A 56,761-nucleotide genomic window follows, 5' to 3' on the forward strand; every position below is an offset into this window, starting at 1 on the left:
TCGCTTGGGTCTGGCTCGCTGAAGCACGTATCCTCGCTACTAGGCTGGCCGCGTAGATCATTTCAAATACACCCTCTGAAGCTCGCCGCTCAGGCGCGCAGCAGCTGCGTCGCCGCGTGGATGAGCAGCCCCACGAGCCCGCCCACCAGCGTGCCGTTGACGCGGATGAACTGCAGGTCGCGCCCGATGTTGCGCTCGAGCTCGGCCGTCATCTCCTCGGTGTTCCACTGCGCCACGCGCTCCACGATGTAGCGCCGGATGTCCTCGCGGTAGCGCTCGATCGCGAGCGGCGCCGCGGCCTCGATCTGCTCGTTGATCCAGCGCCGGATCGCCTCGTCGCCCTGCAATCGCTGGCCGAGCGCGGCCGCCATCGTGGCGATGCGCCGGCGGATCGTCGAATCGCCGCGGCCGAGGTCCTCGTGCAGCCAGGCCAGCAGTTCGCCCCACAGCCCGTGCAGGTAGTCGCCCAGCGCCGGATGCGCGATCAGCTCGGCGCGGATGCGCTCGCCGCGCGCATGGAACTCGGGGTCGTGCTGCAGCCGCACGATGAAGTCGTCGACGAAATGGTCGAAGCGCCGCCGCATCGGATGCGCGGGCTCGGCCGCGAGCTCGGCGATGGTGTGGGCCACGGCCGCCACGATCTTGCGCGTGGCCAGGCGCGCCGCCACCTGGTCGAGGCCCACGAAGCGCAGCGTCTTGATCTCGCGCGCGATCGCCTCCGTGATGTGCGCCTGCACCTCCTCGCCGTCGAGCACGCCCGCGATCTGCTCGAGCACCCCGTCGAGCAGCGCCTGGTGGCGCCCGCCCGCGGTCAGCGCGCCCAGCGTCTGGCCCATGAGCTGCGACAGGTCGATCTTCTCGAGCCCGGCCGCGGCGGCCTTGCCGATGAAGTCGCGCACGCGCGCGTCGTCGAAGGCCGAGAGCCCGTAGCGCGTGGCCGCCACGCCCCATTCGCCGAGCCGCTCGCCGCTGGCCGGCCGCGCGAGCCATTCGGCCATGCGGCCGGCCGGATCGAACTCGCGCAGCTTCGCGAGCACCTGCGCGGTGCTCAGGAAGTTGTTGCAGATGAAGCCCGCGAGCTTGGCGCCGATGCGGTCCTTGTTGCTCGGGATGATCGCGGTGTGCGGGATCGGCAGCCCCAGCGGATGGCGGAACAGCGCCACCACCGCGAACCAGTCGGCGATGGCACCGACCATCGCGGCCTCGGCGAAGGCCGCGAGGTAGCCGAACACCGGGTGCCGGTCGTGCAGCACCGTGGCGACCGCATAGAGCGCCGCGGCGGCGCACAACAGGCCCAGCGCCACGCGCTTCATGCGCCGCAGCGCGTCGTCGCCCTCGGCGGCCGGGGTCGTCAACGCAGCCTGTTCAGCCGATGGCCGGCGAGGACGCCAGGCGGTGCATGAACAGCTCGCAGCGCGCGAGCTGGTCGAGGCTCACGTACTCGTCGGGCTGGTGCGCCTGCTCGATGCTGCCGGGGCCGCACACCACGGTGGGGATGCCGGCGTTCTTGAACAGGCCCGCCTCGGTGCCGAAGGCCACCAGCGTGGTGCGCTCCTCGCCCGCCAGGCGCTGCGCGAGCTTGGTGATGGCGTCGTTGGCGCTGCCGAGGAAGCTCGGGATCTCGCAGATGGTGTCGAAGCTGAAGCCGGCGTCGGGCGCGACCTTCTTCATCGCCGGCTCGAGCGAGCCCGCATAGGCCAGCACCTCCTGCTGCATGCGTTTCGCGTCGGCCGTCGGCAGGTCGCGGAACTCGTAGCGGAACTCGGCGTCGCGCGGCACCACGTTGTCGGCGATGCCGCCGTGGAACTGGCCCACGCTGGCGGTGCTGAAGGGAACGTCGAAGCCCTCGTAGCGCGGCTCGTCGCGCTCGAAGCCCTCGGCCATGTCGCGCACCTTGCCGATCACGCGCGCGGCCATCTCGATGGCGTTGACCGACTTCGGCGTGAGCGAGGAGTGCGCCTCCTTGCCGCGCACGCAGCACTTGTAGCGGTACACGCCCTTGTGGGCGATGGCCGGCACCATGCTCGTGGGTTCGCCCACGATGCAGGCCAGCGGCTTGATGCCCGCGTCGCGCATGTCGGCGATCAGCTCCTTCACGCCGAAGCAGCCGATCTCCTCCTCGTAGCTGAACGCGAAGTGCACCGCGAAGGGGGCCTCGCTCTCGAGGAAGCGGTGCGCATTGGCCAGCGCCACCGCGATGAAGCTCTTCATGTCGGCCGAGCCGCGGCCGTACAGGCGCCCGTCGCGCACCGTGGCCGAGAGCGGGTCGACGCTCCAGTCCTGGCCGTCCCAGGGCACCGTGTCGGTGTGGCCCGAGACGATCACGCCGGCCGGCTTGCCTTCGCCCAGCGTGGCGAACAGGTTGGCCTTGGTGCGTTCGGCGTTGTAGGTGATGCGGCTCTTCACGCCGAGGGCGGCGAGATGGGCCTGCGCGAAGTCGATCAGCTGGAGGTTGCTGTTGGCGCTGATGGTGTTCATGCGCACCAGGGCCTGGGCCAGCGCGAGGCTTTGGGGGGAAAGCGTGTGGGACATGCAACACATTCTCCCGGAACTCGGCGCGGCGCGTGCACGGCGGTCGAGGTCGTCACACGAAGCGGATACCCTGCGCCTTCCTTTTGGACGGAGAAACAGGATCATGCGCACTGTTCGGATCGTTTTCCATGCCACGGCCCTCGCCACCGCCACCCTGGTCCTCGCGGCCTGCGGCACCACCGGTTCCGGCGGTCCGGGCAAGCTGCTCACGCTCGACGGCAAGCCGCCGCTGGTCATCGCGCACCGCGGCGCCTCGGGCTACCTGCCCGAGCAGACGCTCGAGGCCTATGCGCGCGCCATCGAACTGGGCGCCGACGTGATCGAGATGGACCTGGTGTCGACCAAGGACGGCGTGCTGATCGCGCGCCACGATCCCAACCTCGCGATCAGCACCGACGTGGCGAAGCACCCGCGCTTCGCCGCGCGCAAGAAGACCATCAAGGTCGACGGCGAGACCCAGACCGGCTGGTTCAGCAACGACTTCACGCTGGCCGAGATCAAGACCCTGGGCGGCATCTCGACCGACGCCGAGCGGCCGCAGGAGTTCAACGGCAAGTTCAAGGTCGTGACCTTCCAGGAGATCATCGATTTCGCGAAGGCCAAGTCGAAGGAGACCGGCCGCACCATCGCGATCTATCCCGAGACCAAGAACCCGACCTACTTCCGCGACCTCGGGATGCCGATGGAGGACAAGGTCATCGCCGCGATCAACGCGGCCGGCTGGAACAGCAAGACCGCGCCGATCTACGTGCAGTCCTTCGAGCCCGGCAGCCTCAAGTACATGAAGAGCAAGGGCCTGAACACGAAGATCATCCAGCTGATCGACGGCGACGGCATCGACCTCAAGACCGGCGCGATGACCTATGCCGTGCCGGTGGACCGCCCCTACGAATGGACCAAGGCCGGCGACAAGCGCAACTTCGACGTCATGGTCACGCCCGCGGGCCTGGCCGAGATCAAGACCTATGCCGACGGCATCGGGCCGTGGAAGCGCTACATCGTGAGCATCAAGGGCACCATCGGCCCCGACGGCAAGCCGGTCGACGTCAACAAGGACGGCAAGGTCAACGATGCCGACGCCACCTCGATGGCGCCGACCACGCTGATCGTCGACGCCCACAAGGCCGGCCTGTTCGTGCACCCCTTCACCTTCCGCGACGAGTCGCGCCGCCTCGCATCCGACTACGACAAGGACGGCAGGAACGAGTACCGCCTCTACTACCAGCTCGGCGTGGACGGCGTGTTCACCGACTTCACCGACACCGCGCTGGCCGCGCGCGCCGAGTACCTGAAGAGCATCGGCCGCTGAGGTCGCTCAGAAGGCGGTCGGATGGCCGCCGCTGTCGGTCTCCGACACCTTGAGGCGCGCCAGTTCGTCGCGCAGCCAGCCGCCCGCCTGGCCCAGCGGGCGCGCCTTGTTCCACAGCAGGTCGACGCCCAGCAGCCAGTCGGTGTGCGGGTAGGCCTCGAGCTGCAACTCGACCAGCTCGCCCGCGGCCAGTTCGCGCCGCACAAGCAGGCGCGGCAGCGTGGCCCAGCCCAGGCCCGCGTGCGTCATCTCGAGCAGCGCGAGGTAGCTCTCGGCGCGCCAGCAGCGCGTGGCGTCGAGGTACTCGGTGGTGGGCAGCCGCTCGCTGTGCGCGCTGAAGGCGAGCCGGCGGTGCCGGTGCAGCTCGCCGAAGCTCACCGTGGGCAGGGCCGCGAGCGGATGCGTGCGCGCCGCGACGTGCGCCATCACCAGCTTGCCCATCTGCACGAACGCCAGCTCGCGCGCATAGCCGGGCTGCGCGAAGCCGATGCCCAGCTGCGCCTCGCCCTGGCGCACCAGCACGCTGACGTCGCCGTGCAGCGGATGCCGCACCTCGAGGTCGACATGCGGGAAGCGCTCGGCGAAGGCCGAGAACACCGGCATCAGCACGTTGTAGGGAATCTCGATCGCCAGCGTGAGGCTGGCCTCGACCGCGTCGGCGAGGCTTTGGGCATGGCCCTCGAGCGCGCGGCAGCGGTCGAGCACGCCATGAGCCTCGCGCAGCAGGCGGCGGCCGGCCTCGGTCAGCGCGGGAATCTTGGTCGCGCGGTCGAACAGCGCCACGCCGAGGTCGACCTCGAGGTTGCCGATGGCCGCGCTCACGGTCGACTGGGTCTTGCCGAGCTGGCGTGCCGCCGCCGAAAAGGAGCCGGCGCGCGCCACGGCGGCCAAGGTCTCGAGCTGGTCCAGCGAATAGCGCACGGTCCGTCTTCCATCGAAAAAAACGATCGATATTAACTTTGACCCATGACGGAGGAAATCGATCATCCGGTCGCGACCCGACCCACAACACCAACGCGGAGACTTTCGATGACCCTTTCTTCCGGCGTCCACCCCGTGGACGAAGTGCTGCCCGCGCAGCAGATGGCCAGCTACGGCCTGCAGCACGTGCTGGTGCTCTACGCGGGCGCGGTGGCGGTGCCGCTGATCCTGGGCGGTGCGCTCGGCCTCACGCCCGCGCAGGTCGTGACCCTGATCAACGCCAACCTGCTGACCTCGGGCATCGCCACCCTGATCCAGACCCTGGGCTGCTGGAGGTTCGGCGCGCGGCTGCCGCTGGTGCAGGCCTGCTCGTTCATCGCGCTGGCGCCGATGATCATGATCGGCAAGGAATACGGGCTGCCGCACGTGTTCGGCGCCGTCATCGCGGGCGGCGCGATCACGGTGCTGCTGGCACCGGCCATCAGCCGGCTGCTGCGTTTCTTTCCGCCGGTGGTGATCGGCAGCCTGATCACCGTGATCGGCATCTCGCTGATGCCGGCCGCCGCGATCTGGCTCGGCGGCGGCAACCCCGACGCGCCGGACTTCGGCAGCGCGCCGAACCTGCTGCTGGGCCTCGCGACCGTCGCCATCACGCTGGGCATCTATGCGCGCTTCGGCGGCTTCGTCGGCAACCTCGCGGTGCTGCTCGGGCTGGTGGCGGGCACGGCGATTGCTGCGGTTTTCGGGCTCACCGATTTCGCGCAGGTGGGCCACGCGGCATGGTTCGAATTCAGCGCGCCCTTCGCCTTCGGCCTGCCCGCGTTCGGGCCGGCACCGATCCTGATCATGACGCTCGCGATGATGGTCATCATGGCCGAGACCACCGGCAACTGCCTGGCCATCGGCCAGATCGTCGGCCGCCCCGCGACGCCGGCCACGCTCGGCAACGCCTTCCGCGCCGACGGGCTGTCGACCATGATCGGCGGCGTCTTCAACAGCTTTCCGTACAACGCCTTCACGCAGAACACCGGGCTGATCGCGCTGTCGGGCATCAAGAGCCGCTACGTGGTGGCCTCGGCCGGCGCGATCATGGTGCTGATGGGCCTGTTTCCCAAGCTCGGTGCCCTGATCGCCTCGGTGCCGCGGCCGGTGCTCGGCGGCTGCGCGATCGTGATGTTCGGCATGACCACGGTGGCGGGCATCCAGGAACTCTCGCGCGTGCGCTTCGAGGGCACGCGCAACGCGATCGTGGTGGCGGTGTCGGTCAGCGTGGGCGTGCTGCCGATGTCGTTCCCGGCGCTGTTCGCGCAGGCCGCCGGGCCGCTCAAGCTGGTGCTCGAGAGCGGCATCTTCCTGGCCGCGATCACGGCGGTGCTGCTGAACCTGCTGCTCAACCGCGGTGCCGCCGAGCAGGAAGCGCCGGCGGCCGCGACGCACTGATCCCGGACCTTCACAATGAATTCGACCCACATGAACACAGCTCCCTCCCTGTCCCCACGCGACCTCGAACTGCTGCGCATGACGATCGCGCTGTCCGAGGAATCGAAGGCCCGCGGTCGTCATCCCTTCGCCGCGCTGGTGGCGAACGAGCATGGCGAAGTCGTCGTCGCGGCCGGCAACAACTCGATGCCGCCCGAGGGCGATCCCACGCAGCATGCCGAGCTGGTCGCGGCCGCGCAGGCGGCGCGGCTGCTCGCGCCCGAAGCGCTCGCGCGCTGCACGCTCTACACCAGCGCCGAGCCCTGCTGCATGTGCGCCGGCGCGATCTACTGGACCAACATCGGCCGCGTGGTCTATGCGCTGTCGGAGCACGCACTGCTCGGCCTCACGGGCGACCATCCGGAAAACCCGACCTTTTCGCTGCCCTGCCGCGAAGTCTTCGTGCGCGGCCAGCGGCAGGTGGAGGTCGTCGGACCGGTGCTCGAGGACGAGGCGGCCGCGCCGCACCGCGGCTTCTGGACCCACACCCCATGAAGCCCTTGGGTCGGGTGTTTTCCGGTGTGCTCGGAAATGCCCTAGGGCCTGTTAACACCATGCAAGGGGTCGCGAAGCTCGCCAGAGCCCGCCCATCAAGGCGCGCGACGACGCGTGTGCGTCCGCACACGCTAGGAGCGCAACGCCGAGGGGCGGGCTCTGGCGAGCTTCCCTTCGGGTTGCCCCGCAAAGGGGTCGTCTGCAGCGTTGCCCGCGCTTGCAAGGCGCGAGCCTTGCTGCGCGCGGGCGCCTTGCATCCAACCCCTTTGCGGGGCAACGCGACCCCTTGCATGGTGTTAACAGGCCCTAGTGGATAGACTGGCGTTTTGAGAGCAAGCCATGAAACTCATCGATTCGCTCGTCACGCAGGCGGCCGGCATCGCCGCCGTCCGACGTGACCTCCACGCCCACCCCGAACTCTGCTTCGAAGAAGTCCGCACCGCCGACGTGGTCGCGGGCAAGCTCACCGAATGGGGCATCCCGATCCACCGCGGCCTCGGCACGACCGGCGTGGTGGGCATCGTCAAGAACGGCACCAGCAACCGCGCGGTCGGCCTGCGTGCCGACATGGATGCGCTGCCGGTCACCGAGCTCAACACCTTCGCGCATGCGAGCAAGCACCACGGCAAGATGCACGCCTGCGGCCACGACGGCCACACGGCGATGCTGCTTGCCGCGGCGCAGCATCTGGCGAAGCACCGCAACTTCGACGGCACCGTCTACCTGATCTTCCAGCCGGCCGAGGAGGGCGGCGGCGGCGCGCGCGAGATGATCAAGGAGGGGCTGTTCGAGCAGTTCCCGATGGACGCGGTGTTCGGCATGCACAACTGGCCCGGCATGAAGGCCGGCCAGTTCGCGGTGAGCCCGGGCCCGGTGATGGCCTCGGGCAACAAGTTCTACGTCAACGTGGTGGGCAAGGGCGGCCATGCGGCGCTGCCGCAGACCGGCATCGACCCGGTGCCGATCGCCTGCGAGATCGTGCAGGCCTTCCAGACCATCCTCACGCGCAAGATGAAGCCGACCGACTCGGCCGTGATCTCGGTCACCACCATCCATGCCGGCGAAACCAACAACGTGATCCCCGACAACTGCGAGCTGTCGGGCACGGTGCGCACCTTCTCGCTCGAGGTGCTCGACATGATCGAGGCGCGCATGAAGCAGATCTGCGACCACATCTGCGCGGCGCACGACGCCACCTGCGAGTTCCGCTTCGAGCGCTACTACCCGCCCACCATCAACACCGAGGCCGAGGCCGACTTCGCGCGCCGCGTGATGGGCGGCATCGTCGGCCCCGAGAACGTGCTCAAGCAGGAAGCCGCCATGACCTCGGAAGACTTCGCCTTCATGCTGCAGGCCAAACCCGGCGCCTATGCCTTCATCGGCAACGGCGACGGCGCGCACCGCGACGTGCACCACGGCGAGGGCCCGTGCACGCTGCACAACGCCAGCTACGACTTCAACGACGACCTGATCCCGCTGGGCGCCACCTGCTGGGTGCAGATCGCCGAGCAGTACCTCGCCACCGGCGCCGCTCGGAAATGATCGGCATCGGCGAGGCTTTCGCGCCGCGCTATGCGCAGGCGCGCCAGAAATTCCTGCAGGCCTGCCTGAGCGTGGGCCTGACCGTGGAACCCCACCTGCTGCCGATGCGCGGGCGCGACGGCGAGGAACTCTCGTGCGACGTGGCCTTCGACGGCGCGCCCGACGCCGACCGGCTGCTGATCCTCAGCAGCGGCTGCCACGGCGTGGAAGGCCACTGCGGCAGCGGCGTGCAGGTGTTCGCGCTGCACGACGCCGAGTGGCGCGAGAAGGCGCGCTCGGCCGGCGTGGCGGTGCTCTACGTGCATGCGCTCAATCCGCACGGCTTCTCGTTCGGCCGCCGCGTGACGCAGGAGAACGTCGACCTGAACCGCAACTTCGTCGACTTCACGCAGCCGCTGCCGGTCAATGCCGCCTATGCCGAGCTGCATGCGCTGCTCGTGCCCGACACCTGGCCGCCCACGGCCGAGAACCAGGCCGCGGTCCATGCCTGGATCGAGAAGAACGGCATCGGCGCCTACCAGACCGCGGTGAGCGGCGGCCAGTACCAGTTCGAGGACGGCCTGTTCTTCGGCGGCAAGGCGCCGACCTGGAGCCATCGGATGATCCGCGCCGTGCTGCGCCGCCACACGCGGCGCACGCGCCGGCTGGCCTGGATCGACCTGCACACCGGCCTGGGCCCGAACGGCATCGGCGAGCGCATCTTCGCCTGCCGCGACGACAAGACCGCCTACGAGCGCGCCAACGCCTGGTGGGGCAACGGTGCCGGCCAGGCCGACGCGGCGCCGGTCACCTCGATCTACGACGGCTCCTCGACCTCGGCGCTGCTGCGCGGCCTGATGTGGGATGCCGTCTACGACGAATGCCCGCAGGCCGAGTACACGGGCATTGCGATGGAGTACGGCACCGTGCCGGTGCTCGACGTGCTGACCGCGCTGCGCGGCGACCACTGGCTGCATCGCCATCCCGAGGCACCGGCCGACCTGTCGGATGCGATCCGCCGGCGCACGCTCGAGGCCTTCTACACCGACACCGATGCCTGGCGCGGCCAGATCGTGAGCCAGGCGCGGCAGGCCATGTTCCAGGCCGCCGACGGGCTCAGCGGGCGCTGAGCCGCTCGAACCGGGCGGGACCGCCTCAGGTCCGCACCTTGCCGTCGCCCGTGAGCATCGAGAGCTCGACGAACTTCGAGCCCACGTGGTTCTTCGCCGAGAACGAGACCTCGAAGCCGCCGAGCTGCAGCCGGTCGATGCTCTCGAGGCCGGTGATCAGCCCCTCGCGCGACAGCTTGCCGGGCGCCTTGCGCAGGCCCTCGACCAGCACCTTGGCCGCGAGATAGCCCTCGAGGCTCGAGAAATTGGCGCTGGCGCCGTTGCCGGCCTTGCGCACCGCCTCGGTGAACTCGCGCGCGATCGCGTTGGCCTGGCTGTAGGGCGAGGGCACGACCTGGGTCACGAGCACGCCCGCGGCCTCCTTGCCGAGCTCGTCCGACAGCGCCTGGGTGCCGACGAACGAGAGGTTGAAGAAGGTGCCGCCGAAGCCGGCCTTGCGCGCCTCGCGGATGAAGGCCGCGCAGGCCTTGTAGGCGCCGACCTGGACCACCGCGTCGGGCCGCGCCGCCAGCAGCGTCTTCACGGCCGGCGCCACCTCGGCCGAGTTGCGCTCCACCGTGGCCTGCGCGATCGGCTTGAGCTGCTGCTCGGCCAGCGCCAGCGTCACGCCGTCGAGGCCGGCCTTGCCGTAGGCGTCGTTCTGGTGGAACACCGCGATCTTCTTGAGGCCCAGGTGGGTGAGCTGCCTGACCATCAGCGCGGTCTCGTCGTTGTACGAGGCGCGCAGGTGGAACACGTTCTTGTGGAAGGGCTCGCGCAGCGCCATCGCGCCGGTGAAGGGCGCCACGAACGGCACCTTGTCCTTCACCGCCAGCGGCAGCGCCGCCAGGCTGGTGGGCGTGCCGATGTAGCCGAACAGCGCGAACACGTCCTCGTCGATCAGCTTCTGCGTGTTGGCGGCGCAGCGATCGGGCTCGTAGCCGTCGTCGAGCGTCTTGATCTGCACCGCGCGGCGGCCGGACTGGGCGTTGTAGGCGTCCAGGAACACCTTGGCGCCCTGGTGGAACTGGATGCCCAGCTGCGCCGCCGGACCGGTGAACGGCGCCGACTGGCCGAGCACGATCGGGCCGTCGCCCTGGGCCCGGGCGACGGCGGCGAAACCGCCGAGCGCGGCGGCACCGGCCGCCATCGAGAAATGCCTGCGATTCATCATTGCGAAAACCCCCTCCTGCCATACGTCATGCGCCGAACCCGCCGCATGCCCTGAAAACGCCAAAAACTTTAGACTCGCCCGATGGCCCACGCCTCGAACGACACCCCCCACGACTCCTCGCCTGCCGCTGCCGCCACGGTGCTCGGCGCCTGCCCCCACGACTGCCCGGACACCTGCGCGCTCGTCACCACCGTCAAGGACGGGGTGGCGGTCAAGCTGCAGGGAAATCCGGCCCATTCGCACACGGGCGGCGTGCTGTGCACCAAGGTGTCCCGCTACATCGAACGCAACGACCATGCCGAACGGCTGGTCCAGCCGCTCAAGCGCGTCGGCCCCAAGGGCAGCGGCCGCTTCGAGCCGGTGAGCTGGGAGGCCGCGCTCGACGGCATCGCCGCGCATCTTCGGTCATTGCGCGCCGATCCCGAGGCCATTCTCCCCTACAGCTATGCGGGAACCATGGGCCTGGTGCAGGGCGAATCGATGGACCGGCGCTTCTTCCACAAGCTCGGCGCCAGCCTGCTCGACCGCACCATCTGCTCGATGGCCGGCGGCGAGGCCATGGTCCACACGCTGGGCGGCAAGGTCGGCATGCGCATCGAGTTCTTCGCCGAGGCGAAGCTGATCCTGATCTGGGGCAGCAACTCGATCGCGAGCAACCTGCACTTCTGGCGCCATGCCCAGGCGGCCCGGCGCGCCGGCGCGCGGCTGGTGTGCATCGACCCGCGCCGCACCGAGACCGCCGACAAGTGCGACGAGCACATCGCGCTGCTGCCGGGCACCGATGCCGCGCTGGCATTGGCGCTGATGCACGAGCTGATCGTGCACGACTGGCTCGATCACGACTACATCGCGAACCACACGCTGGGCTGGGAGCAGCTGCGCGAACGCGCGCTGCAATGGCCGCCCGCGCGCGCGGCACGCGTGTGCGGCGTGCCCGAGGAACAGATCGTGGCGCTGGCCCGGGCCTATGGCACCACGAAGCCGGCCGCGATCCGCCTGAACTACGGCATGCAGCGCGTGCGCGGCGGCGGCAACGCGGCGCGCGCGGTCGCCTGCCTGCCGGCGCTGGTGGGCGCCTGGCGCGACCGCGCGGGCGGGCTGCTGCTGAGCAGCTCGGGCCATTACCCGGTCGACCGCGCCGCGCTGCAGCGGCCCGACCTGCTGGCCGGCCGCCGGCCGCGCACCATCAACATGAGCACCATCGGCGACGCGCTGCTCGACACCGCGAAGCCAGTCCAGGCGATCGTGGTCTACAACAGCAACCCGGTGGCGGTGGCGCCCGAATCGGCCAAGGTGGCGGCGGGCTTCGCGCGCGAGGACCTGTTCACCGTGGTGCTCGAGCAGTTCCGCACCGACACCGCCGACTACGCCGACTACCTGCTGCCGGCCACCACGCAGCTCGAGCACTGGGACATCCACTGCAGCTATGGCCACACCGACGTGCTGCTGAACCGCCCGGCCGTGGCGCCGCGCGGCGAAGCGCGCAGCAATGCCTGGGTGTTCCGCGAGCTGGCGCGCCGGATGGGCTTCGACGAGCCCTGCTTCGCCGAGAGCGACGAGTCGCTGTGCCGCACCGCCTTCGCCGAGGGGAGCATCGACTTCGCGCAGCTGCTGGCGCAGGGCTTCACCAGCGTGAAGCTGGCCGAGGCGCCGTTCGCCGAGGGCCGCTTCCCCACGCCCTCGGGCCGCTGCGAGTTCTACAGCGCGCGCCTGGCGGCCATGGGCATGGACGGCCTGCCCGACCACGTGCCCAACTGGGAGCCGGCGGGCAGTTCCACCGAATTCCCGCTCGCGATGATCTCGCCGCCGGCGCGCAACTTCCTCAACTCCACCTTCGTCAACGTGACCAGCCTGCGCGCGATCGAGGTCGAGCCGCTGCTCGAGATCCACGCCGACGACGCCGCCGTGCGCGGCATCGAGGACGGCGCGCTGGTGCGCGTGTTCAACGGCCGCGGCGAGCACCGCTGCCGCGCCGAGGTCTCGCGCCGCGCGCGCCCTGGCGTGGTCAACGGCATGGGCATCTGGTGGCGCAAGCTCGGCATGGACGGCACCAACGTCAACCAGCTCACGAGCCAGCGCCTGACCGACATCGGCCGCGGCCCGACCTTCTACGACTGCCTGGTCGAGGTCGAGCGCGTGGCCGGCGCGCAGGCGGCGACGGCGTGAAGGCCGCTTCCGTCGCGGTGCTGGCCGGCGCGCTGCTGCTCGGCGGCTGCGCCGACCTGCGCTACTACTGGCAGTCGGCCAGCGGCCACATCGGCATCATGCGCGCCGCCAAGCCGGTGCCCGACTGGCTGGCCGATCCCGCGGTGCCCGCGGCGCTCAAGGCCAAGCTCGAGCTCACGCAGCGCATCCGCCGCTTCGCGAGCGACGAGCTGGGCCTGCCCGACAACCCCAGCTACACCGCCTACGCCGACCTGCACCGCGCCGCCGCGGTGTGGAACGTGGTGGCCGCGCCGCCGTATTCGCTCACGCTCAAGAGCTGGTGCTTCCCCGTGGCGGGCTGCGTGGGCTACCGCGGCTACTACAGCGAGGAGGCGGCCAAGGCCGAGGCCGAGGCGCAGCAGCGGCAGGACCTCGAGGTCTCGGTCTACCCGGTGCCCGCCTACTCCACGCTGGGCTGGATGAACTGGGCCGGCGGCGATCCGCTGCTGTCGACCTTCATCGGCTACCCCGAGGGCGAGCTCGCGCGGCTGGTGTTCCACGAGCTCGCGCACCAGGTGCTCTACGTGGCGGGCGACACGGTGTTCAACGAGTCCTATGCGACGGCGGTCGAGCGCATCGGCGGCGCGCTGTGGCTGCAGCGCGAGGCCGGCGAGCCGGCGCGCCGCGAGTACGCGCAGTTCGATGCCCAGCGCCAGCAGTTCCGCGCGCTCGCGCTCGACACCCGGCGCGCGCTCACGCGCGTCTACGAATCGCCCGAGGCCAAGGCCCAGGACTGGAAGGCCGTGGCCGCGATGAAGCAGGCCGCGATGGACGACTTCCGCGCCCGCTACGCGGCGCTGCGCGAGGGCTGGGCCGGCCCGCGCCAGCATGCCTACGATGGCTGGGTGGCGCGCGCCAACAACGCGGCCTTCGGCGCGCAGGGCGCCTACGACGACCTGGTGCCGAGTTTCGAGGCGCTGTTCGAACGCGAGGGCAGGAGCTGGCCGCGCTTTTACACTGAGGTCCGCCGCATCGGCCGGTTGCCGACCATGGAGGAGCGCCGCCAGGCGCTCGCCACGGCCAGCGGCATCCTGCAGACGCGGCGCGGCCGCGGCCACGACAACAACGGAGAACACGACGGTGCCTGACATCCATATCGAACGCCAACACACCCTGGGCATCGCCCGCGCACGCCAGGTGGCACGCAAGTGGGTGCGGCAGGCCGAGCAGGAGTTCGGGCTCGATTGCGTCTACACCGAGGGCGAGGAGCGCGACGTGGCGACCTTCACGCGCGCCGGCATCGACGGCACGGTCGAGGTGACGGCCCAGACGCTCACCTTCGATGCGACGCTGGGCTTCCTCTTCAGCAGCTTCAGCGAAATGATCGAGCAGAAGATCAGCCGCAACCTCGATGCGCTGCTGGGGCCGGCCGAGGGCGGCAACCGCTTCGCCTGAAGCGCCGCCGTTTCAGGCGATGGTGTAGCCGCCGTCCACGGGCAGTGATGCGCCGCTGATCATCGACGCGCCCTCGCTCAGCAGGAAGAGGATCGGCGCGACCACTTCCTCCACGCGCGCGAAGCGCCCGAGCGGAATGCCCGCGATGGTGGCCGCGCTCTTGGCCGGATCGGCCCAGGCCTGCGCGGCCATGGGCGTGAGCGTGACGGTGGGATTGACGCTGTTGACGCGGATGCCGTGCGGCCCGAGTTCGAGGCACAGCGAGCGCGTGATCGCATCGAGCGCGGCCTTCGAGGCGCAGTAGCAGAGGTGCGCATCGAGCGCGACCAGCGCGGCCTGGCTCGAGACATTGACGATGCTGCCGCGCACGCCGGCCGCGGCCATTGCCTTGCCGCAGCGCGCGGCGACCAGCGCGGCGGCACGCGCATTGACGGCCATGACGGCATCGAAGCTCCGGGCCTGCAGCTCGAGCGCCGGTTCGAGCAGCGCGATGCCGGCGCAGTTCACCACGAGGTCGAAGGCGGGGAGTTCGGCGAATGCCTGGTCGAGGGCTTGGGGGTCGGCCACGTCGAGCACTCGCGGTGTGCAGCCTGTCTGCGCTGCCAGTTCGTGAAGTGCTTCGGGGTTGCGGCCCACTGCCGTCACGGCGGCACCCGAGCGCGCGAGCTGCGTGGCCACGGCGTGGCCGATGCCGCTGCTGGCGCCGGTGACCAGGGCTTTGCGGTTGCTGAAATCGAAGGTGAGGGTCATGTCGGGTGGCTCTTGTTCGGGGGGCGTGCACAGGACAGCGGGTACTTCCCTCCGCGAATGTCCCCCGGCCTTCGGCCTCCTCCTTGATTTCGCTGCGGGAAGCACCCGCTGCCCTGTGCACGGGAGGCGTCGTCGTGGTGCAGCCGGTGCTGTCGTCGTGCGTTCATTGAAGCCGGTGCATCGCATCGCGCAATGCGGGGTAGAGGGACTTGTAGATCTCGAAGCGCTCGCGGTAGACGGCCTGCGCCTGGGGCTCGGGCCTTGCGCGTTCCACCAGCGTGACCCAGCCTCGCTCGGCCGTCGCCGCATCGACCAGCCCCGCGCCCAGCGCCGCGAGCATCGCCGCGCCGAGGGCAGCTTCGACCTCTTCCTCGATGGTGAACACGGGGTAGCCCGTGATGTCGGCCACGATCTGCATCCAGAGGTCGGAGTGGGCCGCGCCGCCGACCACGATCAGGCGCGGGTCCAGCGGCTGGCCGCTTTGGCGCCCGGCCTCGATGTTGTGCTGCAGCGCGAAGCTCACGCCCTCGAGCACGGCGCGGTAGAGGTGGGCGCGGCCGTGCGCGAGCGAGAGGCCGATGAAGGCGCCCTTGGCCTGCGCATCCCAGATCGGGCTGCGCTCGCCCATGAGGTAGGGCAGGAACACCAGGCCCTGCGCGCCGGGCGGCACGTCGATGGCCTGGCGCTCGATCAGCGCATGCGCGTCCTCGCCGGTGCGTGCGGCCTCGGCCAGCTCGGCCTGGCAGAAGGTCTCGCGGAACCAGGTGACGGCCGCGCCCGCGGCGATGGCGCCGCCGAACACGTAGCTGCGGTCCGCGCCGCGGTACACGTGCGGCATGCCGATGAGCCGGTGGCGCGCATCCACGCCCGGGCTCACGAAGCCCCAGCACATGCTGGTGCCGATCATCGCGACATGGTCGCCGCTGCCGGTCACGCCCGCGCAGAAGGTGGCCACCGCGGCATCGACACCGCCGCCCATCAGGGGCATGCCTTCGGCGAGGCCGAGCCGCGCGGCCCATTCGGCCTTCAGGCCGCCGACCACGTCGCTCGATTCGACCAGCCGCGGCGGCATCATGCGCGCCGGAATGCCCAGCATGCCGAGCGCCTCGTGGGACCAGCCGCGCCGCGCCGCGTCGTACACGCCGCCGATGTTGCCGGCCGAGCTGTGGTCGACCGCGAGCTCGCCGGTCAGCCGCCAGTTGACGTAGCTGTTGGGCGGCAGGAACCAGCGCGTCCTGTCCCACACCTCGGGCCGGTGCTCGCGGAGCCACAGCATCTTGGTGTAGCCGTAGTAGCTGTCCACGCCGTTGCCGGTGATCGCCTGCAGCTTCTGGACGTCGACCGTCGCGTTCACCGCATCGACCTGCGCGGTGGCGCGCCGGTCCATCCAGATCAGGCAGGGGTGCAGCGGCTGCAGGGCCTCGTCGACCGGGATGCCGGCGCCGCCATAGAGGCTGCTCACGCACATCGCGGCGATGTCGGCGGGCGCGACGCCGCTCTTCGCGACGCAGGCACGCACGCTCTCGCACACGGCGTCGAACCACACGGCGCAGTCCTGCTGCGCCCACAGCGGCTTCGGCGTCTCGGGCTGGTAGGCCACGCCGGCCTGCGCGCGCACGCGCCCGTCGACGCCGACCAGCAGGCACTTGGTGCTCTGCGTGCCGATGTCGACGCCGATCACGTACTTCATGGGGCCGTCCGCGGCTGCGGCTTGAGCAGCACCTTGATCGAGTCGAGCGAGTTGGCGAGCGCGAAGGCGCGCTCCCAGTCGGTCAGCGGGAAGTCGTGCGTGACGATGCCCTTCGAGGTCACGAGCCCGCGCGCCAGCAGGTCGATGGCGATCGGGTAGCAGTAGGGCCCGAGGTGGGCGCCGCGCACGTCGAGCTCCTTGCGGTCGCCGATGATCGACCAGTCGGCGCTGGTCTCCGAGCCGAAGACGCTGAACTCGACGAAGCGGCCGAGCTTGCGGATCATCTCCAGGCCCTGCGTCACGCCGATCGGCGCGCCCGTGGTCTCGATGTAGACGTCGCAGCCATAGCCCTCGGTCAGGCCCTTGACGATGGCGTCGGCGTTCTCGGTCTTCGGGTTGATGACGACGTCGGCGCCGTACTGCTTCGCGAGCGCGAGGCGTTCGGGCACGAGGTCGATTACGATCAGCTGCCTGGGCGTCTTGAGCGCCGCCACCTGCGTCATCATCAGGCCGAGCGGGCCGGCGCCCGCGATCACCACCACGTCGTCGAGCTGGATGTCGCCGCGGTTCACGGTATGGATCGCGCACGACAGCGGCTCGATGATGGCCGCGTCCTCGAGCGGGATGCCGTCGGGGATTTTGTGCACGCGCGCGGTCGGCGGCAGCCGCATGTAGTCGGCCATGCCGCCGTCGGCCACGATGCGCTGGAAGCCGAAGATGTTGTGCACCTCGCACATCCAGTACTTGCCCGAGGTGCAGAAGCGGCACTTGCCGCAGGGCACGATCTGCTCGGCGATCACGCGGTCGCCCTTGCTCACGCCGAAGTGCTCGGCCGCGCCTTCGCCGAGCGCCTCGACGTAGCCGAAGAATTCGTGGCCCGGGATCACCGGCGCCTTGACCCACGAGGGCTGGCCGTCGCCGCCCCAGAACATCTTCGCGCCCGAATGGCACTTGCAGTCGGAGGCGCAGATGCCGCAGGCCGCGATCGAGATCAGCAGTTCGTTGGCGCCGATGACGGGCACCTCGACGGTCTCGAGGCGGTAGTCCTTGGGGCCGTGGCAGACGACGGCCTGCATGGCGAGCTGGGCGATGGCGCCCGTGCTGCCGGACTGGAGCTTTTGATAAGACATGGGTTCCTTGTGAAGAGAGAGGGGTTGGGTGTTTCTCCCTCCCCCGCTGGGGGAGGGCCGGGGTGGGGGCACGCAGCCTCCCGAGCGAGCGCCGCGTGCCCCCATCCCGGCCTTCCCCCAGAGGGGGAAGGAGCAAGGCAGAAGAAAGAGGGGCCTAGCGCTTTGCCTCGCGGCTGATGAAGATCGCGAGCAACACGATGCCGCCCTTGATGATCAGTTGCAGGTACGGCGACACGCCGATCATGTTGAGCCCGTTGTTGAGCACGCCCAGCAGCAGCGCGCCGACGAGGGTGCCGACGATCGCGCCGCGGCCGCCGGCGATCGAGGTGCCGCCCATCACCACGGCGGCGATGGCGTCGAGCTCGAAGCCCACGCCCACGCCGGGCTGGCCGCTGGTCACGCGCGAGGCCTGCACGATGCCGGCGATCGCGGCCGTGAAGCCGCTGAGCGCATACACCAGCAGCTTGTAGCGCGCCACCCGCACGCCCGACAGCCGCGTCGCTTCCTCGTTGCCGCCGATGGCGTAGACGTAGCGGCCGAAGGGCGCCATGTTCAGCAGCACGTAGGCCGCGAGGTAGGTGGCGAGCATGAGCAGGATCGGCACCTTGATGCCCGCGAGCGTGCCGCCGCCGAGGAAGGCGAAGGACTCGGGCAGGCCGTCGATCGGGTAGCCGCCGGTGTAGATCAGCGCGATGCCGCGCGCGATGCCCATGGTGGCCAGCGTCACGATGATCGGCGGCATGCGCAGGTAGGCCACGCAGTAGCCGTTGAACAGGCCGATGACCGCGCCCACGGCCAGGCCCAGCGGCACCGCGAGCAGCGGCGGCAGCCCGAACTGCACCATCAGCCCCGAGGCCAAGGTGCCCGACAGCGCCACCACCGCGCCCACCGAGATATCGATGCCGCCGGTGAGGATGGCCGCGGTCATGCCGACCGCGATGATGGCGTTGATCGAGGACTGCAGCGCGATGTTCTGCAGGTTGCCCCAGGACAGGAAGTTGTCGGTCGCGACGATCATGAAGACCGAGATCGCGACCAGCCCGACCAGCGGCAGGAAGGCCGTGGAGCGGCGCAACTCGGTGAGGAATCCGCCGGCGGGAGCGGGCGGCGCGGGATGGCTGGCGGTGGCGTTCATGGCGAACCCCCTGTGGTTGCGTGGCGCATGATGTCGCCGGAGTGGATGGAGGCGCCCTCGAGCGTGGCCACGATGGACCCGCCCGAGAACACCGCGACGCGGTCGCACATGCCGACGATCTCGGGCAGCTCGCTCGAGATCATCAGCACCGCCTTGCCCTGGCGCGTGAGCTCGCGCATGAGGGCATAGATCTCGGCCTTGGCGCCGACGTCGATGCCGCGCGTGGGCTCGTCGAAGATCAGCACCTCGCAGGCGTGGCCGAGCCAGCGCGCGATCACCACCTTCTGCTGGTTGCCGCCCGAGAGCGTGGCCACGCGGGTCTCGAGGTCCGGCGCCTTCACGCCCACGCGGCGCGCGAGCTCGGCGGCCTCTCGCTTCTCGGCGCCCTCGCGCACCAGGCCCGCGCGGCGGTGCCGGCCCAGGTTGTTGAGCGTGATGTTGAAGCGGATCGTGAAGTCGGTGATCAGCCCCTGCACCTTGCGGCTCTCGGGCAAGAGGCCGATGCCGTGCGCCAGCGCCTGCGTGGGATCGTCGAGCCGCACGGGCGCCCCGTTGCGCAGCACCGTCTTGCGGTGCGCGCGGTCGGCGCCCATCATGCCGAGCGCGAGCTCGGTGCGGCCCGAGCCGACCAGGCCCGCGAAGCCGAGGATCTCGCCCGCATGCAGTTCGAAGGCATTGACCGGCCCGCCCTTCGCGAGCTGGATCGCGGGCACCTCGAGCAGCTTGCGCGCGCCGGCCGCATGCGGTGCCGGCTGCGGCTTGGGCGGAAAGCTCTGTTCGATGCGCCGGCCCACCATCATCTCGACCAGCGCGTCGATGTCGGTCGCGCCGACCTCCGCATGGCCCGCGTTGGCGCCGTCGCGCAGCACGCTGATGCGGTCGCAGACCTCGAAGATCTCGTCGAGGTGGTGCGAGATGAAGATCATCGCCACGCCCCGGTCGCGCAGCGAACGCATGATGCGGAACAGGTGGTCCGCCTCGTTCGGCGTCAGCGTGGCGGTCGGCTCGTCGAGCACCAGCAGGCGCGCCTTCAGCGACAGCGCCTTGCCGATCTCCACGAACTGCTGCTGCGCCACCGAGAGCCGGCACACCGGCACGCGCAGGTCGATGCGCACGCCGAGCTCGTCGAACAGCTGCCGCGCCGCGCGCCGCATCGCGGCCTTGTCGATCAGGCCGAAGCGCCGCGTGGGGTAGCGGCCCAGGAAGATGTTCTCGGCGGCGTCCAGGTGCGGGATCAGGCTGAACTCCTGGAAGATGATCCCCACACCCGCCGCGATGGCGTCGGCATAGCCCGCGAAGCGGCGCTCGCTGCCGTCGATGTAGATGCGGCCCTCGTCGGCCTGGTGGATGCCGCAGAGGATCTTCATCAACGTCGACTTGCCCGCGCCGTTCTCGCCGAGCAGCGCATGCACCTCGCCCTTGCGGATCGAGAGGTCGATGCCCGAGAGCGCCTGCACGCCGGGAAAGCGTTTCGAGACGCCCTCCAGCCGCAGCATCTCGGCGGTGTCGTTCGTGGTCACGGCCAGGGTCCGTCCGCGCCTTACCAGCTGAAGCTCTTGGCGCCTTCGGCGTCGATCAGCTTCACGTCGACCGGCACCGCCGCCGGCACGTTGGCGCCCCACTTCTTCGCGAGCGCGATGCCGATGGCCAGCCGGATCTGGTCGCGCGGGTACTGCGCGGTGGTGGCGATGAACTTCGAGCCCGGCTTCTGCATCGCCTTGATGGCCTCGGGCGCGCCGTCGACGCTGGTGAGCTTCACGTCCTTGCCGCTGGCCTCGATGGCCGCGAGCGCGCCCATCGCGCCGCCGTCGTTGACGCTGAACATGCCCTTCAGGTCCTTGTTGGCCTGCAGGATGTTCTCGGTCACGGTGAGCGCGGTGGCGCGTTCCTGCTTGCCGTTCTGCGTGCTCACCACCTTGATGCCCGGGTACTTGGCGAGTGCCTCGCGGCAGCCCTTCACGCGCTCGAGGATCGGCACCACCGGGATGCCGTCGAGGATCGCCACGTCGCCCTTCTCGCCGATGGCCTTGGCCAGGTGCTCGCAGGCCAGCCGGCCCGCGTCGGTGTTCTTCGAGCCGACGAAGGAGTCGACCGGGCCCTGTGCGTTGGCATCGACCGCCACCACCACCAGCCCGGCCTTCTTGGCCGAGCGCACCGCCGACTGCACGCCGGTGGAGTCGGTCGGGTTCAAGAGCAGGATGTCGACCTTCTTCTGGATCATGTCCTCCACGTCGCCGATCTGCTTGGCCACGTCGTGGCGCGCGTCGGTCGCGACCACGCTGGCGCCGATGCTCGCGGCCGCTTCCTCGAGCGCCTGCTTCATGGTCACGAAGTAGGGGTTGTTGAGCTCCTGGAAGCTCATGCCGATGCGCAGCGGCTGCTTCGGTGCCTGGGCCTGCGCGGCGGAGGCGGCGCACAGCAGCGCGGCGAGGGTGGCGAGGATGTTCTTCTTCATGGCATGTCTCCTTGGGTGATGACGGTGGAAAGGACGCGGGCAAGGCTTCGCCCCGCGCGGTGCCCGGACGGGCCCGCGCCGATGGCGATGCGGGAAACGGGGCGGGCCGCCTACGGCGGGCTGGCGCCGCGCAGGTGCGCGGCCTGCGCCGCCTGCATGCGGTGGAAGTTGCGGAACTTGGTCGGCGGCATGCGCTTGTGCAGCAGGAACTGCCGGTTGAAGTTCGACACGTTGTTGAAGCCCACGTCCATGCAGACGTCGAGCACCGGCTTCTCGCTGCTGGTCAGCAGCTCGCAGGCGCGGCTGATGCGCAGCCGGTTCACGTAGCGCACGAAGGACTGGCCCGTGTGCTTGCGGAAGGCGCGCGAGAAGGCGCTCGGGCTCTGGCCCACGAGCTCGGCCAGCATCGGTTCGCGCAGCTCGTCGCCGAGGTTGGCCGCGATGTGGGCCAGCACGTTGTTGATGGCGTGCGACATGAAGGCCTTGGGATCGGGCCTGAAGGCCGGGCTCGCGAGCCGCTGGCGGTCCTGGCTCGCGGCCAGCAGCTCGAGCAGCGACAGCAGCAGGATCACGCGGCGCAGCCCGCGCGCCTCGAGCAGCGCCTCCATCAGCGGCTTGGCGGCCGCCGCGGTCTCGGCCGAGAACAGCAGGCCCGCGCCCGACTCGGCGATCAGCGGCGCGATGCGCGCGAACTCGGGGAAGCTCGCGGCCATGCGCTGCACCAGGCCGGCCGGGAACTGGATCACGATGCCGCGCCGCTCCACGCTCTGGCCCGCGGGCACGTCGCTGATCCAGTTGTGCGGCAGGTCGGGGCCCATCATCACGAGGTTGCCCGGCTCGAAGTGGCCGACGTGGTCGCCCACGAAGTACACGCCCTGGGTCTCGACGATGAGCTGGATCTCGTATTCCGGATGGAAGTGCCAGCGCACGGTGCGGTAGGGATAGCCGTGGGCCCAGCAGGCGAACGATTCGTCACCGCGGACTTCGACGATTTCCAGATCGGGTTGCATGGGGCTCGGTTTCCTTGTCTCTGCCGCTGGGCGGTTCTTCGGGATGCGTGACAGCTGGGGCGGACTGTACGAATCGCTCCCGATGCCAACAACCAGAGATGGCGGCTCGAATCGATACTTTTTTGATGCGGGGGCGAGGGCGGGTGGCGTGCATCGCGGCCTGCGCTGCGGCGCAGCAAAGGGCTTTCTCCCCGAGGGAAACGGCCCGGGCGGGCCGGGATTGCTGCGGCGCGGAAGGGCGGGCGCGACCGCGCCGTGCCAGTGTCAAGAATTCATAGGTGTTTTCCCGCCCCGAAGCCTCGCGGAACGCTCGCGACGGCGCGCGGCACACTCGCAGGCCATGACGACATCCACCGCTTCCTCCTCCGCTCCCGCCGCCGGCCCGCTCGCCGGCCTCAAGGTCATCGAGCTCGGCCAGCTGATCGCCGGCCCCTTCGCGGCCCGCACGCTGGCCGACTTCGGCGCCGAGGTGGTCAAGATCGAGCCGCCCGGCGCGGGCGATCCGCTGCGCAGCTGGCGGCTGATGAAGGACGGCACCTCGGTCTGGTGGCAGGTGCAGTCGCGCAACAAGCGCTCGCTGGCGCTCGACCTGCGCGAGGCCGAGGCACAGGCCATCGTGCGCCAGCTCGCGGCCGAGGCCGACGTGCTGATCGAGAACTTCCGCCCCGGCGCGATGGAGGGCTGGGGCCTGGGCCCCGACGCGCTGCTGGCGGCCAATCCCGCGCTCGTGATGCTGCGCATCAGCGGCTATGGCCAGACCGGGCCCTACCGCGACCGGCCCGGCTTCGGCGTGGTGGCCGAGGCCATGGGCGGGCTGCGCCACCTCACGGGCGAGCCAGGCCGCGTGCCGGTGCGCGTGGGCGTGTCGATCGGCGACACGCTGGCCTCGCTGCATGGCGTGGTCGGCGTGCTGATGGCGCTGCAGCATCGCCATGCCACCGTGAGCGCCGAGCATCCGAAGGGCCTGGGCCAGGTGGTCGACGTGGCGCTCTACGAGGCCGTCTTCAACTGCATGGAGAGCCTGCTGCCCGAGTACGGCGCCTTCGGCGCGGTGCGCGAGGCCGCGGGCAGCGCGCTGCCGGGCATCGCGCCGACCAATGCCTACCGCTGCGCCGATGGCGGCTATGCGATCGTCGCGGGCAATGGCGACAGCATCTTCCGCCGCCTCATGGGCTGCATCGGCCGGCCCGATCTGGCGGTCGATCCGGCGCTGGCGAACAACACGGGCCGCGTGGCGCAGGTGGAAGTGCTCGATGCCGCCATCGGCGACTGGGCCGCCAGCCGCACGGTCGACGAGGTGCTGGCCGCGCTCGATGCCGCGCACGTGCCGGCCGGGCGCATCTACACCATCGCCGACATCGCGGCCGATCCGCACTACGCGGCGCGCGGCATGCTGCAGCGGCTGCGCATGGACGACGGCAGCGAGCTGTCGGTGCCGGGCTTCGTGCCCAAGCTCTCGCGCACGCCGGCCGCGCACCGCCTGAACGCGCCCGCGCTGGGCGCGGACACCGACGCGGTGCTCGAGGAGATCGGATTGACCGCCGGCCAGATCGCGGCGCTGCGCGAGCGCGGGATCGTTCGTTGAGTCTCAGTCCATCGATCTGATGCGGGCAGCGAGCTGAGCGAGCACAGGCTCTTCCGCGCGCACATGATCGTGCGATGACAGATATCCCTCGTAGCGATCGAAGTACTTGGCCACGTTCGACTTGATGGGTTGCCATGGCCCCTGCTTTGGCGTGCCGTGCATCGGGAACAGCTTGGCGTGGACATGGTCAACCCCAAACCCTTCGAAGATCATGCCGGTGCGTCCTACATCGTCGAACGCGCGATCCAGCAGGAGGCCGACTTTCTTCGCCGCCAAGACCAGCTTCACCAACGCGGGATCTTCCAGATGAAATGCGTAGCTCGGGGAGTGCTCCTTGGGGATGACAACGGAGCATCCCGAGGTATTCGGATAAATGGAAAGGAAAGCGAGGTGGGATTCATCCTCCCATATCTTGTGACAGGGAAGACGGCCATGAGCAATTTTGCAAAAGATGCATTCAGTGGTCATGATTTTTTGTAGTGAGGGCGATGTTTCGCGGAAATTCTGAAGCGTTCCAAAAGCTTGTGAATGCTTCGGTCGATCTGTTTTCGGGATTGGCTGCCAAGAATTGAATGGAGAAGGAGGAAAGCATTCCGGCCAGCTCGGTGTTGGTTGGGCCAAAGCTCGGGCCCACAAAAAATGGGGTGCGCTGCCAGGCTATTGGTTCTGCGTCAGGCAGCCTCGACTCGTTGACGCCAAAGCTGATGTACTGATGGAAGTACCCTCCGCCCGCAACAGCAAGATTTGGCAGTTCCGCGAGAGAAGCGCCGAGGCCCAGTGGCTCGTCGGCAGTCAAAAGCAGGATGTCGAAATTTTTCGCCAATGCTTTTATTCCATCTTCCGATATGAATTCGTCGCTTGCGCTGCATTCCGTCTCCGGGTAGCGGATCTTTATTTCTCGTTGAAGAATCTCCACCTTTTTCCTGCCCTTGTCTTTGGGAGTCCAGAAAAATTGACGATTCATGTTGCTGGGCTCGATGACGTCTCCGTCGATCAAATGCAGGTGCTTGACCCCCGCTCCTGCCATATTGATGGCAGCCAATGAGCCGATGCCTCCGCAGCCGAGGATCAATGCCCTCGAGCTGTGCAATCTTCGAATCTTTGCGAGAAAATCTCCGCAGTTCTCGCTGATGCTCATCAAGAAGGAAGATGTCCTGCTGGTGCTTTCGTCATCGAGATGGCGCAGGCATTGCTCTATTTCTTTTTTTGTTCCGAACAATATTGCTTTCGCTGCAATCAATGAACTCCAAAAAGAATCGGGGTCGTTGGATGAGGCCCTTGATATTCCTCCTGGGCCTGAGATGTAAAAATTTCCGTCGCCATCGTTGCCCCAGAGGGTCGAGGGCCTCAGTATGCCGATTGCGCAATCTTCCGAATATACTTTTCGGTTTTCAATCCGCTCGCAACCTGTATTGAAATAATCTTGAAAAGATTTCATTTGAAATAAAAAAGGCTGCTTTGCAGCAGCCTTTTTTGTCAGGTTAATTGCAGCGAGTGTTGCGTGTTCCCGGCTTGAAGCCCCAGGGCGTGCATTTGTCACTCCAAGCGACAACAGTCGCCTGCGAGTCGATTCTTTTTTGCGATGCTTCGACCGAAAGCTTAGGCAAGTGAACGGTCTCCTCGACGGGCTTTTGCATTGCTTGAGCTTGCGCTACAGCCAGCAGGAGTCCGATCGCCGATGCGGATTTTTTCATTGGTTCCTCTCTGAGTTGGTGTAACAGCCCGATGTGGGCTGCCGCCGGAGTTCATGCTCCGGCACCTCAAAGACGAACGGCTTTCTCGGCTGTTTTGCGCTCAACGCCGTTTTTTGTGAAATTTTTCGCCAATGCCCTGAAGAGATCGGTGCTGCGACCCGACGAAGTCAGGGTTGCTCCCACCGAGGCGCTTGGCTGCACCATCCGCTTCCGGACGGCACGCGCAACGCACTCAGCCGCGCAGCGACTCGATCAGCGCGATGTATTGTTCCTTGGCCTCGTCGCCGCTCAGGCCCTTGCGCGAGGTCCAGGCATCCCACTTGGCGCGCGCGACGATGTCGCTGAAGCTGGGCTTCTTGGCCGTGTTGTCGCCCTCGGTCGCCTGCTTGAACAGGCCGTAGATCTTCAGCAGCGTGGGGTTGTCGGGGCGCTCGGCCAGCAGCTTGGAATTGGCCTGGGCGGTCTGGAAGCGTTCGTCGAGGTCGGACATGGCGGGGGATGCGGAGTGGGTGGAAAGAACCGGCCATCTTACGGACCCGGTGGCCACCCATCCGCCGAGCCCGCGTCGTGCGCAAGGCTTCGGGCCCGGTTCAGGTCGTGGTCTGCACGTGCAGCCGGCTCGACTTGCAGCGGTGCAGCGCACGGTAGTGCTCGAGCGGCCGGCCATTGAGCCCGTAGGCGATCGACTCGATGCGCAGCAGCGGCTCGGGCGCGGGCAGGTTCAGCAGCTCGCAGGTCCGGGCGTCGGGCAGCACGGCGTCGATCCAGCGCTCGGCGCGCACCAGGCGCAGGCCGTACTGGCGGCGCAGCACGTCGTAGAGCGAGCGGTCTTCCAGCCGGATGCGGTGCAGGCCCGGCGCCATGTCGGCCGGCACCACGGTCTCGACCAGCAGGCGCAGTTCGCCGTCCACGCTGCGCAGGCGCTTGAGCGCGACCACCTGCGTGTCTTCCGTGAGGCCGAGCGCGCCGGCCTCGAGCGCGGTGGGCAGGCGCAGCTCCTGGGTCAGGATCTGGGTGCGCACCGAGCGGCCCTTGCGCTCCATCTCGTCGGAGAAGCCCAGCACGGTGGAGACGAAGTCCTCGTCGCGCTCGCGCGCCGCGACGAAGGCGCCGCGGCCCTTGATCTTGTAGATGAGGCCGTTGCGCACCAGGTCGGCCAGCGCCTCGCGCACCACGATGCGCGAGATGCCGTACTGGTCGCCGAGTTCGGCCTCGGACGGCAGCTTGGCGCCGATCGGCAGTTCGCCCTGCAGGATCTGCAGGCGGACGGCGTCGCGAAACTGGGCCCACAGGGGCGATTCGGAATTCCGGTCGAGGGCGGGCGCGGTCAAGGTCGGGCTGTTCACGTGAGGACGGGCTTCGAGGCCATCAATGATGCATCCAAAGGGGAATCCGCGGCCGGGGCGGCGGTCTGCAGGCGCACGCCGTGGCGTTCGCGCAGCGCGGTGGCGCAGGCATGGAGCTCCTCGCGCTGGCGCTGCGCGTCCCAGCCCAGGGCCTCGGCCGCGATGCCGGCGATCTCGGCCAGCGCGGCGTCGGTGACCTGGCCGCGGATCGCCAGCAGGGTGCGGCGCACCACCAGGTCCGACAGATGGATCACGCCGGTCTCGAGGCACAGGTAGCCGATCTCGGCCACCGAGTGGTCGGGGGCATGCCGCAGCGGCACGTCGCCCGAGGCCGCGAGCCGCTGCGCCAGCGGCAGCGCCTTGGCGCCGTAGCGCGCGAACAGCGCCTGGGCGCGGCGGCGGCTCGCGCCGGTGGCCATCAGGCGCTCGAGCAGGCGCTCGGTGGCGGCCGCGTCGGCCGGAAATTCGGCACCGCCGCCGATCGGCAGCATGTCGGTGGAGGCGGTGCGCGCGCGGCCGAGGTGGCGCAGCACCGCGTCGGTGGCCTCCTCGGCCAGCGCGCGGAAGGTGGTCCACTTGCCGCCCACCAGGCAGACGATCGGGATGTCGCGCGTGGCATTCGGCGGGTCGATGGCCACCGAGTGGTCGCGCGAGATCTGGCCCGGCTTGTCGGCATCGGAGCGCGCCAGCGGCCGCACGCCGACATAGGTGTAGACCACATCGGCCGGGTCGAAGGCGAGGTTCGGGAACACCTCGCGCAGCACCTCGAGCAGGTAGTCGACCTCCTCGGGCTCGGTGGCGATCTGGTCGGGGTCTTCCACCGGGATGTCGGTCGAGCCGACCAGCACGCGGTCGAGGAAGGGATAGACGATGCACACGCGCCCGTCCATCGCCTCGAAGTAGGCCATGCGGCCGTCGAGCGCATCGCGCAGCGCGGGATGGTCGAGCACCAGGTGCGAGCCCTTGGTGCCCATCACGCGCGGGCCGCTACCGCCGAGCACCGCGGTGCTGCGGTCGAGCCAGGCGCCGCTGGCATTGACCACCGTGTCGGCCGTCACGCGCACCAACTCGCCCGTGATCTCGTCGCGCAGGGTGAGGATGTTGCCGGCGCAGCCCATCACGCGGCAGTGGTTCACGGCGGTGGAGCGCGGCTGGTCGCGGCAGGCATCGGCGATCAGCTCGAGGATCAGCCATTCGGGATGGCTGATCCAGGCGTCGAAGAAGGTGGCGGTCCAGCGGATCGCCGCGCGGAACAGCTGGCGGTCGCGCGGCGGCACGCGGTCGATGCGGTGGCCCGGCATCACGCGCTGGCGCCGGCCCAGCAGGTCGTACAGCCGCAGCCCCAGCGCCACCGCGAGCAGGCCGCGCGTGCGCGGCGAGGCCGGCCGGCCGAGGAAGCGCAGCGCGCTGCCCAGCATGCCGCCGAACAGGCTCGCCAGCGGCACCACCGTCTTCAGCGGTTTCACCAGGTGCGGTGCGTTGCGCAGCAGCAGGTTGCGTTCGCGCGTGGCCTCGGCCACCAGCGAGAAGCTGCCGTTCTCGAGGTAGCGCAGGCCGCCGTGGATCATGCGCGAGGGCGCGCTGCTGGCGCCGGCGCCGAAGTCGCCCTTGTCGACGATCAGGCAGTCCACGCGCTGCAGCGAGAGGTCGCGGAACACGCCCACGCCGTTGATGCCGGCGCCGACGATGACGGTGGAGAAATGGCGTCCGGCGAGCGAGGCGGGACGGGTGAAGGGCAGTTGCCAGGCGCTCATCGTGCGGAATCCGGCATGCGGGTGGTGCCGGTGGTCAGGGTGAAGGCCGGTGCGAGGCTGTCGAGCAGCGCATCGAAGCCGGCCAGGAAATCGGCGCAGGCCGGGATGTCGCCCGCTTCGGGCGCGAGGGTCTCGCAGGGCGCGAGCAGGTGGGCGTTGGCGGGTGCGTCGAGGTCGAGGCCCTGCGAGATGGCCGCATAGAGCGCCGCGCCGCGCGCGCCGGTCTCGTCGTCGCCGCAGCGCGCGACCGGCCGGCCGAGGAAGCCGGCCAGCAGCCGCGCCAGTCGCGCGTCGCGCGCGCCGCCGCCGAGCATGGTGAGCGCCCCGGGCAGCAGGCCGTGGGCCGCGAGCCGGCCCAGGTGGCGCGCATGCAGCGCCACCACCGCGTCGACCACCGCGCGCGCCATGTCGGCGCGGCCGTGGTGGCTGCGCAGGCCGACGAAGCCCGCGCTCGCGCCCGGCGGCGCGCTGCCGCCGTTGACGAAGGGCAGGAAGCGCACGCCATGCGCGCCCAGCGGCGAGCCCATGGCGGCATCGATCACGGCCTGCTCGCTGCCGAAGCCCAGCGCCTCGGCGGCCCAGGCGATGTTGGCCATCGACGAGGGGCTGTTCTCCATGTAGAGCCGGCGCTCGGCCGGTCCGAAGTTCACCACCGCGGCCACCGGCGGCTTGGGCGCGCCCGCGGGCGTGGCCGGGCCGATCGCGGCGTTCACGCTCCAGGTGCCGAACACCGCCACCGCATGGCCGCGCGCCTCGGCGCGGATCGCGGTCATCGAGGCCAGCAGGTCGATCGCGCCCATGGCCACCGGCACGCCCGCGGGCAGGCCGCGGGCCGCGGCCTGCGCGGGCAGCAGCCGGCCGTACACCTCGCCGCTGGGCACGATGCGCCCGAGCGTGCGCGGCGACAGGTCCGACAGCCCGGCCGCGTCGAAGGCCTGCTGCGACCAGCGGCCGCTGGCCAGCGAGACCAGCCCGGCGGTGCTCGCGTCGCTGAGGTCGGTGGCAGCCTCGCCGGTCAGCAGGAAGCCCAGGTAGTCCTTGGCGAACAGCAGGCGCTGCAGTTCGCCGCGCTGCACCGCGTCGTGGCCGAACAGCTCGGCCGCGATCAGCGTCGGCTGTCCGGGCCAGGGCCCGCAGCCCACGTCGTCGAACAGCGCGGCGCCGTGGCTCCGTGCGAGCTTCAGCGCACGCGCGGTGGCGCGCTGGTCGGTGGAGGCGACCGCGCTGCCGCCGACCAGCCGGCCGGCCGCGTCGAGCGCATAGAGGCCGGCGCCGTGGCCGGTGCAGCCGATGGCGCGCACCGCGGCGGCCAGCGGGCCGAGCTGGCCCGCGATGGCGCCGAGCACGCGGCCCAGCGCCGCATGGATCGCCGCCTCGGCCACCTCGCAACCGCCGCCGGGGCGCCGGTCGTGCGGCAGCGCGGCGCGCGCCAGCGCCACCGTGCGCCCGCTGTCGGCATCGAGCGCGAGCGCCTTCAGGCTGCTCGACCCCATGTCTATACCCAGGTAGATGTTCGTTGTCATGTCATAACAGCTTCGGGCAATTTGGTTCGGATCGCAGTAGCGTTTCCCCTAGTATTCCAGCCAAAACGAGCCGCATACATTCTGACCTGTCATGACAACATGCATGACGCCAAGAGATCCAAAGCCACCCTCCAAGGCGGCCCATCTGCCAGGTCTGAGCAACACGAGGAGACAGAAGTGAGAAGAGATTTCCTGAAGTCCGCGGCGGCCGCCGCAGCCACCACCGGCCTGGGCCTGGCCGGCTCCAGCGCCTTCGCCCAGCAGCCCGCCGCACCGGCCGCCACCGGCCTGCGCGGCAACCCGAACGACGTCTACGTGATGAACGTGATGGTCTCGGGTGTCGAGTACTGGTTTCCGGTCTACGAAATGATGAAACAGCTGGGCCGCACGCTGGGCGTGCGCACCCGCTACACCGGCACGCCCGAGTACGACGTGAACAAGCAGCTCGCGTCCTTCGAGCAGGAACTCGCGCGCAAGCCCGCGGGCATCCTGCTGCACCCGATGAACCCCGACCCGTTCATCGAGCCGATCAATCGCGCGGTGGCGGCGGGCATCCCGGTCGTGACCTTCGCGGCCGACTCGCCGAACTCCAAGCGCGCCTCGTTCATCACCTCCGACAACGACCGCGAGGGCACGCAGGCGGCCGACGCGATCGCCGCTGCGCTCGGCGGCAAGGGCGAGTACGCGGTGCTCGAGAACCCGGGCCAGGACAACCACGACCGCCGCATCGCCGCCTTCGTCAACCGCATGAAGACCAAGCACCCGGGCATGAAGCTCGCGGGCCGCGCGGCCAGCAACCAGGACCCGAGCAAGGCCTACCAGGCGGTGCTGAGCCTGGCGCAGGCCAATCCGAACCTGGGCGCGCTGTTCATGCCCGAGGCCAACTCGGCGCTCGGCGCGGCGCAGGCCAAGATCGAGTCGAAGAAGAACATCCGCGTGATGTGCTGCGACGTCAACGCCAAGATCCTCGACATGATCAAGGCCGGCGACGTGTTCGGCGCCATCAATCCCAACCAGGGCATGCAGGGCTACATGGGGATGATGATGCTGTTCCTGGCCAAGAACCCGCAGCTCATCGACCCGATGAACGACGCCAAGCGCAACGGCACCAACCCGATGTCGGTGCCCTTCCTCGACAACGGCCTGTCGGTGGTGAGCAAGGCCAACGCCGACGACTTCTACTGGGACAAGTACCTGGCGCGCCGCGGCACCAAGGGAATCGGCGAGTGAGCGACGACCCGAAGCCGCTGCTCTCGCTGCGCGGCATCAGCAAGCGCTTCGGCGCTTCGCGCGCGCTCTCGGGCGTGGACTTCTCGCTGCGTGCCGGCGAGATCCACGCCCTGTGCGGCGAGAACGGCGCCGGCAAGTCGACGCTGATGAACATCATCGACGGCATCCACCAGCCCGACGAGGGCACGATCGCGCTCGACGGCCGCGAGGTGCGCATCGACGGCCCGGCCCATGCCATGCGGCTGGGCATCGGCCTGGTGCACCAGGAGATCGCGCTGTGCGGCGACGCCACCGTCGCCGAGAACATCTTCATGCCCGAGATCAACGCGGGCGGCCGCGCCTTCATGGACTACGGCGGCCTCAACGCGCGCGCCGCCAAGGTGCTGCGCCGGCTCGGCCAGGACATCGACCCGGCCGCGCGCGTCGACGAGCTCGGCATCTCGAGCCAGCAGCTGGTGGAGATCGCCAAGGCGCTCACGCTCGACTGCAAGGTGCTGATCCTCGACGAGCCCACGGCCGCGCTCACCGAGCTCGAGTCGGCCGCGCTGTTCCGCGTGCTGCACGACCTCAAGGCGCAGGGCATCGGCATCATCTACATCAGCCACCGCATGGCCGAGATCTTCGCCAACTGCGACCGCGCCACCGTGCTGCGCGACGGGCGCAACGTGCACTGCGGCCCGCTCGCGGGCACCACGCCCGACGAGCTGGTGCGCCGCATGGTGGGCCGCGACCTCGGCAACTACTACCCGCCGCGCGCCACGCTGCCCGAGGCGCCCGAGACGCTGCTGCAGGTCGACGACATCGCCGATGGCGAGCGCGTGCAGGGCATCTCCTTCGCGCTCAAGCGCGGCGAGATCCTCGGCATCGCGGGCCTCATGGGCGCCGGGCGCAGCGAACTCGCCGAAACGGTGTGCGGGCTGCGGCCCGCGCGGCGCGGCAGCGTGCGGCTCGGCGGCAAGACGCTCGCGATCCGCAAGTACGCCGACGCGTTGCGCCACGGCATCGCCTACCTCAGCGAGGACCGCAAGGCCGCGGGCGTGTTCCTCGACCTGCCGATCGCGCAGAACGTCTGCGCGATGGCGCTGCGGCGCGTGAGCTCGCGCTTCGGCCTGATGGAGCGCGCGGCCGAGCGCAAGCTGGCGCAGGACCTCGGCGCGCAGCTCAACCTCAAGTCCGACGGCGTGGCGATCGAGGTCGCGAGCCTGTCGGGCGGCAACCAGCAGAAGGTGGCGATCGCCAAGCTGCTGGCCACGAAGCCGTCGGTGCTGCTGATGGACGAACCCACGCGCGGCGTCGACGTGGGCGCGAAATCCGAGATCCACCACATCCTGCGCGCACTCGCGAACCAGGGCGTGGGGGTGATCGTGATCTCGTCGGAACTGCCGGAAATCATCGGCCTGTGCGACCGCGCGCTGGTGATCCGCGAAGGCCGGCTGGCCGGCGAGCTCGGCACGGCCGAGATGACGGAAGAGGGCCTGCTGCGGCTGGCCTCGGGACTGGGCGAACAGGAGATGCAGTGAGCTACCAATTCAGAATAGACGGCACCAACCCCGCGAGCACCGCCGGCACCGGCACGGCGGCGGGGGCCAAAGGAGACGCCGTGAACCTACCCTTCCGACTCGGCAGCATGCGCGAGGCCGGCCTGCTGCTGATCATCGCGGTGCTGTGCGTGGGCATGAGCTTCGCGTCGCCGTACTTCCTCACCTGGGAGAACATCCGCGCGATGCTGCTGTCGTTCTCGATCGAGGGCATCGTGGTGGTCGGCATGACCATCCTGCTGATCGTGGGCGGCATCGACCTCTCGGTGGGCTCGGTGGTGTGCCTCGCGATGGTGATCACCGGCAAGCTGTTCCTCATGGGCGTCGACCCCTGGCTCGCGAGCGCGATGGCGATCGGCGCCAGCGCGATGATCGGCGCCATGATCGGCGGCTGCGTCACGCGCATCGGGCTGAACCACTTCATCGCCTCGCTGGCCTTCATGGTGATCGTGCGCGGCCTGTGCCTGGCCTTCACGCAGGGCACGCCGCAGTCGCTGTTCTCGCTGCCGGCCGAGTTCAAGTTCATCGGCCAGGGCACGCTGTTCGGCATCCCGGCCGTGATCCTGATCTTCGTCGCGATCGTCGCCATCAGCGACTTCGTGCTGCGCCGCGCCACCCTGCTGCGCAAGGTGTTCTACGTCGGCAGCAACGAGAAGGCCGCGCTCTATTCGGGCATCCGGGTGGGCCGCGTGAAGTTCTGGGTCACGGTGCTGTGCTCGGCCTCGGCTGGCCTGGCCGGCGTGATCTACACCGCGCGCTTCGGCGCCGCCACGCCCACCTTCGGCATGGGCATGGAACTCAACGTGATCGCCGCCGCCGTGATCGGCGGCGCCAGCCTCAAGGGCGGCTCGGGCACCGTGCTCGGCGCGGTGCTCGGCCTGGCGCTGCTGTCGGTGGTGACGAGCTCGCTGATCCTGCTCGACGTCTCGCCCTACTGGCAGGACGTGATCAAGGGACTGATCCTGCTCGTGGCCGTGACCATCGACCACCTGCTCAACGTGAGGAAGACCAAGAGATGAAGACGACGACGCTGGGACCGTCGGGCATACGCTGCTCGGCGATCGGCCTGGGAACCTGGGCCATGGGCGGATGGATGTGGGGCGGCGGCGACAACGCGGGCGCGACGCTGGCGATCCAGGCCTCGCTCGACGCGGGCGTGACGCTGATCGACACCGCGCCGGCCTATGGCCTGGGCCGCTCCGAGCGGCTGGTGGGCACCGCCCTCAAGGGCCGGCGCCACGAGGCCGTGATCGCCACCAAGTGCGGGCTGGTGTGGCATACGCACAAGGGCACGCACTTCTTCGAGGAGGACGGCCACCCCGTCTACCGCTACCTCGGCCGCGATGCGATCGCGTACGAAGTCGAGCAGAGCCTCGCGAACCTGCAGACCGACTACATCGACCTCTACATCACGCACTGGCAGGACGCCACCACGCCGGTGGCCGAGACCATGGGCGCGCTGCTCGACCTGAAGAAGCAGGGCAAGATCCGCGCGATCGGCGTGAGCAACGTCGATGCCGCCACGCTCGCCGAGTACCTGCGCCATGGGCCGGTCGACGCGGCGCAGGAGCGCTACAGCCTGATCGACCGCGAGATCGAGGCCACGCTGGTGCCGCTGTGCAAGGAGCATGGCGTGGCGGTGATGGGTTATTCCTCGCTCGCGCTGGGCCTGCTCGCGGGGCCGATCGATCCCGCGCGCGCCTTCACGGGCGACGACCAGCGCGCGAGCAATCCGCGCTTCAGCGCCGACAACCGCGCGCGGCTCGCGGCCTTCTTCGCCGACCTCGAACCGCTGCGCGCCGCGCTGGGCTGCTCGTTCTCCGAAATGATGATCGCCTGGACGCTCGAGCATGGCGCCGTCTCGCTGTCGCTGTGCGGCGCGCGCAACCGGCAGCAGGCGATACAGAACGCCGCGGCCGGCTCGGTCGCGCTCGGCGCCGACGCGCTGCTGCAGATCGACACCGCCGCGAAGCGGCACCTGGGCGCGCTCGGCTGAGACGCGTCCCGCCCCCTCGAACCATCTTCCACCTTCAAGGAGTTCTTTCGTATGTCGAAAGGCAAAGAGGTCCGCATCGCCCGCCTGCTGAAGGCCGGCCGCGGCCTGGACATCGCGCTCGATCACGGCGTGTGCAACGAGCCCAGCTTCCTCGACGGGCTCGAGGACATGCCGGGCGTCATCGACCGCCTGGTGGCCGCGGCGCCCGATGCGATCCAGCTCAACTACGGCCAGGCCGACCTGCTGCAGCTGCGCCCGGGCCGCGAGCGGCCGGCGCTCGTGATGCGGCTGGACATGGGCAATCCCTACAACGCCACGCGTCACCGCTCGATGTGGGCCGTGCTGCAGAACGAGCACGACCCCGTGCTGCCCGCGGTGCAGATGGACGCGGCCTGCGTGGTCGTCAACCTGTTCATGCTGCCCGACGAGCCCGAGCTGTTTCGCCAGTGCGTGCAGAACATCGCGCGCGTGCGCGCCGACTGCGACCGCTACGGCATGCCGCTGATGATCGAGCCGCTGGTGATGCAGGCGCACGGCGCGGGCCGCGGCGGCTACATGGTCGACGGCGATGCCGAGAAGATCGTGACCCTGGTGCGGCTCGCGCTCGAGATGGGCGCCGACATCGTCAAGGCCGACCCGACCAGCGACCCGAAGGACTTCCACCGCGTGGTGCAGGCCGCGCGCTGCCCGGTGCTGGTGCGCGGCGGCGGCCGCGAGGACCTGCAGCAGGTGTTCGCGCGCTCGCGCGTGCTGCTCGACCAGGGCGCGGTGGGCATGGTCTACGGCCGCAACGTCTACCAGCACGCCAACCCGTTTGCGGTGGTGAGCGCGCTGATGGCGATGATCCACGAGGGCGCCAGCGCGGAAGCGGCCTGGGCCATCTACGAATCGGGCGGCGCGGCGCGAAGCCGATAGCGCGGCTTTCGGCGAACAGGTTTTTTCGTCACGGCAGGCGACGCCCGTCGCCCGCCGGGGTGCGTGCTGCGCGCGCATGTCGTGATTCGAGCCAGAGAAGAACGAGTCAGCAGATTCCCCTGCGAACTTCCAACAACACTTGGAGGCAAACGATGAAGATCCGGTATTACCTGATGGCATTGATGGTGCCGTTCGTCACCCTGTTGACGCACGCGGCGATCACCGGGGTCAGTCCGATGACGACCCTCGGCAACATGGCGACCGCGGTGTCCGAGGCCGTCGCCGATCCCCTCCCGCTGCAGGGGCCGGGGCTGGGCAACCTCACCTACACCTCGGAGGAACTGTTCAAGCCGGTGTCGGTGATCACCAGCCCGGCGCATCCGCTCGACCCCGCGCACAGCAGCGCCAACGAGTCGCGCGAGGTGCCCGCCACCTACCCGGGCCGCAAGGACTACGGCATGAACGCCGGCATCATGGTCAACGGCTATTTCCTCACGTCCTTCGCCCCCGACAGCGGCCTCGGCCCGGGCGGCTTCCTGCTGTACGACGTGTCGAACCCGCGCCAGCTCCGGCTCGTCAAGAAGATCTACGAGCCCGAGGGACGCACCAGCGAGTTCCGCGAAACGCACTCCTTCGGCACCGCGCGGATCGGCGACAAGACCTACGTGGTGCTGCCCAGCATCAACGGCGTGGAGTTCTGGGATTTCACCGACGTCAACGACATCAAGCAGGTGAAGAAGCTGGCGCTGCCCGGTGTCAACGCCGGCGACTACGAGAACGTCGCCTGGCAGCTCTGGTGGCAGGCGCCCTACCTGTACGTGGCTTCGGCGGGCCGGGGCATGTTCATCGTCGATGCCGCCGACCCCGCGAACGCCGTGCTCGCCAACCGCGGCGCCGGCAAGGCCAACCCGGTGTCCACCGGCGAACTCGGCGGCTTTCGCATCGGCCCGATCTTCACGATGGGCAACCACATGGTGCTGACCGCGATGGAGAGCAACGGCGGCTTCGCGAGCCTCGATATCTCCGATCCGCTCAATCCCAAGGTGCTCGACTCCATCGTGGGCACCACGCCGTTCTACTATGCGACCTGCTTCGACGGCCGGAACCTGCATGTCTCCACCCGCAACAGCGGCGCGAAGATGTACAGCTACGACCTGAGCGACCGCTCGAAATTCGTGGCCGAGGACAACCGCCTGGTCATCGACGAGCAGCTGTACTGCGCCACGCAGGACCACTACGTGATCCAGGGCGCGCAGACGCGTATCCACAAGGTCGACGTGAGCAATCCGCTCAATCACGTGGAGGTGGGCCGCGGCAGCATCCTGCGCGAGGACGATCCGAACTTCTCGCATTCGGACAACGGCCAGGTCGCGATGTTCGGCAACCTCGTGTTCGTGGGCAACGACCACGGCTCGGGCAGCGGATTCGTCGTGCACCAGGTCGACCCCGATACCACCCGGCCCGAGGTCAAGCAGGTCTCCCCCGCCAACGGCGCGAAGCAGCAGGCGCTGACCTCGCGCATCGGCCTGGGCATGACCGACAACATCCGGCCCGAGAGCGTCAACGCCAACACCTTCATCGTGCGGCCCGTGGGCGGCAACACGCTCGCGGGCACCTACAGCGTGCAGCTGGGCATCGTCAACTTCCATCCCACGCAGCCGCTGCAGCCGGGCACCAGCTACGAGGTGTTCCTGCCGGCCAACGGCGTGAAGGACTATGCGGGCAACGCCATCGGCGCCGACTTCAAGTCCACCTTCAACACCGGCAACGCGGCCGAGGTGGGCCTGAGCTACCACTGGGCGCTCAACGGCAAGCTCAGCGACCCGATCTCGAACAACGACGGCACGCCGGCATCCGGCGACGCCTTCGAGAGCATCGGCCTGAACTTCGCGACCCGCGCGGGCGGCGTGCAGCTCAAGAACGACAGCGTGGCCACCGTGCTGGGCGGCACCGCTTCGCTGAGCTTCTACATGAAGACCACGCAGAACGGCAGCGCCAACGCCTGGACCGCGCCCGGCATCTTCGGGCGCGACCAGTCGGGCGGCGCCGACGACGTGTTCTGGGGCTGGCTCGACAACACCGGCCGGCTCAACCTGTCGGTGGCCAACGCGGCCACCAACAACCCGGGCACGCGCTCGACCTCGCCGGTCAACGACGGCAACTGGCACCACGTGGTGCTCACGCGCGACGCGGGCTCGGGCGCGCAGACCATGTACATCGACGGCGCCAAGACCAGCTCGAGCGGCCTCACCGGCGTGAAGGGCCTCGCGAACAAGTTCCAGTGGCTGGGCCAGATCCAGGGCAATGCCGACTTCTTCAAGGGCACGCTGGCCGACGTGCGGGTGTTCAACCGCGTGCTCGGCGACGCCGAGGTCGCGACCCTGCGCGGCCAGGCGGTCATCGGCGACCCCGGCATCGGCAGCGGGCCCAAGGTGGTCAACGGCACGCTGAACTTCAACCCGTCCACGCTCGGCAGCGGCGGCGCGCAGTTCCGCTGGAACTTCGGCAACGGGACCGTCACGGCCTTCTCGAGCCAGGCCGGCTACAGCTACACCTACACCACGCCCGGCCACTACACCGTGACCCTGACGGTGAAGGACAGCGCGGGCCGCGAGACCTACTACACCTACAACGTGACCATCATCGCGCCCGTCACCGCGAGCGCGCCGCGGCACACCGGCAACATCGCGGGCGACGCGAACCGGGTCTACGCGGTCAATCCCGACAGCGGCACGGTGGCGGCGATCGACGCCCAGAGCCTGGCCAAGCTGTGGGAGGTGTCGGTGGGCAGCGAGGCCAAGACGCTGGCGCTCGGGCCCGACGGCCGGGTCTGGGTCGCGGTGCAGGGCGAGGACAAGCTGGTCGCGCTCAACGCCGCCGACGGCAGCGTCTCGGTCACCGTGCCCTTCGACTACGGCAGCGGTCCCTACGGCGTGGTCTTCACGCCCGACGGCGCCAAGGGCCTGCTGACGCTGGAGAGCAAGTCGCGCCTCGTGAGCTTCAATCCCTCCACCGGGGCGGTCACGGCCACCCTGCCGCTCGACGGCACGGTGCGCGGCATCGCGGTCACGGGCGACGCCCAGATCGCCTACGTCACGCGCTTCAAGTCGAAGATGACCGGCGGCGAGCTCTACAAGGTCAACCTGGCCTCGATGAGCGCGCTGTCGACCATCGCGCTGCCGGTGGACACCACCACCGTCGACACCGAGGCCGGCGCGCGCGGCGTGGCCAACTACCTGAGCCAGGTCGTGATCTCGCCCGACGGCAAGCGCGCCATCCTGCCCTCGAAGAAGGACAACATCGTGCGCGGCCGCTTCCGCGACGGCCGCGACCTGGTGCACGACCAGACCGTGCGCTCGATCCTGTCGCAGGTCGACCTGCAGTCGGCGGCCCACGTGGCCGGCGAGCAGATCGACTTCGACGACCGCGCGCCGGCGCGCGCCGCGCTGTTCTCGCCCGCGGGCGACTACATCTTCGTGGCGCAGATGGAAGGCAACCGGGTCGCGATCGTCGACTCCTACACGCGCTCGGTGCGCGGCGAGATCGACACCAGCAGCGCGCCGCACGGCCTGTTCCTCGACGCCGCGCGCAAGCGCCTGTTCGTCAACAACTTCCTCGCGCGCTCGGTGTCGGTGCACGACGTGGCGGCGGTGCTGGCCTCGGAGAGCAACGCGGCGGTCTTCGTGCGCAACGTGCAGACCGTGGCGACCGAACCGCTGGCCGCGGCCGCGCTGCGCGGCAAGCAGGTGTTCTACAACGCCGCCGACCGGCGCATGAGCAAGGACAACTACATCTCGTGCGCGAGCTGCCATGCCGATGGCGGCGACGACGGCATGGTGTGGGACTTCACCCAGCGCGGCGAGGGCCTGCGCCGCACCATCAGCCTGCAGGGGCGGCGCGGCACGAGCCACGGCAAGCTGCACTGGAGCGCCAACTTCGACGAGGTGCAGGACTTCGAGAACGACATCCGCAACGAGTTCGGCGGCACCGGCTTCCTGAGCAATGCCGACTTCGCGGCCACCTCCAATCCGCTGGGCACGCCCAAGGCCGGACGCAACGCGCAGCTCGACGACCTCGCGGCCTACCTGTCGTCGCTCGACAAGTTCATGCGCAGCCCGGCGCGCACGGCCGACGGCAACCTCAGCGTGGAGGCCGCGCGCGGCCAGACGGTGTTCAACACCGCGCAGTGCGCGACCTGCCACACCGGCGGCACCTTCCGCGACGGCCAGCGGCACGACGTGGGCACGATCCAGCTCTCGTCGGGCAAGGGCGGCAACCAGCCGCTGGCGGGCGTGGGCTTCGACACGCCGACGCTGTCGGGCACCTGGAGCGTGACCTCGTTCTTCCACAACGGCCAGGCCGCCTCGCTGCAGGCGGTGCTCGACAGCGGCCACGGCAACGCCAACGGCCTGCCGCCGGCCGACGTGGTGGCGCTGCGCGAGTACGTGCGCTCGCTCGACACCGCGCCGCCGCTGGTCGCGCGCATCCGCTCCGACGCCAGCACCCTGTGCGTGAACATCAAGGGCGTGTCGACCGCCAGCGGCGCCACCGCGGTGCAGTGGCCCTGCGGCAACGACGCCAACGAGAAGTTCACCGTGACCAGCAGCGGCGGCTACGTGCAGTTCGTGGCGCAGCACAGCGGCCTGTGCCTGGCGCAGAGCGGCAACGCGACCACCAATGCCGCCGTGGTGCAACTGGCCTGCACGGCCGGCAATGCGACGCAGTGGACGGTGGTCGGCTCGACCCTGCGCAACCGCGCCTCCGGATCCTGCCTCGACGTCCCGAACGGATCCACCACGCAGGACACGGCGCTGATCACCTGGACCTGCAACGGGGGCAACAACCAGAACTGGACCCAGCTGCCCTGAGCGGGCGGCCTTGACCGGGGAGGGCGCGCCTGCGGGCGCGCTTTTTTTTGCGCCCGTCGGGCCTTGGCCAAGGTCGGGCGCGGGCGCGGGGCGGTGTCACCGGGCCCGTCGCGCCTCGGTCCACACCACGATCAGCAGGCCGGCCAGCACCATCGCGAGCCCCGCGAAGGCCCACGGGCCCGGGCGCTCGTGCAGGACGACCGTCGCGAGCCCGAAGGCCGTGACGGGCTCGGCCAGTGCCAGCGTGACGCCCGAGGCGCCGGAGATGTGCCGCAGCGCATGGCTGAACAGCAGGTAGGCGATGCCGGTCGACACGAGGCCCAGGTAGGCCACGAGGACCCAGCCCGCGGGCGTGGCCGAGAAGGGGCCGGAGATCAGCAGCGCGGCCGGCATGGCCGCCACGGAGGCCGTCGCGAAGAGCCACAGCGTGACCGTCGCCGGCGGCGACCGGCGCACCAGGCGCTGGCTGACCAGCGTGTAGATGGCGTAGCAGAGCCCCGAGCCCAGGCACAGCGCCAGGCCGGCGAGGTCGACGCGCGAGCCTGCGCCCGATCCCGACATCACCATCAGGCCGCCACCGCCGATCGCGAGCAGGGTGCCCGCCCACCAGGCCGGCGCGGGCGGTGTGCGAGACACGAGCGCCTGCAGCAATCCGGCCCAGGCCGGCCCGCTGCCCACGGCGATCGCGGTGCCGATGGCCACGCCCGTGGCCCGGACGCCCGCGAAGAAGCTCAGGTTGTAGCCCGCCATGCACAGCCCCGCGAGCAGCACCCAGCGCCACGTGGCCGGCGCCATCGACAGCGCGATGGGCTCGCCGCGCTGCCGTCGCCAGCCGATGAAGGCCGCGAAGAAGAGCGTGGCGATCGCCATGCGCAGCGTGCCGATCCAGAAGGGCGACGTGTCCAGGGGCGCGAAGCTCTGGGCGGTGCCGGTCGTGCCCCAGAGCGCGGCGGCGGCAAGCACCATGCCGGCGCCGGTGAGGGAAGCGTGCTTTGTCATGCGCGCATCCTCCAGCGCCGCGGCCGCGGCAACTGTCGAGAGACTCTCGACCTCGTCAGCCCGCGCGCGCGTGCCGGGCGCCCGACTGGCGGTCGCGTCGCAGCGCGAAGCCGAGGGCGCTGGCCGAGCGGTAGCCCGTGCGCAGGGCCGTCGCTTCGAGCGGCAGGCCGCCGCGCAGCAGGCGCTGGGCGGCGTCGAGCCGGCGCGAGCGCAGGTAGGCCTGCGGCGACAGCCCCGTCAGTTCGAGCAGCCGCGCATGGAAGCGCTGCGGGCTCAGGAAGAACAGGGCGGCCATGCGCGCGGTGTTCCAGGGCTCGTGCAGCGCGCCGCCGAGGGCGGTGTCGAGCCGTGCCAGGTCGATGCTGCGGCGCGCGAGGATGGAGGGCGCCTCGAGCACGTGCGCCAGATGCTGCGCGGCCCGGGCCGGATCGACGTCGTTCCTGCAGGCCGCCGTGACCGCGAAGCGCCGGATGCGGTCGACGCCCGTGGCGGGGGGCGTGTCGATGACCACCATGCGCACGCCGCGCGGCGACATGAAGGTGTGGGCCACGCCGGCCGGAATGATCATTCCGCAGGAGGTGTCGGTGAAGGCGGCGCGGCCGCCGATCTCCAGTTCCATGCGGCCGTCGAGCGCGAACATGATCTGCGCGTGCGCATGGTCGTGGCCGGCGTATTCGCCCGCGTAGCTGCGCACGCTGTAGGCGATCCCGGAGACGAGCGGACTGTGCATGCCCGCGATTGTGCCCAGGCCCCGCGAACCCCGGCGCGCGGACGACCGGGTCAGCGCTCCGGCCAGCGCTGCGGCACCCGGCGCAGCTTCGCGAGGTCGTAGCCCAGGGCCTCGATCTTGCGCAGCGCCTGGGCGTAGGCCTCGGGCGCCAGCTCGGGCGTGCGCGCCATCAGCCAGACGTAGTCGCGCTGGCTGCGCGCGACGATGGTGGTCTTGTAGTCGGGCGACACGTCGGCGATCACGTACTCGGCCTGGATCGGCCAGATGAACTGCATGCCCCAGACCGCGTTGCCGGTGCCGGGCCGCACGGTGGCCACGGGATGCAGGGTCTCGACCGGCGCGTCGAAGCTGCCGTCGCGGTAGCGGAAGTCGGTCTGGATGCGGCCATCGGGCCGCTGCGCGTAGGACTCGACGGCGTTGAACGCGTTCCTCTCCGGAAAGGTCGGGATGTGCGCGATCACGTACCAGTCGCCCATGAAGCGCGCGATGTCGACCGCCGGCAGCGGCGCGATCGTCGGTGCCGGCGTCGCGCAGGCCGTGAGCGCGGCGCACGCGCACACGGCCAGCCAGCCGAGCGGGTGCCTGGGGCGCGCCGCGGGGGCGCGTTCGGGAGGGGGGTGTGGAAGGCGGGTCATCCGGTCAGTACGCAGCCGCGCGTCGACTGGATCCCCCGCCGTGGCCACGGCCTATTCGGACAGGCCGGCGCGCGCGAGCTCCACGTCCAGCCGCTCCTTCGCGTCGGCCGGCTTGAGCGCCGCGGCCTTCTCGTAGAGCCGCGTGGCCTCGGCCATGCGCGCGTCGCCATGCAGCATCAGCAGCGCGCGCGCGTATTCCATCAGCGCGCTGGCCGAATGCGGATGCAGCGCGATGCCGTGCTCGAACAGCTCGACGGCAGTCTCGGCGCGCACGCCGTAGGTCATGCGGCCGACCAGCGCGCCGACCTTGTCGATCACCTCGGCATGGAAGGCGGCGAGCGCGACATGGGCGTCGGCATGGCGCGGCTTGAGCGCGATCACGCGTTCGAGCGCCTCCTTGAGCCGCGTGCCCAGGCCCTGCGCGAGCGCGCGCGCCACGCTGATGCCCTGGCTGTAGCGGCCCATCGCATAGGCCTGCCAGTACAGCGCCTGGCAATCGTCGGGCTCGGCCGCGACCTGCGCGCCGGCGCGTTCCACCACCTGGCGGAACATCGCGAGCCGCACGGCCTCGCGCGGCTCGAGGTAGTTGGCATAGATCGCGGTCGCCTGGTTGGCCAGCGCCAGGCCCTCGGCGCCGTGCAGCAGGCCGATGGCCGCGGCGCGTTCGAACTCGCCGCTGTGATAGAGCGCCCAGCCCTCGGCCAGGGCCTCGTTGTGCTCGGGCGCGGGCATCTCGTGGCCGGCATGCAAGCGCGCCCAGTGCGCGATCAGGCTGCGCGCATCGAAGCGCGGCACGTCGGCGTAGGGCAGCGGCGCCCAGGGGCTGGAACCGGCGGTGCCGGGCGTACCGCCGGCCGTCGCGGTCGACATCAGCGGGAGCGGTTTGAAATCGTGGGGGGACATGGTTCAGGCGGCCATATCGGCAGGGGACGAGGCGGGAGGGCTGCTGGCGGCATCTTCGCCGCCGTAGGCCTGGCCCAGTGTCAGCAAATGGCGCCGTTGCTCGGCGCCGAGATAGGGCGCGAGCTGGTGCAGGGTGTGGCGGGCGCCGCGCAGCAGCGCGGCCTGCGCATGGGCCGGCTCGAGCGCCTGGCGCGGGTTGCGCACGTACTCGTAGCTGAGCCAGTAGGTCAGCACCACCACCATGCTCTGCGCCAGCGTGTCGACCTCCTGCGCATCGATCTCGAGGTGGCCGGCGCGGCCCAGGCCGGCGATCAGCTGGCGCATCGCGCGCACCTTGTGCTTGAGCACGAGTTGGAACTGGGTCTCGAGGTGCCGGTTCTTGCTCAGCAGGTCGTTGAGGTCGCGGTAGAGGAAGCGATGGCGCCAGATCAGCTCGAACAGGCTGTGCATGAAGAACCAGGCGTCCTCCACGTCGTGGATGCCCTCGCTCGCATGGAGCAGCTCGCCGAGCTCGGTCTCGTAGCCCTCGTAGAGCTTGTTGATCAGCTCTTCCTTGGCCGGGTAGTGGTAGTAGAGGTTGCCGGGACTGATGTTGAGCTCGCCGGCCACGAGCGTGGTGGAGACGTTCGGCTCCCCGAAGCGGTTGAACAGGTCCAGCGCGGCTTCGAGAATGCGTTGTGCAGTGCGGCGTGGCGCTTTCCTGGCCATGTCGGTGCTCCCGGGTTGTCTCTTGGAAACACTCTAGCGCAGGAACGCCGCGCGAAGCGCGCAGGGGGACATTGATTTGCGGGGCACTGCGTTTGTGCAGTGCCGCATGCGCGTGGCGCCGTACAGCGCCTCATTGCGCATTCGGCGCCGGAATCGGCCGCTTCGAGGCCGGAAAGCCGCTTTATTCGGTGCCGCTCGATTTGTTGCGCCGCACCGTGGCCTTGCGTGCCGGTGTCTCGACCGACTTGGCGTGGCGCGCGGCGCGCGCACCGCGCGCCGGACTGGCGGCGGGTTTCGCGGTGCCGGCCGCGCCGCGCAGGGCGGCCAGCTCGGCCTCGAGCGCCGTCACGCGCGCCTGCAGCGCGGCCACCTCGGCCGGCGGCGGCATGCCGAGCTTGTCGAGCGCGCGCGCCACGCGCTCCTCGAAGATGTTCTCGAGCTTGCCCCACTGGCCCGCGGCCTTGGTGCCGAACTCGTTCGCGAAGCCGGCCATGCGGGCCTGGGCCTGCGACAGGGTTTCCTCGGCCGCCTGCTGGGTGCGCTTCTGCATGCCCGCGCCGTCCTTGACCAGCGACTCGAAGGCCTTGCTGCCCTCCTGCTGCATCTTGGCGAAGGCGCCGAGGCCGGCCAGCCAGATCTGCTGCGCGGAATCCTTGATGCGGTCGGAGGTCTTGTCGAAGCGGTCGTCGTCCTGGGTGGCCATGTGCGGTCCGAATGGGTGGGAAGCGGGAAAGAGGCGGTCTGCCGGAAACCGCCGAACTCTAGCCGCGCGGGCCGCGTGCGGTTAGAGCCTTTTGCCTATTCAGGTCTTTGCGGGTCCTTGGCGGGCCGCTCAGGGGTTGCCCGAGGCCGCGCGGCTCGCGTCGAGGTGCGCCCGCGCGCGCTCGGCCAGCGCCATCTCGCCCGGCGTGCCCGGCACGTAGGCCTCGACCGGCAGCGGCCGGCCGTGCGAGTCGACCGAGACGAAGACGATCAGGCACTCGGTGGTCTTCTCCATCGCGCCGCCCTTCATGTCGCCGCTGCGCACCTCGACCGAGATGTTCATGCTGGTCTTGCCGGTGTAGGCCATGCGCGCCTCGACCTCGACCAGGTCGCCGATCATGATCGGGCGGTGGAAGCGGATGCTGCCGATGAAGGCGGTGACGCAGTAGCGCTTGGCCCAGCTCGTGGCGCAGGCGTAGCCGGCCTCGTCGATCCACTTCATGACCGTGCCGCCGTGGACCTTGCCGCCGAAGTTGACGGTGTTGGGCTCGGCGAGGAATCGCAGGGTGATGGAAGACATGCTGTGCCTTTGTGCTTTCGGGAAGGGGCCGTGGGGGCCGGGACGTGGGGGAGGCGATTATGCGAGGGCGCGCATGACGGTTCGGCCGCCGCCCGTCGTCCAGGCATGCCCGCCGGGCCGCAAGCTCCATGCCACCGGCTCAGGCCGGGCCCGCCGCCTCGCCCTCGTTGAACAGCTGCGCCAGCGTGCGCCGCAGCCAGGCATTGCCGGCGTCGGCATGGAAGCGCTCGTGCCAGTGCTGCTTGACCGCGTACGAGGGCAGTTCGAACGGCGGCTCGAGCAGCTGCACCGGCTCCTGCGTGGCCAGCACCTGGCCGAGGATGCGCGGCACCACCACCAGCAGCTCGGTGTGGGCCACGATCCGCGCCACGCTGAGGAAGCTCGACAGCCGCGTCACCACGTGGCGCCGCAGCCCGAGCCGCGCGATGGTCTTGTCGACGATCGCATGGCCGGTGCCCGAGGAGGCCACCACCGCGTGCGCCTCGGCCTCGAAGCGCTTGCGCGTCAGCCGGGCGCCCACGCGCGGATGGTTGCGCGCCGCCAGGCAGACGAAGTTCTGCATGAACAGCGTCTGCTGGTAGAAGCCGGCCTCGAGCTGCGGCATGAAGCCCACCGCGAGGTCGACCGCGCCGTCCTCGAGCCGGCGGCCGCTCTCGGTCGAGATGATCTCGGTCTCGATGCGCACGCCCGGCGCCACGTGCCGCAGGTGGTCGAGCAGGCCCGGCAGCAGCACCACCTCGCTGATGTCGGTCATGCAGATGCGGAAGCTGCGCTCGGCCGTGGCGGGGTCGAACACCGCGCGGCCGCCCTTGGCGCGGTTGAGCCGGTCGAGGATGTCGAGCACCAGCGGCTGGGTCTGGCGCGCATAGGGCGTGGGCTCCATGCCGCGCGAGGTGCGCACGAACAGCTTGTCGCCGAAGTGGGTGCGCAGCCTGGCGAGCGCCGTGCTCGCGGCCGACTGCGAGATGCCGAGTCGCTCGGCGGCGCTCGAGACGTTGGCGGTCTTGTAGACCTCGTCGAACACCAGCAGCCATTCCAGATCGAGTTGTGCCATGGGCGCGGCCCTCGTGGTCTGCGGCCCGCGGGCCACCATTATCGAAAAACAGGATCGGAGCTATCGCCGGTCCCCCATTGCGCCAATAGTAGTGCGGGCGGATGATCCCGTTGATTCGGAAGTTCTAACCAGGCCGGCGCCCGAAGTCGCCGCCGCGCCATGCACCGCGAGAGACACGCCATGAACCCCTCCACCGCCCGCGCCGCGCCCTCCAATGCGGATGAGCGCCGCGACTACTACGACCGCATCCGCCCGCTGCACCTCACGCCGCTGTGGGAATCGCTGCATGCGCTGGTGCCGCGCGAGCCGCAGACGCCCTGCGTGCCCGCGCTGTGGCGCTACGACGAGATCCGCCCGTTGCTGATGGAGTCGGCCGACCTCATCACGGCCGAAGAGGCCGTGCGCCGCGTGCTGGTGCTCGAGAACCCGGCGCTGCCCGGCAACTCCTCGATCACGCAGTCGATCTATGCCGGGCTGCAGCTGATCATGCCGGGCGAGGTGGCGCCCTCGCACCGCCACGTGCAGTCGGCGCTGCGCTTCATCGTCGACGGCCAGGGGGCCTACACCACGGTGGGCGGCGAGCGCACCACCATGTACCCGGGCGACTTCATCATCACGCCCTCGTGGGCCTGGCACGACCATGGCAACGAGGGCATCGAGGGCGTGGTGGAGCCGGTGGTCTGGCTCGACGGCCTCGACATCCCGATGCTGCGCTTCTTCGACGCCGGCTTCGCCGAGAACGACGACGCCAAGGTGCAGCACGTGGCGCGGCCCGAGGGCCACAGCCTCGCGCGCTTCGGCCACAACATGGTGCCGGTGCGGCACGACCACGCGTCGCAGACCTCGCCGATCTTCAACTACCCCTATGCACGCAGCCGCGAGGCGCTGGCGCAACTGCAGAAGCAGGAAGCGCCCGATGCCTGGCTGGGCCACAAGCTGCGCTACATCAATCCGCTGACCGGCGGCTCGCCGATGCCGACCATTTCCACCAACCTGCAGCTGCTGCCCAAGGGCTTCGCGGGCAAGACGCACCGCGCTACCGACGGCAGCGTCTACAGCGTGGTCGAGGGCCATGGCAGCGCCGAGATCGCGGGCCAGCGCTTCGAGTTCGGGCCGCGCGACACCTTCGTCGTGCCCTCGTGGGCGCCGCTCACGCTGCATGCGCCCCACGGCGATTGCGTGCTCTTCAGCTTCTCGGACCGGCCGGTGCAGCAGGCCATGGGGATCCTGCGCGAAGCCTTCCTCGAGAACGCCTGAGCCCCGGCCCCCTTTCGTTTTCTTCCTTTCCCTCGACCGTTGCCGCCCCACGCGGCAGGAGCCCTCATGTCCTTCGTCTTCACGCCCCCTTCCATCGTCGGCCTGCCCATCGTCGGCAGCGACAAGCAGTTCCCCGTGCGCCGCGTCTACTGCGTGGGCCGCAACTACGCGGCCCATGCGCGCGAGATGGGCTTCGATCCCGACCGCGAGCCGCCGTTCTTCTTCTGCAAGCCCAACGACGACGCCTCGGTGGTGCCGGTGGCCGAGGGCGCGACCGGCGCCATTCCCTATCCGGCGCTGACCGCCAACTACCACTACGAGGCCGAGCTGGTGGTCGCCATCGGCAAGGGCGGGCGCGACATCCCGGTCGAGCAGGCCGCGAGCCACATCCACGGCTATGCCGTCGGCCTCGACATGACCCGCCGCGACCTGCAGATGAAGATGCGCGAGCAGGGCCGGCCGTGGGAGATCGGCAAGGCCTTCGACTTCTCGGCGCCGATCGCGCCGCTGCGCACGCTGGCCGAGGTGGGCGAGATCAATGCCGGCGAGATCCGCCTCGAGGTCGACGGCGAGGTGCGCCAGAAGAGCGACATCACGCACCTGATCTGGTCGGTCAACGAAGTGATCGCCAACCTGTCGACCCTGTTCGCGCTGCAGCCCGGCGACCTGATCTTCACCGGCACGCCCGAGGGCGTGGGCGCGGTGAAGCCCGGCCAGACGATCAAGGTCAGCATCGAGCGGCTGCCGTCGCTGAGCGTGCGCATCGACTGAGCGAGCCGCGCATGAGCCCGACCCCTTCCCCCACCGTGCTGCTGGTCGGCGGCGGCATCGGCGGCATGGCCGCCGCGCTGGCGCTCGCGCGCCTGGGCGTGTCGATCGACCTGCTCGAGCAGAGCGCCGCCATCGGCGAGATCGGCGCCGGCCTGCAGCTCGGCCCCAATGCCTTCGCCGCGCTCGACGCGCTGGGCGTGGGCGAGGCGGTGCGCCGGGGCTCGGTGTTCACCGACCGGCTGGTGATGATGGACGCGGTCGACTGCTCGGAAGTGGCTTCGGTGCCGGTCGGCGAGGCCTTCCGCGCGCGCTTTCGCAACCCCTATGCGGTGAGCCATCGCGCCGACCTGCACGGCGCGATCCACGAGGCCGTGAAGCAGCATCCGCTGATCCGCTTCCACACCTCGGCGCAGGTCGAGACCCTCGACACCCGGGGGCAGGGCGTGGTGGCGGTCACGCGCGACGGCCGGCGCTTCCAGGCCGATGCCATCGTCGGCTGCGACGGCGTGAAGTCGGTGGTGCGCGCCGCGCTGATCGGCGACGCGCCGCGCGTCTCGGGCCACGTGGTCTACCGCGCGGTGGTGCCGGCGGCCGACATGCCGGCGGACCTGCGCTGGAACGCGCCCGTGGTCTGGGCCGGCCCGAACTGCCACCTGGTGCACTACCCGCTGCGCCATGGCGAGCAATACAACCTGGTCGTCACCTTCCACAGCCGCGAGCGCGAGGAATGGGGCGTGACCGACGGCAGCAAGGAAGAGGTGCTGTCGTACTTCGAGGGCGTGCATGCGCGCCCGCGCCAGCTGCTCGATCGCCCGACCTCGTGGCGCCGCTGGAGCACCGCCGACCGCGATCCGGTCGAACGCTGGAGCGAGGGCGCAGCCACGCTGCTCGGCGATGCGGCGCATCCGATGATGCAGTACCTGGCGCAGGGCGCCTGCATGGCGCTCGAGGACGCGGTGACGCTCGGCGAGGCCGTGAAGGCCTGCGACTTCGACCTGCCGGCCGCCTTCAGGCTCTACGAGGCGGCGCGCGTGGCGCGCACGGCGCGCGTGGTGCTGTCGGTGCGCGAGATGGGCCGGCTCTACCATGCCAGGGGCGTGGAGCGCCTGGTGCGCAACAGCCTCTGGACCGGCCGCACGCCCGAGCGCTTCTACGATGCGGTCGAGTGGCTCTATGCCTGGCGGCCCGAGCGCTGCCTGGACGACGCGCCCGAGGCGCTGCGCCCGGCGGCACGCACCGAGGCCACCGCGCTTTCGCCGCACTGACACCCGACGCCTTCAAGATCCACAACCATCGAGGCCCCAGGCCCACCGGAGACAAACGACCATGAACTTCCCGCGCGCACTGCTGACCGGCCTCCTCGCCCTGACCTCGCTGGCCATGGCCGGCGGCGCGGCCCAGGCCGGCGACTATCCGAACAAGCCCGTGACGCTGGTCACGCCCTTCGCGGCCGGCAGCGGCCCCGACGCGGTGCTGCGGCTGGTCTCCGACAAGCTCTCGCGGCTGTGGAACCAGCGCGTGCTGATCGACAACCGGCCCGGCGGCGGCGGCTTCATCGCGATCGACCAGGCCCGGCGCGCCGCGCCCGACGGCTACACCCTGCTGCAGCTCGACAGCGAGCACGTGGCCGCGCTGCCGCACCTGTACAAGTCGCGCAACTTCGTGACCTTGCAGCACTTCGACCCGGTGGCCTCGCTGTTCCGCACGCCCTTCTTCGTGGCCGTGGGCAGCGATTCCAAGTGGAAGACCATGGCCGACCTGATCGCCGCCGCCAAGGCCGATCCCGACGCCATCGTCTACGGCTCCTGGGGCGTGGGCAGCCCGGGCCACCTGGGTGCGCAGCAGCTCGAGGCGCTGACCGGCATCCGCATGCGCCACGCGCCCTACCGCGAGGTCTCGCAGCTGTATTCGAACGTGGGCACCGGCGAAGTGCCGTGGGCCTTCGCGAGCATCCCCTCGAGCCAGGGCATCTACAAGGCCGGCAAGCTGCGCTACATCGCGGTGGCCGCGGCCAAGCGCATTCCGCAGATGCCCGAGGTGCCGACCATGGCCGAGGCCGGCGGCCCGGCCGGGCTGGAGGTCAACTCCTTCGTCTCGCTGCTCGCGCCCAAGGGCGTGCCGGCGGCCATCAAGGCGAAGATCAACGCCGACGTGGCGAAGGTCATCGCCGACCCCGAGATCCGCGCCCGTTTCGACACCTTCGCCTTCGAGCCGCTGGCCTGGTCGCCCGAGGAGATCGAGCGCCAGGCCGAGGCCAAGTCCAAGGTCTACGGCGAGCTGGTGCGCAGGGGCAACATCAGCCTCGAATAGCGGCCCGTGCCTTGCTTGGGGCAGTTAAGCTGCCCGCCTGTTTTGACACTTTTTGACATTTCTTCCTCCATGCAAGCCACCAAGAGAGCCCTCCTGATCGCCTGCGGCCTGGCCGCGGCCACGCTGCCGCTGGCCGCGAGCGCGCAGGCGCCCGCCTGGCCCACCAAGCCCATCCGCCTGCTCGTCGGCTTCCCGGGCGGCTCCACGCCCGACATCGCCGCGCGCACCATCGCCGAGCCGCTGTCGAAGGCGCTGGGCCAGCCGATCGTGGTCGACAACAAGCCCGGCGCCTCGGGCAACATCGCGGCCGACACGGTGGCCAAGGCCAGCGACGACCACACGCTGGGCGTCGTCATCAACGGCAACCTGACCTCGTCGAAGCTGCTCTATCCGAAGCTGCCCTACGACCCGGCCAAGGACTTCACCTACCTCTCGCTGCTCGCGACCGCGCCGCTGGTGCTGGTGGCGCAGAACAACCTGCCCTCGGGCGAGGCCTTCTTCGACGCCGGCCGCAAGGCGGGCAACAAGTGGAACTACGGCTCGGTGGGCATCGGCTCGGTCGGCCACCTGGGCATGGAGCTGCTCAAGAGCCGCGTGCCGGGCTTCAACCCCGAGCACGTGCCCTACCAGGGCAATCCGCAGGTCATCACCGGCATGCTCGGCGACCAGATCCAGATGGGCCTGATCCCGCCCGGCGTGGCGATGCCGCAGATCAAGGCCGGCAAGCTCAAGGCCATCGGCCTGACCGCCGGTCGCAGCGCGCTGGTGCCCGAGGTGCCGCCGCTGGCCAACGCCGGCGTGCGCGACTTCAACCTCGAGGTGTGGGTGGCGCTGCTGGGCCCGGCCAACCTCTCGAAGACCGCGCAGGCGCGCATCGGGCGCGAACTCGAGGCGGTGATGAAGCAGCCCGAGGTGCGCCAGAAGCTGTTCGAGCAGGGCTGGCAGGCCGTGGGCACCTCGCCCGACGGCATGCGCGCGCGCGTCAACGACGAGGCCGCGATCATGACCAAGATCATCTCGACCAAGGGCATCACTCTCCAATGACGGCTGCAATGACGATGGCCGAGCCGTCGCGTTCGCTGCCGGTGTTCGGCAGCTACGACGTGGTGGTGGTCGGCGGCGGTCCGGCCGGCATCGCCGCCGCCGTGAGCGCCGCGCGCCACGGCGCGAGCACCCTGCTGGTGGAGCGCTACGGCTTCCTCGGCGGCATGGGCACGGCGGGCGGCGTCACCAACTTCGCGGGCCTGTACGGCAAGCGCAGCGGCCAGATGACGCAGCTGGTGCGCGGCGTGGTCGACGAGCTGGTCGAGCGCATCGTGGCGCTCAACGGCATGAACGACCCGCAGGACGGCATGGGCGGGCGCATCCGCGTGCGCTCGTACGACACCTCGGCCTACAAGCTCGCGGCCGACCAGTTGCTCGAGGCGGCCGGCGTGAAGCTGCTGTTCCATGCGCTCGCGGCCTCGGTGATCCACGACGGCGAGCGCATCGCCGCGCTGGTGGTCGAGACCAAGTCGGGCCGGCAGGCGATCCGCGCCAATGCCTTCGTCGACGCCAGCGGCGATGCCGACGTGGCGGCCTTCGCGGGCGTGCCCTTCGAGGTCGGCGACGGCCACGGCAGCGGCCTGTTCCCGACCACCATGTTCCGCATCGGCCAGGTCGACGCGCCGGCCGCGCTCGAGGCGGTGGGCGAGTTCAAGGCCATCAACGACTTCATGGCGCGCGCCGAGGCGAGCAAGCCCGGCGCCTACCGCTTCCCGCGCGAGGGCGCGATCCTGCGGCCCAACAAGGACCCGCGCGAATGGCGCGCCAACGTCACGCAGATCCGCAATTCCGAGGGCCGCGCGATGAACGGCGTCGACGCGCGCGAACTCACCGAGGGCGAGCTCGAGGGCCGGCGCCAGATCGCCGAGTACTTCCGCTTTCTCAAGGCCGAGGTGCCGGGCTTCGCGCAGTCGGCCATCGTCGAGATCGCGCCGCAGGTCGGCATCCGCGAGACGCGGCGCATCCAGGGCCTGTACGCGCTCGAGCGCGAGGACATCCTGTCGTCGGCGAAGTTCGACGACGCCATCGGCCTCAATGCCTGGCCGATGGAGATGCATGCCGACGGCCGCATCGAGTGGGCCTTCCCGCGCGATGCCGACAACGCCTACAACCACCTGCCCTGGCGCATGCTGGTGCCGCGCACGGTCGCCAACCTGCTGGTGGCCGGCCGCTGCGCCTCGATGACGCACGAGGGCCAGTCGGCCGCGCGCGCCAGCGGCGGCTGCTTCGTGATGGGGCAGGCCGCGGGCACGGCGGCGGCCACGCTCGGCAGCGGCGCGTTCGCCGACGTGGACGTGGCGGCGCTGCAGGCGAAGCTGGCGGCGGACGGGGTCGACCTGGACCGCTGAGGAGGCGGCAGGGGCGCCCGAAGCGCGCGCGACAGCCGCCTGGCCCCATGTTTGCTATCGTTTGCGGCTCTCTCTTTTCGTCCAGCCGCTTCCGATGACCCCCGATCCCGCCACCGCCGCCCGCCTCGTCGACGACCTCGTCGCCCTCATGCAGCTCGAACCCCAGGGCGGCGACCGCTTCCTGGCGCAGAGCGAGGACATCGGCACGCCGGCCGTGTTCGGCGGCCAGGTGCTGGGCCAGTCGCTGATGGCGGCCAACCTCACGGTCGGCGCCGATCGGCCCGTGCATTCGATGCACGCCTACTTCCTGCTGCCGGGCGAGCATGCGCCCATCGAGTACAGCGTGGACCGCGTGCGCGACGGCCGCAGCTTCACCACCCGCCACGTGGTGGCGCGCCAGCAGGAGCGCATCATCTTCGAGATGTCGGCCTCGTTCCAGACCGTGGACGATGGCGTCGAGCACCAGATCGACATGCCCGAGGTGGCCGGCCCCGAGGGCCTGGTCAGCGAGCTCGACCAGCGCATCGCGCTCGGCGACCGGCTGCCCGAGCCCTGGCGCAGCAAGGCGATCGAGCCGCACGGCATCGAGTACCGCCGGGTCCAGCCCGACGACCTGCTCGCGCCGGTGCCGCGGCCCGCGTCCGACAGCGCGATCTGGCTGCGCGCCGTCGCGCCGCTGCCCGACGACCCGATGGTGCACCGCGCGCTGCTGGCTTACGCCTCCGACCACGGCCTCTTGCGCGCCGCGATGCTGCCGCACGGCCTGAGCTTCATGACCGGCCAGGTGCGGCCCGCGAGCCTCGATCACGCGATGTGGTTCCACCGCGATTTCCGCTTCGACGACTGGCTGCTCTACGTGCTCGATTCGCCGAGCGCGAGCGGCGCGCGCGGCCTGTGCCGCGGCAGCATCTACACGCGCGACGGCCGGCTCGTGGCCTCGACGGCGCAGGAAGGCATGCTGCGCATCCGGGCGCTGAAGAAGGGCTAGACCCCGGCCTCAGAAGGTGTGGGCGATGCCGAGCTCGAAGCCCGTCGACCGGCCGCCCGCGAAATTGCCCGCGTTGACCGCGGGCCCGCCGGGCAGCGCCATGAACGACTGCCCGCGGTTCTCGATGCGTGCCGCCTGGGTGTAGAGCGTGGTGCGCTTCGACAGCGAATGCGCATAGCCCAGCACCCACATCGCACCGCCATTGCCGTCGACGGGACCGGCCACGGTGCCGGGCGCGAGCTGGGTCGTGACCGTGCCGTACAGCCGCGTGCGGCCATGCGAGAGCTGGATCTTGCCGCTAGACACCGGCACCGTCGCGGCCAGCATCCAGTTCGCCTGCCGGCTGCCGGCCGCGCGGAACTGGCGCCAGGTGCCGGCCAGCCGCACGGCGCCGAAGTCCCAGGCCAGGGTGGCGACCGAATCGTCGAGCCGGTTCGTCGGCGTTCCGGCGCGCAGCTGCACGTCCGAGACCGCATGCGCGACCGCCGCGCTGAAGGGCCCGCCGGCGTTGTAGCCGAGCCGGATCAGCCGCAGCCGGGCCGCGCCGGTGGCAACGGTCTCGTTCTCGCGCGGGGCCAGGGCCAGCGTGCCCGAGAAGCCGTTGAGGCTGGGGCTGAAGTACTGCAGCATGTTGCGCGCGTAATGCAAGGTGGTGTCGTTCTTCGAGAGCGGGCCGAACACCGAGCGCAGCGGGCCGTTCTGCAACGTGTCGTAGAGATTGCCCGAGCTGCCCATGCCGATGTTGAGCCAGGGATCGTTCTCCATCCAGGTGACGTAGACCGGATGGAGGTCGTAGCCCAGGCGCAGCGTGCCCCAGCCGCGGTCGAGGATCTCGACGTAGGAGCCGCGGTTCCAGAACTGGCCCGGCATGCTGGTCGAGCCCACGTTGCCGGTGTCGACGCCGATCAGGGTCTCGAGCTTGATGCCCACGCGCAGGCCGCCGCCGAGGTCCTCCGAGCCGCGGATGCCGAGGCGGCTGGTGCGGTAGCCGCCGCTGGACAGGCTGTCGATCGAGCCGACGCCGCTGTTGCTCACATGGCGAAAGCCCGCGTCGACGATGCCGTAGAGCGTGAGCGACGACTGCGCCTGGACCTGCGATGCAAGGCCCGCGCACAGGGGCAGCGCGAACCGTAGAGCTCCGAACTTCATGATCTCCTCCTTGGGGTGGCGTGGAATGGGCGACAGCGCTCCGCCCAGGGGCGATGCGCCCCTGGGGTGTTGTTCTTCGCGGCCCGCGGGCCGTGGATGGGGAAGGCGGCGCCGGTGCGGCGCTAGGGTCCCGGCTTCGGGAAGGCGCGGGCCTTCACTCGGGCGCGGCCTCGGCGGCCACGGGGTTCGACAGCAGGCCCACGCCTTCGATCTCGATCTCGATGCGGTCGCCGGGCTTCATCCACACCGGCGGGTTGCGCGCATAGCCCACGCCCGAGGGCGTGCCCATGGCCACCACGTCGCCGGGCTCGAGCGTCAGTGCCTCGCTCAGCAGCACCAGCGCCTGCGCCACCGTCACCAGCATGTGGTCGGTCCGGTCGCTCTGCATCAGGCCGCCGTTGAGGCGCGATTCGATCCGTAACCCGCTCGCGCCGGGCGGCAGCGCCGAGGCCGGCACCAGCCAGGGGCCGAAGGCGCCGGTGCCGTCGAAGTTCTTGCCGATGGTCCATTGCGCGGTGCGGCGCTGGTAGTCGCGCAGCGTGCCGTCGTTGAAGCAGGCGTAGCCGGCCACGGCGTCGAGTGCCTGCGCGGGCGTGAGATGCCGGGCGCGGCGGCCGATGACCACGGCGAGCTCGGCCTCGAAGTCGAGCTTGTCGGATACGCGCGGGCGTAGGAGCGGTGCCTCGTGCGCGATCAGCGAGGTGGCGCCGCGCAGGAAGAAGCTCGGGTAGTCGGGCGCGGCATTGCCGCCCTCGGCCGCGTGCGCGGCGTAGTTGAGGCCCAGGCAGATCACCTTGCCGGGGCGCGCCACCGGCGTTTCCCA

Annotated in this window: 50 protein-coding genes (1 of these 50 cut by a window edge); 22 read left to right on the forward strand and 28 right to left on the reverse strand. The window is 69.9% G+C overall.

The genetic code is table 11. The annotated features are described in order from the left end of the window. Nucleotides 1–89: 89 nt before the first annotated feature. Together AC07RV_RS43170 and argE are read right to left on the reverse strand one after the other, a co-directional pair. Nucleotides 90–1,355, reverse strand: a complete 1,266-nt coding sequence (locus AC07RV_RS43170; protein WP_296787490.1) for a DUF445 domain-containing protein — start codon at nt 1,353–1,355, stop codon at nt 90–92. Nucleotides 1,356–1,365: 10 nt separating this feature from the next. Continuing rightward, a complete protein-coding gene (argE, locus tag AC07RV_RS43175; protein ID WP_093354197.1) occupies nt 1,366–2,532 on the reverse strand; it encodes an acetylornithine deacetylase in 1,167 nt (388 codons plus the stop codon). Nucleotides 2,533–2,635: 103 nt separating this feature from the next. Here argE and AC07RV_RS43180 point away from each other — a divergent pair, with 103 nt between their 5' ends. Beyond that, nucleotides 2,636–3,841, forward strand: a complete 1,206-nt coding sequence (locus AC07RV_RS43180) for a glycerophosphodiester phosphodiesterase (protein WP_296787489.1) — start codon at nt 2,636–2,638, stop codon at nt 3,839–3,841. 6 nt (nt 3,842–3,847) lie between these two features. Here the strand turns inward: AC07RV_RS43180 and AC07RV_RS43185 are convergent, their stop codons facing one another. Then, a complete protein-coding gene (locus AC07RV_RS43185; RefSeq protein WP_296787488.1) occupies nt 3,848–4,762 on the reverse strand; it encodes a LysR family transcriptional regulator in 915 nt (304 codons plus the stop codon). Between the two features lie 108 nt (nt 4,763–4,870). Between AC07RV_RS43185 and AC07RV_RS43190 the strand changes: the two genes are divergently transcribed. The 4 genes from AC07RV_RS43190 to AC07RV_RS43205 all read left to right on the forward strand — a co-directional run bounded on the left by AC07RV_RS43190 (nt 4,871) and on the right by AC07RV_RS43205 (nt 9,387). Further along, nucleotides 4,871–6,202 carry a nucleobase:cation symporter-2 family protein gene (locus tag AC07RV_RS43190; protein ID WP_296787487.1) on the forward strand — a complete coding sequence of 444 codons (1,332 nt, stop codon included), beginning with the start codon at nt 4,871–4,873 and terminating at the stop codon, nt 6,200–6,202. A 30-nt stretch (nt 6,203–6,232) separates the two neighbouring features. Then, a complete protein-coding gene (locus tag AC07RV_RS43195) occupies nt 6,233–6,736 on the forward strand; it encodes a nucleoside deaminase (protein WP_296787486.1) in 504 nt (167 codons plus the stop codon). 339 nt (nt 6,737–7,075) lie between these two features. Then, nucleotides 7,076–8,278, forward strand: a complete 1,203-nt coding sequence (locus AC07RV_RS43200; RefSeq protein ID WP_296779144.1) for a M20 aminoacylase family protein — start codon at nt 7,076–7,078, stop codon at nt 8,276–8,278. After that, complete coding sequence (locus AC07RV_RS43205) at nt 8,275–9,387, forward strand: M14 family metallopeptidase (protein WP_296779140.1); 1,113 nt, start codon at nt 8,275–8,277, stop codon at nt 9,385–9,387. The genes AC07RV_RS43200 and AC07RV_RS43205 overlap by 4 nt, the downstream gene beginning before the upstream one ends. Before the next feature lie 25 nt (nt 9,388–9,412). Here the strand turns inward: AC07RV_RS43205 and AC07RV_RS43210 are convergent, their stop codons facing one another. Then, nucleotides 9,413–10,540 (reverse strand): ABC transporter substrate-binding protein, encoded by a 1,128-nt coding sequence (locus AC07RV_RS43210; protein ID WP_208514010.1) that lies wholly within the window; start codon nt 10,538–10,540, stop codon nt 9,413–9,415. A gap of 81 nt (nt 10,541–10,621) precedes the next feature. Between AC07RV_RS43210 and AC07RV_RS43215 the strand changes: the two genes are divergently transcribed. From AC07RV_RS43215 to AC07RV_RS43225, 3 genes are read left to right on the forward strand one after another with little or no spacing between them, the layout of a single operon-like run. Next, nucleotides 10,622–12,706 carry a molybdopterin-containing oxidoreductase family protein gene (locus tag AC07RV_RS43215; protein WP_296779133.1) on the forward strand — a complete coding sequence of 695 codons (2,085 nt, stop codon included), beginning with the start codon at nt 10,622–10,624 and terminating at the stop codon, nt 12,704–12,706. After that, complete coding sequence (locus AC07RV_RS43220) at nt 12,703–13,833, forward strand: aminopeptidase (RefSeq protein ID WP_093354218.1); 1,131 nt, start codon at nt 12,703–12,705, stop codon at nt 13,831–13,833. Before AC07RV_RS43215 ends, AC07RV_RS43220 begins: the two co-directional genes overlap by 4 nt. Further along, nucleotides 13,826–14,140: a polyhydroxyalkanoic acid system family protein gene (locus AC07RV_RS43225; protein WP_057592553.1), complete on the forward strand. Its 315-nt coding sequence runs from the start codon at nt 13,826–13,828 to the stop codon at nt 14,138–14,140. Before AC07RV_RS43220 ends, AC07RV_RS43225 begins: the two co-directional genes overlap by 8 nt. 12 nt (nt 14,141–14,152) lie before the next feature. Here the strand turns inward: AC07RV_RS43225 and AC07RV_RS43230 are convergent, their stop codons facing one another. The 7 genes from AC07RV_RS43230 to AC07RV_RS43260 all read right to left on the reverse strand — a co-directional run bounded on the left by AC07RV_RS43230 (nt 14,153) and on the right by AC07RV_RS43260 (nt 22,310). Beyond that, complete coding sequence (locus AC07RV_RS43230; RefSeq protein ID WP_296779126.1) at nt 14,153–14,890, reverse strand: SDR family oxidoreductase; 738 nt, start codon at nt 14,888–14,890, stop codon at nt 14,153–14,155. 163 nt (nt 14,891–15,053) lie between these two features. Continuing rightward, nucleotides 15,054–16,580: an FGGY-family carbohydrate kinase gene (locus tag AC07RV_RS43235; RefSeq protein ID WP_296779122.1), complete on the reverse strand. Its 1,527-nt coding sequence runs from the start codon at nt 16,578–16,580 to the stop codon at nt 15,054–15,056. Continuing rightward, complete coding sequence (locus AC07RV_RS43240; RefSeq protein ID WP_296779119.1) at nt 16,577–17,710, reverse strand: alcohol dehydrogenase catalytic domain-containing protein; 1,134 nt, start codon at nt 17,708–17,710, stop codon at nt 16,577–16,579. Before AC07RV_RS43240 ends, AC07RV_RS43235 begins: the two co-directional genes overlap by 4 nt. 154 nt (nt 17,711–17,864) lie before the next feature. Continuing rightward, on the reverse strand, nt 17,865–18,845 hold the full coding sequence (locus AC07RV_RS43245; protein WP_296779116.1) for an ABC transporter permease: 981 nt from the start codon (nt 18,843–18,845) through the stop codon (nt 17,865–17,867). Next, nucleotides 18,842–20,341 (reverse strand): sugar ABC transporter ATP-binding protein, encoded by a 1,500-nt coding sequence (locus AC07RV_RS43250; protein WP_296779152.1) that lies wholly within the window; start codon nt 20,339–20,341, stop codon nt 18,842–18,844. Before AC07RV_RS43250 ends, AC07RV_RS43245 begins: the two co-directional genes overlap by 4 nt. A 44-nt stretch (nt 20,342–20,385) precedes the next feature. After that, entirely contained in the window at nt 20,386–21,300 is a 915-nt protein-coding gene (locus AC07RV_RS43255) for an ABC transporter substrate-binding protein (protein WP_296779112.1), read from the reverse strand. Between the two features lie 110 nt (nt 21,301–21,410). Then, entirely contained in the window at nt 21,411–22,310 is a 900-nt protein-coding gene (locus AC07RV_RS43260; RefSeq protein WP_208514002.1) for a helix-turn-helix domain-containing protein, read from the reverse strand. A gap of 340 nt (nt 22,311–22,650) precedes the next feature. Between AC07RV_RS43260 and AC07RV_RS43265 the strand changes: the two genes are divergently transcribed. Beyond that, on the forward strand, nt 22,651–23,895 hold the full coding sequence (locus AC07RV_RS43265) for a CaiB/BaiF CoA transferase family protein (protein WP_296779107.1): 1,245 nt from the start codon (nt 22,651–22,653) through the stop codon (nt 23,893–23,895). 3 nt (nt 23,896–23,898) lie between these two features. Here AC07RV_RS43265 and AC07RV_RS43270 read toward each other — a convergent pair whose 3' ends face one another. The 7 genes from AC07RV_RS43270 to AC07RV_RS43300 all read right to left on the reverse strand — a co-directional run bounded on the left by AC07RV_RS43270 (nt 23,899) and on the right by AC07RV_RS43300 (nt 30,212). Continuing rightward, nucleotides 23,899–24,363 (reverse strand): HIT family protein, encoded by a 465-nt coding sequence (locus tag AC07RV_RS43270; protein ID WP_296779104.1) that lies wholly within the window; start codon nt 24,361–24,363, stop codon nt 23,899–23,901. Next, nucleotides 24,353–25,333 (reverse strand): ThiF family adenylyltransferase, encoded by a 981-nt coding sequence (locus AC07RV_RS43275; protein ID WP_444814474.1) that lies wholly within the window; start codon nt 25,331–25,333, stop codon nt 24,353–24,355. Before AC07RV_RS43275 ends, AC07RV_RS43270 begins: the two co-directional genes overlap by 11 nt. 43 nt (nt 25,334–25,376) lie before the next feature. After that, nucleotides 25,377–25,589 (reverse strand): hypothetical protein, encoded by a 213-nt coding sequence (locus AC07RV_RS43280; RefSeq protein ID WP_444814475.1) that lies wholly within the window; start codon nt 25,587–25,589, stop codon nt 25,377–25,379. 232 nt (nt 25,590–25,821) lie between these two features. Continuing rightward, nucleotides 25,822–26,079, reverse strand: coding sequence for an acyl-CoA-binding protein (locus AC07RV_RS43285; protein ID WP_057592544.1), 258 nt, complete (start codon nt 26,077–26,079; stop codon nt 25,822–25,824). 100 nt (nt 26,080–26,179) lie between these two features. Beyond that, entirely contained in the window at nt 26,180–26,935 is a 756-nt protein-coding gene (locus tag AC07RV_RS43290) for a GntR family transcriptional regulator (protein WP_208514000.1), read from the reverse strand. Then, nucleotides 26,932–28,689 (reverse strand): glycerol-3-phosphate dehydrogenase/oxidase, encoded by a 1,758-nt coding sequence (locus AC07RV_RS43295; RefSeq protein WP_296779095.1) that lies wholly within the window; start codon nt 28,687–28,689, stop codon nt 26,932–26,934. The genes AC07RV_RS43290 and AC07RV_RS43295 overlap by 4 nt, the downstream gene beginning before the upstream one ends. After that, nucleotides 28,686–30,212 carry an FGGY family carbohydrate kinase gene (locus AC07RV_RS43300; protein ID WP_296779092.1) on the reverse strand — a complete coding sequence of 509 codons (1,527 nt, stop codon included), beginning with the start codon at nt 30,210–30,212 and terminating at the stop codon, nt 28,686–28,688. The genes AC07RV_RS43295 and AC07RV_RS43300 overlap by 4 nt, the downstream gene beginning before the upstream one ends. A 177-nt stretch (nt 30,213–30,389) precedes the next feature. Here AC07RV_RS43300 and AC07RV_RS43305 point away from each other — a divergent pair, with 177 nt between their 5' ends. The 6 genes from AC07RV_RS43305 (at nt 30,390) to AC07RV_RS43330 (ending at nt 40,759) form a co-directional block, all read left to right on the forward strand. Continuing rightward, nucleotides 30,390–31,442, forward strand: coding sequence for a substrate-binding domain-containing protein (locus AC07RV_RS43305; protein WP_057592540.1), 1,053 nt, complete (start codon nt 30,390–30,392; stop codon nt 31,440–31,442). Beyond that, the gene (locus AC07RV_RS43310; RefSeq protein ID WP_296779088.1) at nt 31,439–32,962 is read left to right on the forward strand and encodes a sugar ABC transporter ATP-binding protein; all 1,524 of its coding nucleotides are present in this window, start codon (nt 31,439–31,441) and stop codon (nt 32,960–32,962) included. The genes AC07RV_RS43305 and AC07RV_RS43310 overlap by 4 nt, the downstream gene beginning before the upstream one ends. A 107-nt stretch (nt 32,963–33,069) precedes the next feature. Then, on the forward strand, nt 33,070–33,999 hold the full coding sequence (locus AC07RV_RS43315; protein ID WP_208509805.1) for an ABC transporter permease: 930 nt from the start codon (nt 33,070–33,072) through the stop codon (nt 33,997–33,999). Continuing rightward, a complete protein-coding gene (locus AC07RV_RS43320; protein ID WP_296779086.1) occupies nt 33,996–34,976 on the forward strand; it encodes an aldo/keto reductase in 981 nt (326 codons plus the stop codon). The genes AC07RV_RS43315 and AC07RV_RS43320 overlap by 4 nt, the downstream gene beginning before the upstream one ends. A 51-nt stretch (nt 34,977–35,027) precedes the next feature. Then, nucleotides 35,028–35,891 carry a class I fructose-bisphosphate aldolase gene (locus tag AC07RV_RS43325; protein WP_296779082.1) on the forward strand — a complete coding sequence of 288 codons (864 nt, stop codon included), beginning with the start codon at nt 35,028–35,030 and terminating at the stop codon, nt 35,889–35,891. A gap of 152 nt (nt 35,892–36,043) precedes the next feature. Next, nucleotides 36,044–40,759: a LamG-like jellyroll fold domain-containing protein gene (locus AC07RV_RS43330; protein WP_296779079.1), complete on the forward strand. Its 4,716-nt coding sequence runs from the start codon at nt 36,044–36,046 to the stop codon at nt 40,757–40,759. Between the two features lie 96 nt (nt 40,760–40,855). On the opposite strand, the gene AC07RV_RS43335 is transcribed toward AC07RV_RS43330, so the two are convergent. The 8 genes from AC07RV_RS43335 to AC07RV_RS43370 all read right to left on the reverse strand — a co-directional run bounded on the left by AC07RV_RS43335 (nt 40,856) and on the right by AC07RV_RS43370 (nt 47,070). Continuing rightward, complete coding sequence (locus tag AC07RV_RS43335; protein ID WP_296779075.1) at nt 40,856–41,758, reverse strand: DMT family transporter; 903 nt, start codon at nt 41,756–41,758, stop codon at nt 40,856–40,858. A 55-nt stretch (nt 41,759–41,813) separates the two neighbouring features. After that, entirely contained in the window at nt 41,814–42,488 is a 675-nt protein-coding gene (locus AC07RV_RS43340; protein WP_296779072.1) for a helix-turn-helix domain-containing protein, read from the reverse strand. 50 nt (nt 42,489–42,538) lie between these two features. Then, nucleotides 42,539–43,123, reverse strand: a complete 585-nt coding sequence (locus AC07RV_RS43345) for a lipocalin family protein (protein WP_296779070.1) — start codon at nt 43,121–43,123, stop codon at nt 42,539–42,541. A gap of 51 nt (nt 43,124–43,174) precedes the next feature. Further along, nucleotides 43,175–44,026, reverse strand: coding sequence for a hypothetical protein (locus AC07RV_RS43350; RefSeq protein ID WP_208511588.1), 852 nt, complete (start codon nt 44,024–44,026; stop codon nt 43,175–43,177). A gap of 3 nt (nt 44,027–44,029) precedes the next feature. Then, nucleotides 44,030–44,734, reverse strand: a complete 705-nt coding sequence (locus AC07RV_RS43355) for a TetR/AcrR family transcriptional regulator (protein WP_208511589.1) — start codon at nt 44,732–44,734, stop codon at nt 44,030–44,032. A gap of 181 nt (nt 44,735–44,915) precedes the next feature. After that, nucleotides 44,916–45,437, reverse strand: a complete 522-nt coding sequence (locus AC07RV_RS43360) for a phasin family protein (protein ID WP_296779064.1) — start codon at nt 45,435–45,437, stop codon at nt 44,916–44,918. A gap of 129 nt (nt 45,438–45,566) precedes the next feature. Continuing rightward, nucleotides 45,567–46,016, reverse strand: a complete 450-nt coding sequence (locus tag AC07RV_RS43365; RefSeq protein ID WP_203203155.1) for an acyl-CoA thioesterase — start codon at nt 46,014–46,016, stop codon at nt 45,567–45,569. A 139-nt stretch (nt 46,017–46,155) separates the two neighbouring features. Then, nucleotides 46,156–47,070, reverse strand: coding sequence for a LysR family transcriptional regulator (locus tag AC07RV_RS43370; protein ID WP_093354468.1), 915 nt, complete (start codon nt 47,068–47,070; stop codon nt 46,156–46,158). A gap of 180 nt (nt 47,071–47,250) precedes the next feature. Between AC07RV_RS43370 and gtdA the strand changes: the two genes are divergently transcribed. From gtdA to AC07RV_RS43405, 7 genes are all read left to right on the forward strand, one after another. Further along, entirely contained in the window at nt 47,251–48,327 is a 1,077-nt protein-coding gene (gene gtdA, locus AC07RV_RS43375; protein ID WP_296779060.1) for a gentisate 1,2-dioxygenase, read from the forward strand. Nucleotides 48,328–48,393: 66 nt separating this feature from the next. After that, nucleotides 48,394–49,098, forward strand: a complete 705-nt coding sequence (locus AC07RV_RS43380; RefSeq protein ID WP_093354263.1) for a fumarylacetoacetate hydrolase family protein — start codon at nt 48,394–48,396, stop codon at nt 49,096–49,098. A gap of 11 nt (nt 49,099–49,109) precedes the next feature. Next, nucleotides 49,110–50,363 carry a 3-hydroxybenzoate 6-monooxygenase gene (locus AC07RV_RS43385; RefSeq protein ID WP_296779057.1) on the forward strand — a complete coding sequence of 418 codons (1,254 nt, stop codon included), beginning with the start codon at nt 49,110–49,112 and terminating at the stop codon, nt 50,361–50,363. Nucleotides 50,364–50,424: 61 nt separating this feature from the next. Then, nucleotides 50,425–51,408 (forward strand): Bug family tripartite tricarboxylate transporter substrate binding protein, encoded by a 984-nt coding sequence (locus tag AC07RV_RS43390; RefSeq protein ID WP_296779054.1) that lies wholly within the window; start codon nt 50,425–50,427, stop codon nt 51,406–51,408. Between the two features lie 69 nt (nt 51,409–51,477). Beyond that, nucleotides 51,478–52,452, forward strand: a complete 975-nt coding sequence (locus AC07RV_RS43395) for a Bug family tripartite tricarboxylate transporter substrate binding protein (RefSeq protein WP_296779052.1) — start codon at nt 51,478–51,480, stop codon at nt 52,450–52,452. After that, complete coding sequence (locus AC07RV_RS43400) at nt 52,449–53,801, forward strand: FAD-dependent oxidoreductase (RefSeq protein WP_296779049.1); 1,353 nt, start codon at nt 52,449–52,451, stop codon at nt 53,799–53,801. The genes AC07RV_RS43395 and AC07RV_RS43400 overlap by 4 nt, the downstream gene beginning before the upstream one ends. A gap of 94 nt (nt 53,802–53,895) precedes the next feature. Continuing rightward, nucleotides 53,896–54,789, forward strand: a complete 894-nt coding sequence (locus AC07RV_RS43405) for an acyl-CoA thioesterase (protein ID WP_296779046.1) — start codon at nt 53,896–53,898, stop codon at nt 54,787–54,789. Between the two features lie 9 nt (nt 54,790–54,798). On the opposite strand, the gene AC07RV_RS43410 is transcribed toward AC07RV_RS43405, so the two are convergent. Then, nucleotides 54,799–55,938: a porin gene (locus AC07RV_RS43410; protein WP_296779043.1), complete on the reverse strand. Its 1,140-nt coding sequence runs from the start codon at nt 55,936–55,938 to the stop codon at nt 54,799–54,801. Nucleotides 55,939–56,092: 154 nt separating this feature from the next. Next, nucleotides 56,093–56,761 carry the 3' portion of a fumarylacetoacetate hydrolase family protein gene (locus tag AC07RV_RS43415; protein ID WP_296779041.1) on the reverse strand. It continues 195 nt past the right edge of the window, so 669 of the gene's 864 nt are visible here — the last part of the coding sequence; its start codon lies beyond the right edge, outside the window; the stop codon is at nt 56,093–56,095.

This window comes from Variovorax sp. GW821-FHT09B01 (assembly GCF_059418345.1).

Coding starts and splice junctions, on each gene's coding strand:
- argE (WP_093354197.1), bottom strand. CDS start 2,532: ATGTCCCACACGCTTTCCCCCCAAAGCCTCGCGCTGGCCCAGGCCCTG.
- AC07RV_RS43180 (WP_296787489.1), top strand. CDS start 2,636: ATGCGCACTGTTCGGATCGTTTTCCATGCCACGGCCCTCGCCACCGCC.
- AC07RV_RS43190 (WP_296787487.1), top strand. CDS start 4,871: ATGACCCTTTCTTCCGGCGTCCACCCCGTGGACGAAGTGCTGCCCGCG.
- AC07RV_RS43195 (WP_296787486.1), top strand. CDS start 6,233: ATGAACACAGCTCCCTCCCTGTCCCCACGCGACCTCGAACTGCTGCGC.
- AC07RV_RS43200 (WP_296779144.1), top strand. CDS start 7,076: ATGAAACTCATCGATTCGCTCGTCACGCAGGCGGCCGGCATCGCCGCC.
- AC07RV_RS43205 (WP_296779140.1), top strand. CDS start 8,275: ATGATCGGCATCGGCGAGGCTTTCGCGCCGCGCTATGCGCAGGCGCGC.
- AC07RV_RS43210 (WP_208514010.1), bottom strand. CDS start 10,540: ATGATGAATCGCAGGCATTTCTCGATGGCGGCCGGTGCCGCCGCGCTC.
- AC07RV_RS43215 (WP_296779133.1), top strand. CDS start 10,622: ATGGCCCACGCCTCGAACGACACCCCCCACGACTCCTCGCCTGCCGCT.
- AC07RV_RS43230 (WP_296779126.1), bottom strand. CDS start 14,890: ATGACCCTCACCTTCGATTTCAGCAACCGCAAAGCCCTGGTCACCGGC.
- AC07RV_RS43235 (WP_296779122.1), bottom strand. CDS start 16,580: ATGAAGTACGTGATCGGCGTCGACATCGGCACGCAGAGCACCAAGTGC.
- AC07RV_RS43240 (WP_296779119.1), bottom strand. CDS start 17,710: ATGTCTTATCAAAAGCTCCAGTCCGGCAGCACGGGCGCCATCGCCCAG.
- AC07RV_RS43245 (WP_296779116.1), bottom strand. CDS start 18,845: ATGAACGCCACCGCCAGCCATCCCGCGCCGCCCGCTCCCGCCGGCGGA.
- AC07RV_RS43250 (WP_296779152.1), bottom strand. CDS start 20,341: ATGCTGCGGCTGGAGGGCGTCTCGAAACGCTTTCCCGGCGTGCAGGCG.
- AC07RV_RS43255 (WP_296779112.1), bottom strand. CDS start 21,300: ATGAAGAAGAACATCCTCGCCACCCTCGCCGCGCTGCTGTGCGCCGCC.
- AC07RV_RS43260 (WP_208514002.1), bottom strand. CDS start 22,310: ATGCAACCCGATCTGGAAATCGTCGAAGTCCGCGGTGACGAATCGTTC.
- AC07RV_RS43265 (WP_296779107.1), top strand. CDS start 22,651: ATGACGACATCCACCGCTTCCTCCTCCGCTCCCGCCGCCGGCCCGCTC.
- AC07RV_RS43270 (WP_296779104.1), bottom strand. CDS start 24,363: ATGACCACTGAATGCATCTTTTGCAAAATTGCTCATGGCCGTCTTCCC.
- AC07RV_RS43275 (WP_444814474.1), bottom strand. CDS start 25,333: ATGAAATCTTTTCAAGATTATTTCAATACAGGTTGCGAGCGGATTGAA.
- AC07RV_RS43280 (WP_444814475.1), bottom strand. CDS start 25,589: ATGAAAAAATCCGCATCGGCGATCGGACTCCTGCTGGCTGTAGCGCAA.
- AC07RV_RS43285 (WP_057592544.1), bottom strand. CDS start 26,079: ATGTCCGACCTCGACGAACGCTTCCAGACCGCCCAGGCCAATTCCAAG.
- AC07RV_RS43295 (WP_296779095.1), bottom strand. CDS start 28,689: ATGAGCGCCTGGCAACTGCCCTTCACCCGTCCCGCCTCGCTCGCCGGA.
- AC07RV_RS43300 (WP_296779092.1), bottom strand. CDS start 30,212: ATGACAACGAACATCTACCTGGGTATAGACATGGGGTCGAGCAGCCTG.
- AC07RV_RS43315 (WP_208509805.1), top strand. CDS start 33,070: ATGCGCGAGGCCGGCCTGCTGCTGATCATCGCGGTGCTGTGCGTGGGC.
- AC07RV_RS43320 (WP_296779086.1), top strand. CDS start 33,996: ATGAAGACGACGACGCTGGGACCGTCGGGCATACGCTGCTCGGCGATC.
- AC07RV_RS43325 (WP_296779082.1), top strand. CDS start 35,028: ATGTCGAAAGGCAAAGAGGTCCGCATCGCCCGCCTGCTGAAGGCCGGC.
- AC07RV_RS43330 (WP_296779079.1), top strand. CDS start 36,044: ATGAAGATCCGGTATTACCTGATGGCATTGATGGTGCCGTTCGTCACC.
- AC07RV_RS43335 (WP_296779075.1), bottom strand. CDS start 41,758: ATGACAAAGCACGCTTCCCTCACCGGCGCCGGCATGGTGCTTGCCGCC.
- AC07RV_RS43340 (WP_296779072.1), bottom strand. CDS start 42,488: ATGCACAGTCCGCTCGTCTCCGGGATCGCCTACAGCGTGCGCAGCTAC.
- AC07RV_RS43345 (WP_296779070.1), bottom strand. CDS start 43,123: ATGACCCGCCTTCCACACCCCCCTCCCGAACGCGCCCCCGCGGCGCGC.
- AC07RV_RS43350 (WP_208511588.1), bottom strand. CDS start 44,026: ATGTCCCCCCACGATTTCAAACCGCTCCCGCTGATGTCGACCGCGACG.
- AC07RV_RS43355 (WP_208511589.1), bottom strand. CDS start 44,734: ATGGCCAGGAAAGCGCCACGCCGCACTGCACAACGCATTCTCGAAGCC.
- AC07RV_RS43360 (WP_296779064.1), bottom strand. CDS start 45,437: ATGGCCACCCAGGACGACGACCGCTTCGACAAGACCTCCGACCGCATC.
- AC07RV_RS43365 (WP_203203155.1), bottom strand. CDS start 46,016: ATGTCTTCCATCACCCTGCGATTCCTCGCCGAGCCCAACACCGTCAAC.
- AC07RV_RS43370 (WP_093354468.1), bottom strand. CDS start 47,070: ATGGCACAACTCGATCTGGAATGGCTGCTGGTGTTCGACGAGGTCTAC.
- gtdA (WP_296779060.1), top strand. CDS start 47,251: ATGAACCCCTCCACCGCCCGCGCCGCGCCCTCCAATGCGGATGAGCGC.
- AC07RV_RS43380 (WP_093354263.1), top strand. CDS start 48,394: ATGTCCTTCGTCTTCACGCCCCCTTCCATCGTCGGCCTGCCCATCGTC.
- AC07RV_RS43385 (WP_296779057.1), top strand. CDS start 49,110: ATGAGCCCGACCCCTTCCCCCACCGTGCTGCTGGTCGGCGGCGGCATC.
- AC07RV_RS43390 (WP_296779054.1), top strand. CDS start 50,425: ATGAACTTCCCGCGCGCACTGCTGACCGGCCTCCTCGCCCTGACCTCG.
- AC07RV_RS43395 (WP_296779052.1), top strand. CDS start 51,478: ATGCAAGCCACCAAGAGAGCCCTCCTGATCGCCTGCGGCCTGGCCGCG.
- AC07RV_RS43400 (WP_296779049.1), top strand. CDS start 52,449: ATGACGGCTGCAATGACGATGGCCGAGCCGTCGCGTTCGCTGCCGGTG.
- AC07RV_RS43405 (WP_296779046.1), top strand. CDS start 53,896: ATGACCCCCGATCCCGCCACCGCCGCCCGCCTCGTCGACGACCTCGTC.
- AC07RV_RS43410 (WP_296779043.1), bottom strand. CDS start 55,938: ATGAAGTTCGGAGCTCTACGGTTCGCGCTGCCCCTGTGCGCGGGCCTT.